The organism is Ruegeria sp. AB11, from assembly GCF_056536325.1.
Map to the genome: position 1 here is coordinate 1,765,793 of NZ_JBQFJO010000001.1, position 55,709 is coordinate 1,821,501.

A 55,709-nucleotide genomic window follows, 5' to 3' on the forward strand; every position below is an offset into this window, starting at 1 on the left:
GCTGCGCCGTGCCGTCGTTCAATGTCTTGTCATAAGAGTATTGGCCGATCGGTTCCTTCGGTACATCCGTCGCCTGAACGCCAGCTTCCTCCCATGCTTCCTGCAACGCAGTCTCGGGGCCGTTAAGGCCATCAATGGGCCAGCCTTTGGGAATAATCCAACGTCCGGTTCCGCGGCTTGTGATCAGTAATACATCATCGCCGGTCTCTGTGCCCCGCGTGCATAGCGCCGCAACCTGCACCCGGTTCGGGCGCTGGAATAACGGTCGCGCGACCTCTTCCCAGATGTTGCGTATCCATTTCGTCATGCTCGGCCTTCTTGGACGTTTAAATGGGCGTCCCTCAATGTTGTCAGAAAAGATTACATAATTATGTACCGCAGATTAAACAATACGTCCCTATCTTGTTGAGCAATTTTGGCCGAATTGCAGTTCATTATGTGTGTTTTTTGCCGTTTTATGGGGCGAATTCAGGATAGATTTTTAAATTTCACATGAATTTCGACTTCAACCTCAGGTCTTTCGGCGTTTCGCACGCAGAGTTGGGTCAGCCCGAGTTGGATCTTCAGGCCAGGGATGTTTGGGATATTGCGCCCGCATATCCTTGCGCACATCGGCATAAGAGCCCGCCCAAAACCCCGGTAGATCGCGGGTGATCTGGATCGGTCTCTGCGCCGGTGATAGTAGTGTGATCTTTAAGGGTTCACCACCGATCACCGGGTGTTGGGTCACACCGAACACCTCTTGCAATCGCACCGAAATCTCGGGCACCGCACCGCCATAGTCGATTGGCAGCTTGCGTCCCAGCGGAGTTACAAACGACCCTGGCGCGCGGCGGTCCAGCTCTTGCGTCTGTGCCCAATCCAGCCGGGCGCGCAGTGCTGGTAACAGGTCAAAACGCTTCCAGTCTTCGGCGCTGCGTACGCCCGAGAGCGTAGGCAGCAGCCAGTCCTCCAGCGCGTCCATAAGACCCCCTTCCGAACAATCGGGTAGGTCAACACCTTCAGCTCGAACCAACTCGACCCGCGCTGCCAACCTTGCCGAGGCCCCCTGAAGCCGTATTCCCAGATCACGCACCCCGACCAGCATTGCCTGGGCCACAGCGTCCTCGGGTACGTCTTTCCAAATGCGGTCTTCCAGGGTGATCGCCCCGAAGCGTTCCTGCCGTCGGGCCACGACACGGCGTTCGCGCTTGGACCATTCGCAATTATCCACCCATTCAATCTGATCGCCGAATAAATCGCGGATTTCGCCCTCGGAAATCTGCGCGGCCATGCGTACGCGGGCCTCACGCGGGTTGCCGTCTGTGTCGGTGACCACCAGATAAGGAGCTGTTGCCAAGGTGTCGTCAGCCTCCAACACCACGCCCTTACCGCCCGAGAGTACATAGCGGGGGGTATCACCCTTGCGGCGCTGCGCGATGCGGTCCGGATAGGCCAGGGCTGCCGTCGCCGCAGGGCTCAGATCGCCAGAGCCCTGCGCTTGCGCACGCAATCGTTTTCCCTCGGTATTGATCCGGTCCAGCGCGCCCTCGTTGACTTGCCAGACGCGATTGTTCCGAAACTTGCGGATATCCCGCAACGCCTCGAGCCGCAACGACAGATCAACCGGCGCGCCACGCAGTGGATCTCGATCTGCCATCAGCGCCGCCAAGGAGGCGGCCTCGCGGCCCGCACGCACCAACATATGCGCGAGACGTGGATGCAGCGGCAACGCAGCCAACGCGCGCCCGTGTTCCGTAATCCGGCCCTTGCTGTCCAAGGCGTCGAGCATGGTTAGCAAGGATCGTGCCTCGGTCAATGCGCCCTCAGGTGGCGAAGTCAGGAACGCAAGATCACCCGGCTCCGCGCCCCAGAGCGCGAGCTCCAGCGCCATTCCGGTCAAGTCGGCGGCTTCGATTTCAGCGGGTGGGTATGCGAGCAGCGCGCCTTCTTCGCCCTTGGACCACAGCCGATAGCACACGCCTTCGGCTACCCGGCCTGCACGGCCCGCACGTTGAGTGGCCTCGGCCCGTGTTACCCGTTCGGTCACCAGCCGCGACATGCCAGAACCCGGATCGAACCGTGCGCGGCGCGCTTGGCCCATATCCACCACCACGCGGATATCGGGTATGGTCAACGAGGTCTCAGCAATCGATGTCGCCAGCACGACCTTGCGGCCTGTCGTCACTGGCGCAATTGCTGCGCGTTGGGCGGCAAATGGCAGGGCACCAAAAAGAGGGTGTACCGTGCAGTCGTGGGGCAGGCGGCGTCTCAAAGCAGCCTCGGCGCGCCTGATTTCCCCTTCACCGGGCAGGAAAACCAGCATTCCACCCGTAGTTTCCTGCTCGGCCTGCACAACCAGATCAACAAGCGCATCCAAGCGTCGAGCCTGCGCACCCAGAGGTCGGTCAAGCCAACGGGTTTCAACCGGGTAGCTGCGCCCCTCGGAAGTGATGAGCGGCGCATCCATCAGCCGCCCCACCGGTTCGGCATCCAGTGTCGCAGACATTGCAAGCAGGATAAGATCGTCCCGAAGCGCTCCTGCCACCTCAAGGCATAAGGCCAGCCCCAGATCGGCGTTCAGCGAGCGCTCGTGGAATTCATCGAAAATTACTGCGCCCACGCCTGGTAAATCCGGTTCGGATTGCAGCATGCGGGTCAAAATGCCCTCGGTCACCACTTCGATCTGTGTGGAATTTGAAACCTTCGTATCACCGCGTACGCGGTAGCCGACGGTCTGACCCACAGGTTCACCCAGAGTCTCAGCCATGCGCTCTGCAGCGGCCCGCGCGGCCAGTCGACGCGGCTCAAGCATCACGATTCGACCATTGCCAAGGCCCGCATGCAGCATCTCAAGCGGCACGCGCGTCGTCTTACCCGCGCCCGGAGGCGCCTGCAGCACCGCGCGCCCATGCATTTGCAAGGCGTTCAGAAGGTCGGGAATGGCGTCATCAATGGGCAACCGGGTCATATCGCCTTATCGCCAAAGCCTCGACTAAGGTCCAGCATCGCCGATCCGGGCCCGAGTTGGGGCTGGACAAACCGGGTCATCCCCTCTCATCTATGGCAAATTCCAGCCGGGGACTGACCGATGAACATTGCCGAGCTTGGCGACAGGATCTTGAACGGAGAGCGCAGGGCACTGGCCAGAGCGATCACGCTGGTCGAAAGCGGGCGTGATGACCACCGAACGCAAGCTACGGCCTTGCTCGATCGGTTGGCTGGTGTCGGGCGGCAGGCGCTGCGAATTGGCCTGTCCGGCACGCCAGGTGTCGGCAAATCGACCTTTATCGAAAGCTTCGGAATGATGCTGACGGGGCAGGGGCTACGTGTTGCGGTTCTGGCAGTTGATCCCAGTTCGGCCCGTTCGGGCGGCTCGATTCTGGGCGACAAGACCCGCATGGAGCGGCTGAGCCGCGAGAAAAACGCCTTTATCCGCCCATCACCCAGCCAGAGCCACCTTGGTGGTGTGGCGCGCCGCACGCGTGAAGCGATTGCGCTCTGCGAGGCGGCGGGATTTGACGTTGTGCTGATTGAGACTGTGGGTGTGGGCCAATCGGAAACCGTGGTGGCCGAGATGTCTGACCTGTTCCTGCTGCTGCTGGCCCCGGCGGGCGGTGATGAGTTGCAGGGCGTCAAGCGCGGCATCATGGAAATGGCCGACATGATTCTGATCAACAAGGCTGATGGCGACCTGAAAGCGACTGCCACCCGCACCTGCGCTGATTACGCGGGCGCGCTGCGTCTGCTGCGCAAACGCCCGCAAGACCCCGAAGGGTTCCCCAAGGCCATGACCGTTTCAGCGGTTGAAGAGCACGGGTTGGAACAGGCCTGGGACGAGATGCAGGCGCTGACCACATGGCGGCGCGACGCCGGGCACTGGGCGTCGAACCGCGCTACACAGGCGCAATACTGGTTCAAACAAGAGGTGCGCCACGCCCTGCTGGCGCGACTCGAAACGCCACAGATGCGCGACAGGATGAGCGATCTGGGCACGCAGGTCAGTGCGGGCCGTCTCAGCCCGTCGGCGGCGGCCGAACAAATTCTCGCCGGGCTGTCCGACACGTAACACTCTGGCGGATTGATGTGCGCGCGGCTGGTGCGCTGACCGCTAATCGTGTATTATCGTTGCATATATTGCTGTGTTTGAGTGTGAGTTGCTGCGTTTGAACCGGGTTGAGAAAGGGCTTGATCAGCTCGGATCGTGCCCGGATGCTCCGAGGAACGGGACACGTCAGAATGCCCAATATCAATGGCACCAACGGCGACGACGATATCGATGTCACAAATGACAACGGTACGTTGAATGGCACGCCGCAGGGGTCCCCGATTGATAATATCCGAGGCCGTGGTGGCGATGACGATATCACAGTCACCGATAGTACCATTGCCAACAATGTCCTGGGCAATGCAGGCACCGACACGATCACCGTCACCAACAGCACAGTTGGCGGGCGCATCGCCAGCGGGTCCGATGCGGATACGGTTGATATCAGCGGGTCAACCGTGGGCAATATCCGGCTTGGCGGTGGCAATGACACGCTGAATTTCATCAGCACCACGGTGACAGGCGACATTCGCGGTGGCAGCGGAACCGACACGCTGAACCTGCCTGAGGGCACTGTTATCACGGACGATACATTCGGGGTGATTACGGTTGAAGATGGGGTCGGATACTCAATCTCAAGCGGCACATTCACCCTGCCATCCGGAATAACTGTCACCTATTCGGCGTTCGAGAACGGATCAGGCATGCCCTGTTTCACGCGCGATACATTGATCACGACGCAGCACGGCCAGACTACGATCCAGTCGCTGCGCGCCGGTGACCTGATCCCGACGCTGGGGCAGGGCCTGCACCCGATCCGCTGGATCGGACGGCGCGAATTTGACCGCCCCCAGCTTGAGGCCAACCCCAGACTCTGGCCTGTGCGCATTCTTGCAGGTGCATTGGGAGAGGGGCTGCCGCATCGTGATCTGTTGGTCTCGCGCCAGCACCGGATGCTGGTGCACTCAAAGATCGCCCAACGTATGTTCGGCACGAACGAGGTTTTGATTCCGGCCATCAAACTCACTGCGATGCCGGATATTCACGTTGATCAAGGCGTCGAAAGCGTTGAGTATTTTCACCTGCTGTTTGACCGCCATCAAGTGATTTTTGCTGAAAACACCCCGACCGAAAGCCTTTATACCGGCCGCGAAGCGTTAAAATCTCTTAGTGTTGCGGCGAGACGTGAAATATTCGAAATCTTTCCTGAGTTGGCCGAACTAGATTACCGCATCGATCCGGCCCGCCTGATCCCGCGTGGGCGATTGCAGACACAGTTGATCTCGCGCCATCTGAAGAACAACAAACCTCTATTGCAGCGGTCGGAAGCTGGCGCCACAATGGAAAACGACTTCGGGATAAAGATTTCGCCACACCCGTCTTGACCCTTCGCGTGATTCCCACTACACGCATCCAACCAGTTTTCGGGCGCGACTTCGGGTTGCGCCCCTTGTGATTTGGCCGAGGGTCTTGTACCCGGCCTCCAGAAACAAAGGAAGAAACCATGTCGCGCCGTTGCGAACTGACCGGAAAAGGCCCGATGACTGGCAACAATGTCAGCCACGCCAAAAACAGAACTCGTCGTCGTTTTCTGCCCAACCTGAACGACGTTACCCTGCAGTCGGAAACCCTGGGCCGCGGCGTAAAGCTGCGCATCTCGGCGGCAGCCCTGCGCTCGGTAGACCACCGCGGTGGTCTGGATGCATTTCTGGCGAAAGCCAAGGATGACGAACTGTCGGCGAACGCCTTGAAAGTGAAGAAAGAAATCGCCAAAGCGCAAGCTTCGGCGTAAGTCTTACGGACACAAAAGTATTCAGCCCTGCATCCTTGGATGCGGGGCTTTTTTGTCGGTGATGATTACAGTGGACCTTTCCTTTGTTTTCAAAAACCTAACAAAGCGAGCCTTTCCGTGACTTTGTTCACAGAAGTCTTGATGGGATCAATATATGTATATGCATATTGTTGATTTTGGGGGGGTCATCATGCTGTTACGAGTAACAAATCTATTGTCTTTCTTGCCAGCTTCACTTGCGGCGGCAGTGGTTCGATGTACGCGGATGCAACGCCGGGTGAATCGTCTACATACGAGTATGAACGCTGACCCGGCAAAACCACCCAAATCCTGAACCGGGCCATTCTGTCTCAGCCTGGCCTTCTCGCTTGTAGCGGATAGAAACTCAGGCGTATATCTCGGTCTAGGATGAAAGACTTTTTCCGCCAGATACTGCCTTATGCGCTGTCCCTGCTCGTACTTGTCACGGGGCAGGGCCTTGCTGCATCGCGCGGCATTGATCGTGCGGTAGGACAGATGGTTCTGTGCACCGGAACCGGGCCTGTGGTTGTGTATATGGATGACGAAGGTCAACCGACACGTGCGCCGCATTACTGTCCGGACTATGCGCTTAGCCTGCTGGGCGCTGTGCACGACGCGCGCGCTGCCCTGCCTTTGGCTCCGTCCAGGGCGTTGCCCGCTCCACCACTACGCTCGGCGGATTTGATTTCGGCCCCCTTGCCGCGGCATCCTGCCCGCGCTCCTCCGATCTCTGTCTGAATTAGACATCTAACAAAATCAGACATTTACGTAAGGAGAGTCGCAGTGACCCTCAAATCCACTTTGCTCGCAACTTTGGCTGCGCTTTCGTTCACCTCAGGCGCCATGGCTGCCGATGCTATCGTTGTTGACGATGCCTACGCGCGGTCCTCAGGTAAATCGGCCAAGGCCGGTGCCGCCTTCATGGTAATCGAAAACCACAGCGATACCGATGACCGCTTGATCGGCGTCAAATCGGATGTGGCAGGTCGTGTCGAGCTTCACACCCACAAGGTTGATGAAAACGGCGTTGCCCAGATGATCCATGTCGAGGAAGGATTTGCCATACCGGCAGGTGAAGCCCACCTGCTGAAACGTGGCGGTGACCATGTCATGTTCATGGGACTCAATGCGCCATTTCAACAGGGATCTTCTGTGCCGGTGACGCTGATTTTTGAAAAGGCCGGAGAGGTTGTTGTAGAAGTCCCCGTAGATTTGGAGCGGAAGGATCAGGGCGGGCACGGTTCACACGACCACACGCATTCGAACTAGTCCGCCGTTTCATCAGGCATCATCAAGGCATCAGGCCGGACAATGCCCGGCCTGTATTGCTAACGGTTGACAGTTTTCATTCCCAACCGATCACCCGCATTTTTGAACCGTGCGGCTAGAAAGAACATCACGATGGCCGAGGTCAATGCAAAGAAAGCAATTGCCCAACCCAAAGCCACCATTCCGCTGCCGGGCCAGAAGATAAGCACTAGCCCGATGATGAGGGCAAAGATACCTGAATTTCGCACCGTTGCACGCTCGGGATCCTGTGGGTGCATCTGAGGCAGGGCCATGAAGGAGCCTATGGCCACGAATAACGCCATCGCCCCCATCAGCGTAAATGCCAGCCACGCCACTCCCTGCGGCCAGATCAATAGTATCAATCCGATCAGAGCAGCCCCGATGCCAAAGCCGCCAACCAGCCCACGTCGCCCAAACCCAAGCCAAGTGAGCGCACCATCCAATATAAGCAGCGCCCCCACCAGCCGCAGCAATACTGAGATACTGCTAGTGGGCCAGAACAGCGCCGCAATCCCGATCAGACCGGCCAGAATTCCGCGCAGCAAGAAGGTCCACCACAGGTTAGCCAGATTCTCGCTTAGGGTGTCACGCGCGTTGATGCTGCTATCGTCAAGGATTTCTCCGTCTTTGGGTGGTAGATCTGTCATGAACTCACTCAGCTTTATTGTTTTCAACACCATAGACGCGAAAGCGCTGCTCTGTCTGCCCCTATCGCGTGCGGCCCCGTACCAACATTTGATTGACCCAACGCGGGATCACCTCGGTGGCGGGCCCGAGGTGTGTCTCATCAAAGACGGACGCCCCAGCGGAAGGTTCAAGGTTCAATTCTATCGTTCGCGCACCTCCGGCCCGTGCCTCTTGCGCAAAACCTGCCGCCGGATAAACCTGACCCGAAGTGCCGATTGAGGCGAACAGTGCAGCTTCAGCCAGGTGATCGTAAATTTCATCCATAAAATAGGGCATCTCGCCAAACCACACCACATCGGGTCGGGCCGTCGGTTGAAAGCAGGCTGGGCAAGGCTCGTGTACCTCCATCTCGGGTGGCGAGGTCCAGCGGTGCCCGCAAATTCCACATAGGGCACCGGCCAGCGTGCCATGCATATGGAGCACCCGTGCAGCCCCGCCTGCCTCATGCAGGCTGTCGACATTCTGCGTGACGATGACCACTTCGCCGGGCCATCGCTTCTGCAGCCGGGCAAGCGCCCGATGTGCGGCATTGGGCTGTGCCTTGGCGGCCTGCACCCGGCGGGCATTGTAAAACCCATGTACCAGTGCCGGATTGCGGGCGAAGCCTTCGGGCGTTGCGACATCCTCGATCCGGTGCTGCGCCCACAGACCGCCTTTGTCGCGGAACGTGCCCAGCCCGCTTTCGGCGGAAATTCCGGCTCCAGTCAGAATGACGATCTTTTCCATGGCCGCCTCACGCGCTACACCCATTCCCATGACACACCGTATCCTTTTCGTCTGCCTGGGCAATATCTGCCGCTCTCCGGCAGCCGAGGGCGTTTTTCGCGCCCGGGCGCCCCATCACCAAACCGACAGCGCCGGAACCTCGGGTTGGCATATTGGTGATCCGCCCTATGGCCCAATGCAAAAAGCCGCCCGCGCCCGCGATATTAACCTCAGCGACCTGCGCGCGCGCCAGTTCGTGGCCGAGGATTTCCACCGCTTCGATCTGATCATCGGTATGGATGCGGACAATATCGCCAATATCGAGGACCTGCGGCCCGATGGCAGCGATACTCCTGTCCGCCTGCTAACCGATTTCGCGCCACATTCCGGCGCCGATCACGTGCCCGATCCGTATTATACCCGCGATTTCGATGGAGCGCTGGACCTGATCGAGATCGCTGTTGATGGCTTGCAGGCGTACTTGAGCGCTTGAGCTATAGAAGCTGGAGTACGCCCTGAATTCAGGGCACTGAACGCCCCGATGCCTGCTCAGAGCTCATTTAGATCGATGCTGTACTGCGCACCAATGTCCGAACAGAGGTGAGCAACAAATATGGAGGGACATGTACCCCGGCATTTGAATCTTGGTTCTATTCATTCGGGTGAAAGTGCACGTCCATTGGACCTTCCCATTGAATCAACAGAATTGTTGGTTCATTGGTGGGAAACGAGTCATTGTGATGCTCTCCGCCTGGTTGATACCAATAGTCTCCGGCCGTTTGCAGCGGCACCTCGGCTTCACTTTCGCCTTTTACGAAGTGCTTGGATCCTACCCGCGATGCTTTTGATGAAAACGAAGCCATTATCGTCTGCGGTCTGGATATCGAAGCAGAACTGATCGGCGGCCATCTCGGACTGAGCAAGCTTGGGCGAAAAAAGCTGGGTCAGATTGCGATCGCGCGCCGCTCGATGATTTTAGTATTTCTAAGCATCACATGGCTGAACGGAAAAGAAGTGGACGAGGAACGGGAAGCCGAGATAACCGACATGGTTTCTGCGTTCCTGCTGGGGTTGCAGTCGCAATACTGAGGGAAGCGCCGGTTAAAGCGCGAGTGGGATGTGCCCGGTCAGGAGTACTCGTAAGGCGTCATGTCGCAATTCCGTTATCGGCGCGCACAAGTGGCAGTTGATACGTGGTATGGAAAGAACCGAAGCAGTACTTTGCAGCCGACGCTCGATCAGCCGCAGCGTATTGACCCTTTGTCCCGCGTCTTCCCCATTGGATGCAGACCAAGTGTACAGTAGTGGCGTCCAACCTCCTGCATTGGCGCATCAGGCAGCGAAAGCGCCAGAGAAGGCCATAGTGCCGAATGTAACAGTCGCGCTGGAGGGCAGCAATTATCCCTATTGCGGACCCAGTGTGGATCGAAGGCGGCCGAAGTTGATCATCCCTTGCGCGAATTTACTGCTTCGCGGCGCCTTCTAAAACTTTCACTATACGAAGCCCAATGTTCTATCGGCTCGCACGCCCAGAGGAGGATTGCTTCTTAAAGAGTGTACTTCTTTGCTTGTGGCACAACATATCCGGGCTCTACTTCGGCAACTGTCTGTGCGGTTTAGTCTGCGGCGTTGTGGTGCGAGACCGCCAGTGTAAGGTTGAGCGCTCGCGCCTTCTAACTCTCCTCCAGCACCTTCTTGGCCACACGGAAGCACTCCAACGCCTGCGGCACGCCGCAATAAATTCCAATCACGTGAACAATTGCGCGGATTTCTTCTTTGGTGACGCCATTATTGATGGCCCCGCGGCAGTGGGTCTCCCATTCAGTCATTTTGCCTAGTGCGCCAATCATCGAGAGGTTCATCATCGACCGGGTCTTGGCGTCGATCACGTCATCCCCCCAGCCAAAGCCCCAACACCACGCGGTCATGGCCTCCTGAAACGGGCGAGTGAAATCATCTGCTGCAGCCAAGTTCTTTTCGACATATTCGACCCCCAGCGTAGTTTTGCGCTGTTCGAGCCCTTTCAGAAACAGATCTTCGTCAAATACGCTCATGGTCTAGTCCTTCAGTTTGATGGCGACGTTTTTGGTTTGTACATAGTTCCACAAGGCTTCGCGCATCTGGGGGCCGGCGTCGTGGCGCAGTCGAGGTTGCAGGTGAAAACACCGCCGACCAACCATAAGATGTGCCATTGGCAATAATTTGGGTCATCATATAGTGGCCCATGGCCTGCACCATGTGACCATGATCGACTGGGCGCAGATCGGACAAGGCTTCTGATAGATGCGCGCGTTTTGCAGCCATACCGGCGCCGACAACCTCACCCGTATCCGTAAGCGCACACTCGGCCAGCTTTTCGTCGGTGCAAGGGTTCAACGCATGGAACTGGCTGGCTCTGCCGTTGACTAACGCGCCATCAATGTAGCTTAGCCGATAGGCCTTCATCACAGATCGATCAATATGTTGGTGCATTGTGCGTTAATGTTCTTGACCATCTACGGCCTCGCGCATCCAGCGCTGCAATGCAGCGATGGAATGCTCTGAACTGACCCCGCAGTTGGGGTCCAGCACAAGGGGGCCGGGGCGATAACCACGAGATTTCAGCCCACGCTGCACGCTTTCCACGAGGTGGATGTCCTCTTTTACTGTTGTCTCGCGATCTTGAGCGGCAAGACCCCGGATTACCTCACTTTCAGCACCTTCCGGCGTAAACCAACCGCGCCAGACGGTGCAGTTTTCATGGCCGTGGGCACGCCAGTGATAGGTGTTCAGAACATTGCCCGGATAGCATTGGAATGAGAACATGGGCCATAGGAACCAGCTCTGATAATCCCCTGCATGGGGCACCGACATGTCCACGGGATAGGTCATCTTTTCCATTGGCTGACATTCGGTCGTATGGCGCAGAACATATCCGCCGTCTGCATCCGGTTGGATGTCATAGGTTTCCGGCTTAATTACACCCTCGGCGAAGGTCGCATGGTTAATGGGACAGTGGTAGCACTCTGAGTAATTCTCGACCGAGACCTTCCAGTTGCAGTTCTCAGGCACCTCGACCCATTCCAGAGGGGCAAGCCTGACGACATTGGGAACGAATTCGGCGATCTCTTCACGGACACCGGGGAACCAATCGTCCATCGGCGCGGCATCGTCATCGAGGTTGACGAAAAGAAAGCCATGGAAATCTTCGGTCCGGACTTCGGTCAGGCAGATCTCAGAGCGGTCAAAGCCCGGAACGGATTTGATGTTCGGACCCGCGCGCAAATGTCCAGTCAGTTCGTAGGTCCAGGCGTGATAGGGGCAGACCACCACACGAGTGTTACCAGTCCCGGTGACCATTTCGTGGGCACGGTGTTGGCAGACGTTATAGAAGGTGCGGATCACCTCGTCCCGGCCACGGATCGAGAACAGGCTTTGGTCCGCAATTTCAAAAGTGAAATAGTCACCGACATTGGGAAGCTGGCTGACATGGCCCGCGAATTGCCATGTCCGGGCAAGCAGGCCGGACATTTCTTGCGCATAAATATCGGGATCGGTGTAATAACGCGCGGCCAAAGACCTGATGGGTTCGGTCATGTCTTCTCCTCGTGATACAGTCCCAGCTGGTGGCGACGGTTGTGGAATTTCTCGACCCGTTCGACGATCTCGTCGCTGGCAACGGCGATGACGAATGACAAAAGCGTCTCGAGCAGCGCGATGATGCTGACCGAGGACGGGAAGAATTGCGGTGTATCGACCGATACCACGAAGTCATGATCGGCCAGACGCAGGATCGGGCTGGCGGGACTGTCGGACAGAGCGACGATGACCATGCCCTGTTCGCGCGCTATCTCGACGGCTTTGACCACCTCGGACCGGTAGGGTTTGCAGGTGATCGCGATCAGAACGTCGCTTTCATCTGCCCACGCCAGATCATCGACAGGAGTCGAGCCCGGACGCGGGATGGCGTGAAACTCCTTCATACCGGTCGAGGCCAGATATGTGAAATTGCGCGCGATCGAGTTGTTGACGCCGACGCCAAGGGTAAACACATTGCGCGAGGCCCAGATCGCCTCGGCTGCCGTCTTCAGGTCGTCGGTCAAGATACCCGCAAAGGTCTCTTCCACGTTGCGCAGCACGTCCTGCACTATGTCGGCATATAGCCCGCCCAGATCGTCCGATTTGCGAATGTCCTGAAGCCAGCGCGCGCGGTCGGGGAAGTCGGCGGCGCCGCGTCGGATGGCATCGCGGAAGGGCGCGCGGAAATCTTCGTAGCCTTCGAACCCGACCTGACGGGCCATGCGCACGACGGTGTTGGGTTTGACATTCGCAGCCTCTGCGATTTCGCGCACCGTCGACACCCCCACATCACGGGGGTTTTCCAAGACATAGGTTGCCGCCTTGCGTGCCTCGGGTGTCAGCTCGGAAAGCTCATCGGCCAGACGCTCGAGAATCGTATTTGATACATTTGTCCCATTCATGATTGACGATGGTATTTTTGTTTGCTTAGCCTGTCGAGAGGAAAACGACTCGAAAAGGATGTTGTCGTGGCAAGTGAGTTTCCATCCCACGCACGCGTGGTCATCGTCGGCGGAGGCATCATGGGCGTCGGGTTGGCCTATCATCTTGGGCATGAAGGCTGGGGTGAGGAAACGGTGCTGCTTGAAAAGGCCGAGCTGACCTCGGGCAGCACATGGCACGCCGCCGGACAGATCACACATTCGACCTCGTCCTTTGGGTTGGGGAAATGCGTGGACTATAATATCGGTCTCTATTCCGGTGGATTGGAAGCGGAAACAGGTCAGCCGGTGACATGGCACGGTTGCGGGTCGTTTCGCCTGGCCTATACGGAAGACGAAATGGACTGGTTGCGCCATACGCTATCGGTGGGTCGCTCGCTGGGTTTCAACATCGAACTGGTTGGGCCGGAAAAGGTGGCCGAGTTGCATCCGTTCTACAACCTCAGTGGTGTTCTGGGCGCACTTCACACGCCGGATGACGGTCACGTGGACCCGACGAATGTCACGATGGCGATGGCCGCCGGGGCCCGTCAAAAGGGCGTGCGGATCATCCGCCAATGCCGGGCCACCAACATCACGCAAGCTGACAAGGGCGAATGGGTGGTCGAGACCGGAAAGGGCACAATCACCTGCGAGCATGTCGTCAACGCCGGCGGCACCTATGCGCGGCAGATGGGCGAATGGTCGGGGCTGCAATTGCCCATGACCTCGATGACGCACCATTACTTCGTGACCGACGAGGTGCCCGAGTTCCAGGACCTCGGCGTAGAGCTACCTGTCATTCGCGACGACAAGAAAGTTTCTGGCTATATCCGGATGGAGCAAAAGAAGGGCCTGATCGGGATTTATGAGAAAGAAAACCCGAACTCGGTCTGGCACGATGAATGCCCATGGCATTACGAGAATTGGCTGTTTGACGCGGATTATGACCGTGTCATGCCGTATTTGGAAGAAAGCCTGAACCGGATGCCGATCTTTGCCGATCTGGGCATTCAACGCGTGGTGCACGGCGCGATCAGCCATCCCCCAGACGGCAACCCGCTGATCGGCCCGGCACCCGGTGTGCGCAATTACTGGTGCTGCTGCGGCACTCAGATCGGCATTGGATGGGGGCCCGGCCTGACCCGCGAGCTGGCGCGCTGGATGGTGCATGGGGCGGCCGACATTTCGATGCGCGAATTCGACCCGCGCCGGTTTGGCAGTTATGCCACGAAGGACTGGCAGGTAGTGAAGGCCGAAGAGGATTACTGCCTGCGCCACGAAATCCCCTTCCCACATTTCAACCGTCTGGCTGGACGCCCGATCAAGCCGTCCCCCTTGCACGATCTTCTGAAAAGCAAAGGTGCCGTGCATGAAGAGGTCTATGGCTTTGAACGCCCACGCTTTTTCGCCAAGGGGATCGAACAGTGCGACCACTATTCCTTCAACCGTTCCCCTGTCGACGATATGGTCGCGGCCGAGGTGAAAGCGGTGCGCACCGGCGTCGGCATCATGGATGTGACCGCCTTCGCAAAGGTGCTGGTCGAAGGGCCGGATGCATACGCGTTGCTGGACCGGCTGACTGCTAACCGAATGCCGCAGAAGATCGGCTCGATCACCCTGACCTATATGCTGAACCGCGCTGGCCGGATCGAGCTGGAAACGACGATTGTGCGGATGGCTGAAGACAGCTTCTATCTGGTCTGCGCCGCTTTCTTCGAACAACGCCTGATGGACCACTTGAACCATCAACGTGCAGAGGAAGATGTGACGATAACGGCCCTGTCGTCCGAGTGGAGTGCACTGTCCCTGAACGGTCCCAAGTCCCGTGACGTATTGGCCGCCTGCACTGACGCCGACTTGTCCAACGCCGGGTTCCGCTGGCTGTCTGCGCGGGAAATCACGGTTGCAGGTCACAATGTCTGGGCATTCCGTATGTCCTACGCGGGCGAGCTCGGTTGGGAATTCCACATGCCCAATGACGCCAGCCTTGATGTCTACACTACGCTGTGGGCTGCGGGTGAGATACACGGCATTGCCGATTACGGCAGCTTCGCGATGAATGCGATGCGTATGGAGAAGGGCTTCAAGGGCGCTGGCGAATTGACCAACGAGGTTACACTGGCCGAGGCCGACGTGCTGCGCTTTGCCCAAACGGACAAGGAATTTCTGGGCCGGGACAAGACGCTGAACACCGACTTGCCGTGGGTTTGCGCCTATCTGGAAATCGAGCCCGACGGTAAAGCGGACGGCCACGGCGGTGAGGCGGTGATTTTGAACAGGCAGGTGGTCGGATCCACAGCGTCCGTGGCCTTTGGCCCAACAGTCGGGAAGATTTTGGCCTTTGCCTATGTCAAACCTGACGTCGCCACTCCCGGCACGGCGCTTGAAGTGGTGATCCACGGCATCCGCCGCGCAGCCCGAGTGCTGGGCGATCCCGCCTACGACCCCAAATCCGAAAAGCCCAGAACCGACGCAAGGGAGATCGCGTGACACAAGCACAGTTCTGGACACACGCAGCAGCCGAGCTTGCCCGTTGCTTTCGTACCCACCCCTCTCTTGCGGAGTTCAGGTCATTTCCGACTGATCTTGTGCCACAAAAGGTCACGGCGCGGGCCTTGCCCCCGCTTGATTTGCTGGCAACTGACCAAGCGTTGCGGTCTGGGACAGTCTCGACCTTGCGTGACGCTGTGCTTGCGCTTGCCTGCGACGCGCACTGGCTCGAGCATTATCGAGATAGCGGGATAGGCGATGATTTCTTGGATCGGTTTGGCTGCTTCTGTCTGGTCGGCGATCAGGGCGGCTTTGCATCAGACCAACTGCGTGTCTGGCTGGTCTATATGCCGCCACATCTGCACTATCCGTGGCATCATCACCCCGCGGAAGAGCTTTATTTAGTGCTTGCCGGGCAGGCAGAGTTCCTACGCGCCGGACAAGCTAAGCGCTGGCTGAGCGCTGGCGACACTGCGTTCCACGCCTCTAACCAGCCTCACGCGATGACGACGGGCGCAGACTCGGTTCTATGTTTGGTATTCTGGCGCAATCAGTTCGAGTCCGGGCCGCAACTGACTGATGGAAATGACATATCATGAAAATCTCTCGCATTTCGTTGTGGTCTGTCGATCTGACCAGCCATGAGACCTACTACATGGCCGAGGGCAAGACCTGCGACACGGTCAAAAGCCATGTCCTGTGTCTGGAGACCGATAACAGAAAGAAAGGCTGGGGCGAGGTCTGCCCCATCCCGCATTACCTGCCCGCCTTCGCCAATGGTGTCCCCGGTGCGATCGAGGAAATGGCACCCGAAATCCTCGGAGTCGAACCGTTCGGCATTGATGCCCCAATGCGCAAACTGGATGCGTTCCTGCAAGGACATTTCTATGCGAAATCTATCGTCGACATGGCGTTGTGGGATCTGTTCGGCAGAGCGAGCGGGCAGCCCCTTTACGCGCTGCTTGGTGGCCGCACCCAAGCTGACATGGCGCTCTATCACTCGATCACCTGCATCGCGCCCGACGACATGGCGCGGATTGCCCGCGAAGCTTATGCGACGGGTATCCGACAGTTTCAGGTCAAGCTTGGGGCCGACGCCGACTGGCAAGCAGATGCCGAACGGTTGGCCAAGGTACGCGAGGCCGTGGGCGACGGCCCACTGGTCTATGGCGACTGGAACTGCGGGGCGACAAAACTTCAGGCCACGCGGACGGGACGCGCGGTGGCACATCTAGACGTTATGCTGGAGCAGCCCTGCAAAACGCTGGAAGATTGTGCCGCTGTCCGACAGGCAACTGGACTGCCTATGAAAATCGACGAAAATGCCTACGATTTGGCGTCGCTCATGCACGCGCATGAACTGGGCATGCTGGACGCAGTCGCCTTGAAACTGTCGAAATTCGGCGGGCTGTCCGCGATGCGCCGCGCCCGTGATCTGACTGTGCATCTGGGGGCCGAGATCTGCGCGGAATGCACTTGGGGATCAGACATCGTCACCGCCGCATCGCTGCATTTCGCCGCCTCTACACCGCGAGATGCCCTACTGAACACCTGCGATCTGTCGTCTTATGTAGGGCCACGCATTGCGCCGGATTGCCCAACCCGCAAGGATGGGCGTATCGCACCACCAGAAGGACCTGGGCTTGGGGTGAGGCCCGATCCGGACATCCTTGGAACCCCAATTCTTGAACTGGACTGACCTATGCAGAAACTGACTTCTCAAGCCGATTGGATCGCCCGTGCCCGCACCGTGTTGCCTGCCGGAGGCTTCGGCAATTTCGATCCCGGCATAGTCATCGCGCGCGGTGAAGGCAGCCGTGTCTGGGACGAGGATGGGAACGAATATGTCGACTATCTGATCGGCTCTGGCCCGATGCTTCTGGGGCATGGCCATCCTGAAGTCATAGAGGCCGTTCTTGAGCAACTCCCCAAGGGCATGACCTTCTTTGCTAACAATGCCAAGGGCATCGAACTGGCCGAGGCGATTGTTGAGGCGGTGCCGTGCTGCGAACAGGTCCGGTTTGTGGCCTCGGGTGGCGAGGCCGACATGTACGCCATCCGTCTTGCCCGCGCCTATACCGGTCGCGACAAGGTCCTGAAGTTCGAAGGCGGATACCACGGGATGAGCGCCGAAGCACAGATGAGCCTTGCGCCCGAAGTCCGCATCAACTTCCCCCAAGCTATTCCCGACAGCGCGGGCATCCCGCAAGGGGTCGCTGATCAGATGTTGATCGCCCCGTTTAACGATCTGACCGCGGTCGAGGCGCTGCTGGCCGAAAACAAGGACGTTGCCGCGATTATCGTAGAGCCACTGCAGCGGATAATTCCCGCCTTGCCCGGCTATTTGCAAGGGCTGCGCGACCTGTGCGACAAATACAGTGTCCTCTTGATCTTTGACGAAATCGTTACGGGCTTCCGGCTGGCCTATGGCGGCGCACAGGAACGCTATGGAGTGACTCCAGACATCTGCACCTTGGGCAAGATCATCGGCGGCGGTTTTCCTCTGGCTGCCATTGGGGCCAATACCGAGATCATGCAGCATTTCGACAAATCTATTGTCGGCGCGAACAAATGGCTAATGCAGCTTGGCACACTGTCAGGCAATCCGATCGCTGCCGCAGCCGGCCTTAAGACGATGGATATCCTACGCCGCGAGGGCAGCTATGACCGCCTGCGCGCCATCGGAAAAGAGCTGCAAGACATGCAAAGTGAGGAGTTGAGCAAGGCTGATATTCCGCATCAAATCTGTGGTGATGAGACCTTGTTCGACATCTTTTTTACAGCCAGTGTTTGCAGAGACTATCGGACCGCCAAGCATGACGACCCAAAGCGTAACGAAGCCTATAATGCGACGCTCCGACACCACGGCATCTTCAAGTCGCCCGGCAAACTCTATCCTTCACTGGCGATTTCCGCGATGGACCTTGAGCTGACAAAAATTGCAGTTCAGGCAGCGGTGCGATCCATTCATGCTTGACTAACTTATCACCTTCAGCTGCCCGTCCAGCCACGGCAACTGCGCCAAAGCAGGGTCAACAATCTGGCTCTGCATCAGTCGCTTAATCATATCCGCCACTTCCTGCGGCACCTGATCCGACCAGTCGGAGCGCGTAATCAGTGAGATTCTGCGCGCGAACTCGCCAAACGGGGCAGGGTGCGCCTCCAGCCCGTCATGGAACCGCGCGGCGCGCATATAGCCCAGCGGTGTGGTGATTGCCCAGCCCAAGCCCCGCGCTACCATCGCCATTAATGCCAGATGCGAGCCGATTTCGAACCGTTCTTCAAACTCCATTTGCTGCCGAGCTAGATGACCTTCGATCTGGCGGCTGATCAACTGTTCGCGGGCGTAGCGCAGGAAGGGCAGGTCCTGCATCGGCTGCTCGGCGCCCTTGGGCGCGACCAAAATGAAGGGGTCTTGGACCAGAGGGTATTCGACGACACCTTCCAATACTTCACCAGAATGGGCCGAGACAGCCATGTGTAACCGCTGCGCCTCCAGTGCTTCGAACAAATCGAGGCTCGACAGCGTGATCAGCTTGAATTTCGACCGGGTCAGACTATCGGCTAGCAGGGTGGCCAGCCTGGGCGTCAGGTCGTTGTCGAAATCGTCAATCAATCCGATGGACAGAGTGGTCAGATGCCCCAGATCCATGACCGCCAGTTCGCTCTGCGCCACTTGCAGCTCACCCAGCACCGCTTGAGTGCGCGCCAGAAAACTGCGCCCGGCCTGCGTCAGCCGCATCGGTCGCCGCCCGTGATCGACAAGATCGGTGCCTAAAGCCTTTTCCAGATTGCGCAACTGCTGAGACACCGACGGCTGGCTGAGCCCCGTGATCTCGGCCGCCTGCGCCACCGATCCGGTCCGTGCCAGTGCCTCGAACACCTCAAGGCCCCGCAGGGTCAGCCCTTTCATCACCATCGCACATACCTTTCGCTGCGCCTTTCTGGGGCGCAGCGGGCATCAGGTCAAGGATTTGCCGTCGGTTAGCTGCAGATCGCCTGCGCCATCTGGCCAAAGTTCTGATACCGATCCCACAGCGCATCATCGCGCGCGGTCTGCGACATCTTCAACTCCTGCGCCTGATGGGGGTCTTCGAACCATTTTGACACGGTCTTCTGATCACTGCGCGTCAACGCCTGATCGGCCACACGCTGAATGCACGTACACCGCGCCCGTGTCGCCGCCTCACGGTCCGACGCCAAACACGCCCGTTTGATCTGCGCCGCGTCCGCGACCGGAGCAACCGCCGTCAGTGATGACGCACAAAATGCGATGAGGAGGAACTGTTTCATACTCGAGCCTCGTTTTTTGCCTGCCCGGACGGGTCTTCTGCCCCTCTCGGTCTGCGGCGGAGTATGAATCAAAGTGGATTCGGGATCAATTGGGTGGTTCGAAAAAGTGAATACCTGAGGCTTGGAGGCTGGGTTTTTCCTTGGCCGCATTTACTTGTCGCCCGCTTCTCCGGTGTCCGTGGGTTTCAGCAATTCCTTCGCAGCCTGCGATGATTTCATCTGATTAGTTATCAACCCACCTACAGCTGCACCTGCGAGCGGTTGGCCAAACATCGCGCCAATTCCTGTTGCCGTCAAAACAATGCCTGTAGGTACCGTTACTTCTGCTATATTTTCAGGGGACGAATAGTGCGCCAATTTATTCCACAAAACACCTTTGTAGTCGCGCAACCACAAAGCAATACCTCCAGCTTGCTCTTCGCTCAAATCATCGTTTGGCTGAGGTAGGGATGTAAGCAATTGCTGAAGGTGTTGGTGAAAGTAGTCTGTGAATTCGAGAATATCGCTGCGTAAATCCGCTTCGAGAGAATTAATGCCTCTGATCTTTTCACGAAAATCTTCAACTTGCTCGATCAACCCTGCGGTGGACACAACAATCGCATCGCGATTCTGAATCACCGATTTCTTAACCAAGGATTTTTCGTATTCGGTCGGCCCTTTGGGAGCAAGAGCAGCTCGTTGCTGTCCGTCTAGCTCTTTCTTTAGCCGCGCAATCTCGTCTGAGACGGCTTTCGTTCCGCCTGCCCAGACTCTTTCGTCGATTAGTGCAACTCGCCTCTGAAGTTCCCAATCAAGCGGTTGGCCATCCAGCAAGCTTTGGTACCAGTCTTTCCAGAATGTATGTCCTTCGAACTTTGAAGACGTTTCACTCATTAGGGTTTCAAAACTCGCGGTGTTTTTCGCCGGAGAACGCCAAAGGGGGGTAGACATCAAATCATCATGAGACTCGCCGTTCTCAACGCCATGTAAATCATTCTCAAATTCTAGCTTTAGGTCTGCGCTGAATTGTTTCTGATTTATCTCGGCTGTGCCTGAGTTTTTGAATACAGTTGGAAATCCTTGGTTTTCTTCTTCAAATACATCCAAAAGATTCAAATCGGGCGCGATTGCAGTACTTATGGCATGCAAGGATAAAGCGTGAAATAATCCGTCCAGAGCGTGATAACTGATGTTTCTTCCAGTTTGGTTCTCGTTGAGCTCCTTGACGATACTACGAAGAGATAGGCTTTCCGTTCCAGTATATGCAGTTGCCGTGAATATTCTCCGAAGAGAGGCAAGGTTGCTATGCGGAAACGGAAACCACGAACTCGAAGTTGAAACTCCAAGCGTTCTCAAAATCATGCGGAGGGCCACAACCCGCTTTTGTTGCTCGGATAGCGAACCAAATCGACTTTCAATCTCTTCAAAACTGCTCATTTCTTACCGACTACCTAAAGGTCCTCAAAGTACAGGTGCGTCCCACCTTGACCAACCCACGATTCCTCTACATATCCCCAACCCATGACAGACCTCGCTCATATCCGCAATTTCTCCATCGTCGCGCATATCGACCATGGCAAATCCACCCTTGCTGACCGGCTCATCCAAGAGACCGGAACGGTCAAGGATCGCGACATGAAGGAACAGCTTCTCGACAGCATGGATATCGAGCGTGAGCGTGGCATTACCATCAAGGCCAACACGGTTCGCATCGACTATACCGCCGACAATGGTGAGAAATACGTTCTGAACCTGATCGACACGCCCGGCCATGTGGACTTTGCCTATGAGGTTAGTCGGTCGATGCGCGCGGTTGAGGGCTCGCTGCTGGTTGTGGACTCGACTCAAGGGGTCGAGGCGCAGACACTTGCGAATGTGTATCAGGCCATCGACGCCGATCATGAGATCGTGCCGGTGCTGAACAAGATCGACCTTCCCGCATCCGATTGTGACCGCGTGGCCGAACAGATCGAGGATGTGATCGGCATCGACGCGACCGACGCGATTCAGGTTTCGGCCAAGACGGGGCAGGGCATCCACGAGACGCTTGAGGCCATCGTGCAGCAATTGCCCGCACCGCAGGGCAATCTGGACGCACCGCTCAAGGCGATGCTGGTGGATTCGTGGTACGACGCCTATCTCGGCGTCATCGTTCTGGTCCGCATCATGGACGGCACGCTTAAAAAGGGCATGCGGGTCAAGTTCATGTCGAACAACACCCTGCATCATGTGGACCGCGTCGGCGTCTTCCGGCCTGAGATGGAGATGGTCGACTCGCTGGGCCCCGGTGAAATCGGCTTTCTCACCGCCTCGATCAAACAGGTCCGCGACACCCGCGTTGGCGACACCATCACCAATGACCGCAACGGCACCGAAGAGGCTCTGACGGGATTCAAACCCGCGCAGCCGGTGGTGTTCTGTGGCCTCTTCCCCGTCGACAGTTCCGAATTCGAAGACCTGCGCGATGCGATCGACAAACTGGCCCTGAACGACGCCAGCTTCAGCTTTGAAATGGAAACCTCGGCGGCGCTGGGCTTTGGCTTCCGCTGCGGTTTCCTCGGCCTTCTGCACCTAGAGGTCATCCGCGACCGCATCGAACGCGAATATGATATCGAGCTCATCACCACCGCGCCGTCGGTGATCTATCACGTCTACATGAAAGACGGCGAGATGATCGAGCTGCACAACCCCGCCGACATGCCCGACCCCTCCAAGGTCGACCATATCGAGGAACCGCGCATCAAGGCGACCATTCTGGTGCCCGACGAATACCTCGGGGACGTGCTGAAACTCTGCCAGGATCGCCGCGGCATCCAACTGGACCTGACCTATGCCGGCACCCGCGCCATGGTCGTCTATGACCTGCCGCTGAACGAAGTTGTCTTTGACTTCTACGACCGCCTGAAATCGGTGACCAAGGGCTATGCCTCGTTCGACTACCAGATGACCGGCTATACCGAGGACAATCTGGTCAAGATGTCGGTGCTGGTGAATGACGAACCGGTCGATGCGCTGTCAACCATGGTTCACCGCGACCGGGCCGAGATGCGGGGCCGGGCGATGTGCGAAAAGCTCAAGGACCTGATCCCGCGCCACATGTTCAAAATCCCGATCCAGGCCGCCATCGGAGGCAAGGTCATCGCCCGCGAGACCCTCTCGGCGCTGCGCAAGGACGTGACCGCCAAATGCTACGGCGGCGACGCCACGCGGAAACGCAAACTGCTGGACAAGCAGAAGGCGGGTAAGAAGAAGATGCGCCAGTTCGGGAAGGTTGATATCCCGCAGGAGGCGTTTATCAGCGCCTTGAAAATGGACAGCTAAAGGCTGTCAGTTTTTACGGCGGGTGGGCGAAAGCGGTTGGCGCAGCCAACTGCGTGCCCACACGGTGGAGCGTGATAGCGACCGAGTTTCTTAAGTAGGGTGCTCTACTATCGGCACGATCGCTCGATGTACTCTAGTCGGCAAATCTTCTTGGATTCGGCCAATCATCCCAAGAACGATGAGGTAGATTCGGTCTGCGTCTGCTAGTACTTCGTCAATACTTTCTTTTGTCACGGCACTTGTTGAACGTTTGAAGATAGGGTCCTTTCTCGAGCCAGTGTTCGTCACATAGTCAACACGAAGGAAACCGTTCAGCGATCCGAAAAAAGCGCCATGTGCGGCCATATGTCGGTTACCAACAAACCGTGCTATCCAATCTGATAACGCTGACAAGTCTTCGTCGAATCCGAAGTTTTTGGCGAGTTCGCTAGACTTTTTCAATTCTCTGATGAGTTCTTTTGTATGGAGCTTTCGAACTTGGCAGTACCGATCAAACCAGTCTTTGTTTTCTGGCTTCAATCCTTCAAGGCAAACAATCAGCGCACTTACCCAAAGCTCAATGTGAGCGCAGGTTTGTAGATAGAGCCCTAGGCAATATGCGAACTCTTTTGGAAGCAATCCTTCCATAGCCGTGCCTTTGTCAGGAAATTGTTCACTCATGTATTTGCTCGAACAGGTTCTGTCTCAATCAGCTGATTGAGCGCGAAAAAAATAGCTGCAGCAAGTGCTTATTTCCATTTTTTGCTTTGTGCCGCAGTCAAATCAACCCACCCGCCCGGCGGCACCGCCGGGCCGCGTCATGCTGAAAGCATGCCTCCGGCATGACCCGCCCCCGTCAAACCGTAGGTTTGCTTCTGGCAAAACGGGCGGCGCGTTTGCGCCTCCCCTCGGGCCGGCGCTGCCCTCAGTTCTTTTGATCGAACGGTATTCATAAACTGTAGGGCGGGCTTCAGCCCGCCATTCGCCTGACCAAAACAACGTGCATGGATCGGAGGGGGATGGCGGGCTGAAGCCCGCCCTACGGGCGAATTGGTGGGTTAAAAAACCCACCCTACGTGGGGGGTTTTTAACCCATCACCCACACTGTGACCCACCTCACAGCCCTAACTGTACCATCCTGCTAATCTTGACCCAACGGAACCCTCAGCAGGAGGCGCAGATGTCCACATCCATGATCCCCATCATCGCCCTCGGGTCGGCGGGTCTCTATTCCGTGGCCATGATCGCGATGAAGTTCTGGTGGAAACTCCCCGGCGTGGGCCTGGGACTGTTGATCGTCGCGACCCTGTTGGCAGGGGCCACGCTGGAACTCGCCGCGCTGCGCGAGGAACGGCTGGGGATCATCTATACCGGCATTCTGGGGGCCGAGGTTGTTCTGATCGCCATCGCCTCGTTCTTTCTGTTTGGCGAGAACTTCTCGTATCGCGAGGCGGCAGGCATCGGCCTTGTCATCCTCGGCACCGCGCTGGCCTGGGCCTGACGCAAACATTACCGGTTTATGAAGTTTCCCTTAGGTAAGTTGTAACCGGCGCACCCCCTCCCAATCTGTAGGCCACAGCAAGGATGTTCGCTTTCGAACCCTAAAGGGTCGCATTCAGGAGGAAAGCCCATGACCAGATACATGACTGCCGGAGCGGCCGCTCTGGCCACCAGCCTCGCACTCGGAACCGCTGCTATGGCCGACACCACGCCGGACCTGCGCGGCACGTGGTTGGGGAGCTATACGACCGTCCAGCCCAGCCATTATTACAAGGGCGATCAGCCCCGCTTTAATCAGGCCGAATGGATGCTCGACGTCCAGATGCAGGAAGACAATGTCTTCTGGGGCCCCAGCAAGTGGCGCCGCGAGGGTGACACTGAATGGAATGAATATGAGGCCACTGGGACCATCAGCCTCGATGGGTCTGGCTCCATCGGCATCGTCGAAACTTCCCCGCTGGTGATCGGCGCGAATGCGTTGATCGATGCGCGGTACGAGGACGGCAAGATCTTTGCCGATTTCCGTAGCCTGCGGAACGGAACGACCTACAGCACCGTTCTGGAACGTCAGGTGAACTGAAGCGTTTCCGGCTCGATTGGATGTTAAAGGGGGTTAACGCCGCTGAGATTTGTGACTGCGGCATGGAGTAATAGGTTCCCCGTTCAGGTCGGAGCGCTTCTCATCAACAATCGTCTCCACAGGGAGGAGACGGGCCGGGCGGCAATCTCGCCGCCCGCGACAAGGTCCAGACTCCCGCGTTCGAGAATGCGGCGTTCCTCGGCACGGGTCATCTGGATCTCGCGGACCTTCAGCGCGGCGTCGCGCGCGGTGAGGTACCTGCCGTCCGGCCTTGAGAGTACCGCTTGATAGGAAGTGAAATTATCCACTGCAGAGTATCTGGGTAGCTGTCCCACTCCACTGGATCGCATTTTGGATGGGGCACATTGCCCGCCCTTGAGATCCTCAAGGTTGATAGCATGAGGCGCAAACTTAACGGGGACTGCAATATACAGCAAAAAATCATGGACCGCACCCCCGGAAGTGGCGTGGTCCATGATTTCCGCGATCAGCTGTTTTAGTGCCGTTTCAGCATTCGCTTCGCTGTGGCACCCATCCGCAGTGTATGTGTGCCGGGTTCCAACTCGACATTGGCTTCAAAGGTCTGTTCGGGCTGTATGCTAAGGAAGTTGTAAGTGTAGCAAAGCCTCTAGTCTTTGACCACGAGCGCATGACCGCCAAAGCGCGAACCACGTACAAAGATCATCCATCCTGCATTGGTGTCCTCGATCTCGACATTTGCAAGGATATCGTAGTTGCGACCACGGATGTTTACTGCCACGCCCCCGGGCACGCAGGCCGTGTCGGGGTTACCCTTGCCAATTGCTTCAACGCGCCCATCGGGAATTTCAATCACAAGATCGGCCGACTGTGGTACTCGAGTTATTTGATATTTGCAGGGCTGCAGTCATGTAGCCTGGCGGCGAAACGGGTTAAGTCTCAAAGTGACTTTGTTCTTTGGCAACATTTTTGTGAATGCTGCATTTCGGTCTCTTTTCCGCCCATTTTTTCACTGATACACATGCAACATAAAAGGTTAGGCGAGTAAATGTACGGGCGGGTATATGGGAACCGGGTTTAACGGTCAGGTAGCGATATCTTGGTCGCAGACAGAGATTGACGGGCTTGAGGCGGCGCCTCTTGCCCATATGGTTGTCGGTGCAGCTTGGTCTTGGCGGGGCCGCAAGATCGAATTGTCGGCAGATGCTGATGTTTATGTTCAGAACGATGCATACTCAAATGTTGTATCAGCGCTGGCGGCACGAGCGGATGTTGCTTTTGACCCGCTTGCTGTAGCTCAGGGCTCGCTCGTCGAGCTGACAAATGGAGCGCAGAAATTCACTGCCGAGCTTGTGCAAATTGTCGGTGGTTCTTCTCTGATGTTGATTTTCAAGGACGGATGCCCCGAAGCGGATCAGGAGTTTTGGGTCAGTGAGGCGGCTGAGAATGTGGTGCCCGCCGATATTGGATTTATCGATGACAGTAAGGTGATTGCCTTCCCCGGTTCTGCGGCTGGGGTGATCGCAATTCCCGCAGATATGTCAAAAATCGTGGGTGTTGCCGCTGAATAGCAGGCCGCACCGCTGAAAATTGTATGAATAATACGGAAAACGGCCCGACTGTTCGGTTCGGCATATTGACTCTGGTAAAACTGCAGATATAAGCGCGGCTTCATTGGTGTTGGTGGCCCCCGCAAGGGGATGCCTGTCATGGGGGAAACCTCAAGAGGACAACGCCCTTCATAGTGGCCAATGTGGCCTCGACCAAACGAAGGAGATCAGCCGTGACCAAACGCACGTCTGCCAAGTACAAAATCGACCGCCGGATGGGCGAAAACATCTGGGGTCGTCCGAAATCCCCGGTCAACCGTCGTGAATACGGCCCCGGCCAGCACGGCCAGCGCCGCAAGGGCAAACTGTCGGACTTTGGTCTGCAGCTGCGCGCCAAGCAGAAGCTGAAAGGCTATTATGGCGACCTGACCGAGAAGCAGTTCCGCCGCATCTACGCCGAAGCTGTTCGTGTGAACGGTGACACCGGTGAAAACCTGATCGGTCTGCTGGAACGTCGTCTGGACGCTGTTGTCTACCGTGCCAAGTTTGTTGCAACCGTGTTTGCCGCGCGTCAATTCGTGAACCACGGCCACGTCAAAGTGAACGGCAAGCGGGTCAACATCCCCAGCTACCGTGTTAAGGAAGGTGACGTGATCGAAGTGCGCGACAAGTCCAAGCAATTGGCCGTTGTTCTGGAAGCGGCTGCTCTGGCAGAGCGTGATGTCCCAGACTACATCGATGCGGATCACTCGAAAATGACTGCAACGTTTGTGCGCGCACCTGGCCTGAGTGATGTGCCTTACCCGGTTATGATGGAACCGAACCTGGTCGTCGAATTCTACGCGAAGAACTAATCTTCGCCGATCTGCTGAGTTTAAGGGCCGCGCTTTAAGCGCGGTCTTTTTTGATTTTGGGGGCTCTGCCCCCGTCGCTTTGCGACTCCCCCGAGATACTTTGAGCCAGATGAAGAGGCGGATCCGAGGAGGAACCCATCGGTGAGCGTTGCGATAGCGCAAGGGCTGAGCCGAGGATATCCGGGCATTTCATTCTGCTGAACCGGCGATGACCTGCTTCGAGGCGGTCTGAAGGAATTGCCGCTTTTCTCAATGCGATGAGAAGGGTAAGAGGGGCCACGTTATTGGAGCCCCTCATGAACCAGATCACCCCACAACCCGGCATTATGGACATCGCACTGTACCAGGGCGGGCAGTCACATGTTGAGGGCGTGGCTGAAGTCATCAAGCTGAGTTCCAATGAAAACCCTTTCGGACCAAGCCCCAAGGCAATCGAGGCCGTGCGCGATAGCGCAGCTTCGCTGCATCGTTATCCCAGCACCGATCACGCCAGCCTGCGCAACTCGATTGCTGAAAAGCATGGGTTGAACCCGGACCGTATTATTTGCGGCGTCGGTAGTGACGAGGTGCTGCAATTCGTGGCGCAGGCCTATGCCGGGCCGGGCGATGAGGTGATTTATACCGAGCATGGGTTTTCCATGTACCCAATCATCGCGCGCATGGCTGGGGCGACCCCAGTCATGGTTTCCGAGCGGGATCGTCGAGTGGACGTGGATAACATCCTCGCTGCGGTCACAGGCCGGACACGGATTGTCTTTGTAACCAATCCAGGGAACCCGACTTCAACAATGGTTTCTGACGCAGAGTTGGAACGGTTGGCGCAGGGGTTGCCCACCGATTGCCTAATGGTGCTGGATGGCGCCTATGCAGAATTTGTCGACGGCTTCGATGGTGGGGCCTGGCTTGTTGACAAGTTTAGCAACGTCATCATGACCCGAACATTCTCCAAGGTGTACGGTCTTGGGGGGATGCGCGTTGGCTGGGGCTATGCAGCGAAAGAGATAATCGACGTGCTGAACCGCGTCCGGCAGCCCTTCAATCTGTCTTTGACCGCACTGGCAGCCGCAGAAGCCGCTGTAAGCGACGAAGAATATTTGCGGTTCTGCCAGTCGGAGAATGCGCGCCTTCGCATTTGGTTGTCCGAGGAACTGGCCAAGCTTGGAGTGGCTTCAGATGCCTCCTGCACCAATTTTGTACTCGCCCGCTTTGCTGATCGGAACGAGGCTGAGGCTTGTGACGATTTCCTGAAAACTCAGGGTTTGATCGTTCGGCGGGTTGCGGGCTACAACCTGCCAAACGCTCTGCGGATTACCGTAGGTGACGAAAACGCCTGCCGCCGCGTGGTTGCAGCCATTACCGCGTTCAAAGGGGGCGCTGCATGACCCAGATATACGACCGTGTGGCGCTGATTGGGCTGGGCCTAATCGCTTCCTCCATGTTCTGGGCGATCAAACGCGCCGGGCTTGCAGGCGAAGTTACCGGTTATGCCCGATCTGAGGCGACACGTGAGACTGCGCGTCGTATCGGGCTTTGCGACCGGGTATGCGATACCGCGCAAGAGGCAGTCGAAGATGCTGACCTGGTGGTCCTTTGTGTTCCTGTTGGGGCGATGGGAGCCGTGGCAGGAGATATCGCACCAGTTCTGAAGCCGGGTGCAACAGTTTCGGATGTCGGGTCGGTTAAGCGTCATGTAATCAAGGCTGTCTCGCAGCACATCCCCGATGGGGTCCATTTCATTCCTGCCCACCCTCTAGCCGGAACCGAACATTCCGGCCCCGAAGCTGGTTTCGCCGAGCTGTTTGACAACCGCTGGTGTCTGCTGGTGCCAGTGGAAGGTTCGGATATAGGCGCAATCGCACAACTGCGCGCTTTCTGGGAAGGCATGGGTTCGAATGTCGATGAGATGGACGCTGATCACCATGATTTGGTTTTGGCCGTTACCTCGCATGCTCCGCACCTGATCGCCTACACGATGGTGGGTGTCGCAGATGATCTTCGGCGGGTTACGGACACCGAAGTCATCAAATACTCGGCCGCCGGTTTCCGCGACTTTACGCGAATCGCAGCCTCGGATCCGACCATGTGGCGCGATGTTTTTCTGACCAACAAGGACGCGACGCTGGAGATTCTGGGGCGTTTCACCGAAGAACTCTTTGCACTTCAACGGGCTATCCGCACAGGTGACGGAGAGCAATTGTTCGACTACTTTACGCGCACACGAGCGATCCGCCGAGGCATTATCGATGCTGGGCAGGACACGGATGCACCAGATTTTGGGCGGGGAAAGACATCGACATGAGAGGCTTGAGCAGCAGCTTATTGATAGGTTTTGTCGTATTGACGGCAACGACTTCACATTCCGCTGCGCCTGAAGCCTCTCTTGTTCCGCTGACACGCCCAGCGAACTCCGAGGTGGTTAAAACCGTTGTCACTTCCAACATCCGCCCCATCCTAAGGCCTGATTCACCTCAGGTAACGGCCGCGGCGGCCCGACCGGTTGATCTCCCATTTTTGGGGCCAGAGAATTCGATCCGGCCATTTGTTCGACCAGAACAATTGGAACAGCAAGTTCTCTTCAAGAAACGCAAGCTGCGCAAAACCTCGGTGTGCGGTGACATCGACATTCAGGGTAAGGCGGTCGGGCGCGTTAATGGCAAGATCAAAGCCTGTGGGATCAAGGATGCGGTTCAGATCACGTCGGTTTCTGGGGTCAATTTAAGCCGCCCATCAACGATGGATTGCGGCACAGCGCAGGCACTGAACAAATGGGTCGACAAAGCCGTTAAACCCACGTTCAAACGACGTGGTCCGGTGGTCGAACTGCAGGTCGCCGCGCACTACGCTTGTCGAACGCGGAACAACCGCAAAGGGGCGCGAATATCCGAACACGGCAAGGGGCGCGCCATCGACATATCGGGTTTCAAGATGGCGGATGGTGAGGTGGTGACAGTCCTGGATGGTTGGCGCAAGAATCCGTCCAAGAAACAACTAACCAAAGTCTGGCGCGGCGCTTGTGGGCCGTTTGGCACGGTTCTGGGGCCAAACTCGGATCGCTATCATCGGGATCATTTCCACCTTGATACTGCGCGGTATCGAAGCGGTACTTATTGCCGTTAGCGGAGAACCAGCCGGGGTGCAGGGCCCAGTGGCAAAGGCCCCAAGGCGACAAATCCGTCACGGAAATTCAGTTGTAAATCCAGCGCATTCGGATTGCCGCCCAAACCGGCCATGAACCCCAAAGCGCGGGTCACCGCATCAACTGCCTGATCAGGAAGTGCGCCTGCAGCATTTGCCATCGCGATCATATCGCGCCAGTTTTCCGCCTTCATCGCGATTTCACCGGTTGGGATGCCTTGTTCGTCTACATCCAATTCTCCGGTGGCGAACAGGCGCAACTCTCCCCATTTCACCTCTGCCAAACGCAGGTCGATCTCGACGGGTTGAGGGCGACGCTGCTCAAGCGCCGAGCGATCCCAAGGTTTGTCGAAAGTGACAAACATATCCAGCTCAAGTGTTTCGAACGATTGCGGTAGGGTCGAGGCTGAACGCATCAGACGCCTCAGATCATCACCAGGTGTAAATCCGTCGACATTTGCCGTAATCCCATAGCTTTCGGGTGCTCCGGATTGTTCCATCACAAGACCCAGCGTTTGACCACCAGCCTGCGGATCACCTTCGGTGGTCAGCAACCAGCGTTCAGAAGTCAGCGCCATTTTCTCAAGCACCAGTGCGACGCCAGGTTGGAGGTGCAGTTCGGCTTGTAGCTCCTCAGCCTGAACGGTTGTGGTCTGGTCGAAATAGGACAGGCGCTGTGGTGTGCTAGCAAAGCGCAGCATCTGACGGCCAGGCCAGATTGCTGGGCTTTGGAATTCGATCCAATCCGCGCTCCATGCCGTTCCGTTAACTGGATCGGCCAAAGCGGGGTTGTCTAGGCGCGTGATGTGTTGAAACGGATATCCGGCCGTTGTCACGTCTGAGAAGTCAGCCTGCCAGCCCAGTTCCTGCTGCCTGTCAAACCAACCGGTCAGTGCGTTGCGCAGCCCGTAACCGGCCACAAACCAATACGCGCTCCACGCAAGGGCGATAAATACAAAAACGCGTATCAGGCGACGCATGATGAATGGCCCTTTTTCCTGCCTCGGATTTGATGTTTATAGGGCCAAACAGGCAAGGACCAGTGCAATGACGATGTGGGTATTCGGATATGGGTCGTTGCTGTGGAATCCGGGTTTCCCGGTAGCCCGCAGTGAACGTGCCACTTTGCATGGCTACGCCCGGTCGTTTTGTATGCGTTCGATCCACCATCGCGGCACCGAGGAAGATCCTGGCCTGGTGCTGGCGCTAGACGAGCAGCGCGACGCGCTCTGCACTGGATTGGCTCTGGCCGTCGAAGCAGGACATGAAGATCGCACCTTGGCGGAGCTGCGCGAGCGCGAGCTGATCTCGTCAGCATATCTTGAACGAATGCTTGATGTGCATCTGGACTGCGGGACGATCGTGAACGCAGTGACTTACGTAATCGACGCGCATCATGTTCAGTATTGCGGTGGCCTGCCATTGGAAGAGCAGGCCCAGATCATCGCCCATGCGGTTGGCGGGCGCGGACCGAATACCGAGTATCTCTATAATACCGCGTCGCACCTGACCGATATAGGGCTGCGCGACCCGGACCTTGAGTGGTTGTCGCAACGGGTGCGGACAATCAGTGCATAAACTCTTGGCGTCGCGGGACGAACTTCGTTAGGTTCAGCCCAGAGCAGACAATACCAGGAGCCACGCGCATGGCGCAGGCACATCAGGGCGTGAGACCGCATTTCTCACAACCGATCCGTCAAATCTTGATGATGCTGATTGCAATCGGGCTGTCGGGGCTAGGCGTGTTCATGGCGCTGCCCTATGTGCTGCCCGTCGTTCAAGCCAATCTGTATCTTAACGGATTCATCCTGCTCGTCTTTGTCATCGGTGTTGCCGCCTGTTTTCTGCAAGTTACGCAGTTGATCGGCTCGGTTCGCTGGATCGAAGCTTTCATCGGCGGGGTCGAGCGGGACGATGTGCGCCCGCCGCAATTGTTGGCTCCGCTGGCATCGCTTCTACGTGAACGGGGTGCGCGGTCTCAGATCAGTTCCAGCTCAACCCGGTCAATCCTCGATTCCGTCGCCGAACGGGTGGAGGAGGAGCGTGAGATCACGCGTTATATCACCAACGTGCTGATCTACCTTGGTCTTTTGGGTACCTTCTTTGGGCTGGCTACAACGGTTCCGGCCATTGTCGACACAATCCGCAGCCTGAACCCTCAGGAAGGCGAGGAGGGCTTGGCCGTCTTCAATCGTCTGATGACGGGACTGGAATCACAGCTGCAGGGAATGGGTGTTGCCTTTGGCTCGTCTCTGCTGGGCCTGGCTGGATCACTTATCGTCGGCTTGCTGGAATTATTTGCAGGTCATGGCCAGAACCGTTTTTACCGTGAGTTGGAGGAATGGCTGTCATCAATTACCCGCGTCGGATTTGCGGCGGGTGATGAAGGGGGCGCAGAACTGGCCGTGCTGACACCGGTTCTTGATGCGATGTCCGAGCAGATGGATGCCCTGCAGGATATGTTCTCGGCGCAAGAAGTTGACCGGATCAATGTCTCAACCAAATTGGGTCAATTGGTTGATGTGATCGGGGAAATGAACCAGCGGCAGGCCCAGACCGAAGGCGTTACGGCGGCATTGGAACGTGTGGCGCTTGGGCAAGATGCACTGCTGGATCATATGCGCGAACACGGCGCGGGTGAGGGGATCGATGCCGAAAGCCGGATGCGCCTGCGATCGATGGATGTACAGCTACTGCGTATTCTCGAAGAGATTTCCGCCGGTCGTCAGGACAGCATGAACGAGCTGCGCAAGGACTTCGAGCTACTGGTCAAAGCACTCACTCTTCCACGCGGCGCGGTGCGTAGCTCTCCGGAAGGAGAGTAACGGATGGCGCTGTCCCGCCGCACAGGTCAACGGTTCTCGGGCTCGGTCTGGCCCGGTTTCGTGGACGCAATGACCGGCTTGCTGATGGTTTTGACCTTTGTGTTGACCATCTTCATGGTAGTCCAGTTTGTGTTGCGCGAGACCATTTCAGGGCAAGAGGATGAACTGACCGCGCTGTCCGACGAAATCGCAGCACTGGCTGGGGCGTTGGGGCTGGAAGAGCGGGAAAACAGCCGCCTTCAAGCTCGGTTGGGAACGCTGAACACGACCCTGAATCGGGTCGAAGATGATTTGGCGCAAGCACAAGGACGCATCACCGACTTCGAGGCGCAGGTCGCCGCATTACTTGCTGATCAGGAACGGGCACAGGGAGATATTACGGCGCTGGAAACTCAGCGTGATGAACTGCTGACTGAACAAGAGGCCCTCAATCTGGCGCTTGCCCAAAGTCGGCAGGAAATCGACGCGCAAGCCGAAGCCGCGCGTCTGGCCGCTGCACGGCGCGAAGCGCTTGAGGCCTTGATTGCCGACCTTGAAACCAACAAAGATGCTCAAGCCCTTCAAATCACTGAGCTTGAGCAACAACTGACCGAAGAAGAAGCCGCGCGTCTGGCCGAGGCGGCTGCGGCGGAAACCTTGCGCAATCGTTTGCAGGATGCAGATGCCGAGCTGACGGCGATGACACTCGCATTAGAAGCACAACGCAAGGAAGCCGAAGAAACACTGACCTTGCTGGCCGCAGCGCGAGCCGCGCAGGCAGAGTTGGAGCAGAAATTTGGCGAAATCAATGCCGAAGAGTTAAGAGCTCAGCTTCAGGCTGCGCTAGAGGCACAAACGCAAGCTGAGGCACAGGTCGACGAACAAAAGTCACTCGCAGACGAGCGTGCCGCGCTCTTGGCTTTGGCACAAGATACACTTGCGTCAGAGAAAGAGATATCGGCAGAGGCGCAGCGGCAGACCGCCCTGTTGAATCAGCAGATGTCGGCGTTGCGCAGCCAGCTCGGATCATTGCAGGCGCTTTTGGATGATTATGAAGATCGAAATGCGGCAGCCGAAATTCAAATTCAGACGCTGGGGCAGGATTTGAATGCAGCCCTCGCGCGTGCGGCCTCGGAAGAGCGCCGCCGAAGGTTGCTGGAAGAGGCCGAGCGTATCCGTCTTGAGGCCGAAGCCGAGGAACTCGCCGGTCAAAACCAGGAGCTGACAGCACAGGCGGAAGATCTGCAACGTTACCGCTCGGAATTCTTCGGGCGTTTGCGGGATGTGCTGGGCGATCAGGAAGGTGTTCGGATCGAGGGTGACAGATTCGTATTCTCGTCCGAGGTTCTTTTTGCCACAGGCTCGGCAGAGTTGTCTGTCGAAGGCCGCCAAGAGGTCGCCAAGGTCGCCAATATTCTGCGTAGTGTCGCCGCAGAAATCCCTGGTGGATTGAACTGGGTCATCCGGGTCGATGGGCATACCGACAATGTACCGCTTGTGAGTACTGGACGGTATCGCGACAATTGGGAACTCAGCCAGGGCCGCGCTTTGTCTGTGGTGCGCTATATGGTTGATGCGCTGGGTATTCCTCCGGATCGGCTTGCAGCAAACGGGTTCGGGGAATTCCAGCCCGTTAACCCAGCGGACACTCCCGAGGCCCGTGCGCAGAATCGTCGGATCGAGTTGAAATTGACTGAGCGGTAAGCAGCAAACGAGTATCAGACCAACCTGTGAATTCGGGCAAAGGGATCGTGGCTCTTGTCCTTGTGCCACGAATACTCGCACCACTTGGCAACTTCCTCGGCTCTGTCTTCTCCGTGCATCAAGGCGATAGCGCCCAGCGTCATGTCCATACCGGCGGAAACTCCGGATGACGTCAGGAAGGGGCCATCTTCGACCCATCGCGCCTGAGGCACCCAGTTGACATTTGGCCCCTGCGTGCGGACCCACGAATACGCAGCCTTATTCGTGGTGGCGCGCCGATTGTCCAAAACACCAGCTTTGGCAAGAAGAGCGCTGCCGGTGCAAACACTCAGGGTAAATTCCATCTTCTCGGCGCTGGTCGAGATCCAGTCCAGCAGGCGGTGATTCCCGACCTCGCGGCGCGTTCCGGCACCACCGGGGACGAAGAGGATATCATAGTGAGTATCGTCGCTGATCGAGTGTTCAGCGATCGCTTTCAGCCTTTGGTTGCTTTGAATTGGCCCTGGGGTTTCAGCGACAAGTTCCAATTGGAAATCGTCCTCCAGAAGACCGAACATCTCCATCGGACCAAAGACATCCAGCAATTCAAACCCGGGAAATATCAACGCACCGATTCTACGCAATTCTGCACCTGTTCTCAGCCGACTTATGCAAATGAAAAACGCCTGCCAAATGAAGTTGGCAGGCGTTCAAGCAGGTTTCAAGATTAAGGTCAGTCTGCTGTCAGCAGCGGGGGCTTGTCACCGGGTATACGTGGCTGATCGGGCCCCAGGATTTCAAGGCTCAATTCGCCTTTTTTGACCGAAACACGGACCACGCCACCTTTGGCCAATTTACCGAACAGCAGCTCCTCGGCCAGAGGCTTCTTGATGTGCTCCTGAATGACACGTCCCAGCGGACGTGCGCCCATCTTGTCATCATAGCCCTTGTCGGCCAGCCATTCGGCGGCACGGGGGGTCAGATCGATGGTCACGCCACGATCCAGCAATTGAGCTTCAAGCTGCAGGACGAACTTTTCGACGACCTGCAAGATGACCTCTTTCGGCAGCGGCGCAAATGAGATCACGGCGTCTAGGCGGTTGCGGAATTCCGGCGTGAACATGCGTTCGATCGCTGCAGTGTCCTCGCCTTCGCGACGGTCGCGGGCAAAGCCGATGGCGGCCTTGGCTTGTTCCTGAGCCCCTGCATTCGAGGTCATGATCAGCACGACGTTGCGGAAGTTCACCGTACGACCGTTGTGATCGGTCAACTCGCCATGATCCATCACCTGCAACAGAATGTTGAACACGTCCGGATGCGCCTTTTCGATTTCATCAAGCAACAGCACACAATGCGGATGCTGATCGACGCCATCGGTCAACAGACCGCCCTGATCAAACCCGACATAACCCGGAGGGGCACCAATTAGGCGGCTGACCGCGTGCTTCTCCATGTATTCTGACATGTCGAAGCGCAGCAGTTCCACACCCAGCGTATCGGCCAGCTGTTTCGCCACTTCGGTTTTACCCACACCGGTCGGACCAGCAAACAGGTAGTTGCCGATGGGTTTTTCAGGCTCCCGTAGTCCGGCACGGGCCAGTTTGATGGCGCTGGACAGCGCTTCGATGGCTTCATCTTGACCGAACACCACGCGTTTCAGCGAAGTTTCGAGATCTTTCAGAACTTCGGCATCGTCCTTGGTAACGTTCTTGGGCGGGATACGTGCGATCTTGGCGACAACGGCCTCAATCTCTTTGACGCCGATGGTCTTGCGACGCTTGCTTTCGGCCAGCAGATGCTGTGCCGCCCCGGCCTCATCAATCACGTCGATGGCCTTGTCGGGAAGCTTGCGGTCATTGATGTAGCGCGCCGACAGTTCGACGGCCGTCTTGATCGCGTCGGCAGTATATTTGATCGAGTGATGCTCTTCGAAATAAGGCTTCAGACCGCGCAGGATTTTGACGCTGTCCTCGACCGAGGGCTCATTCACGTCAATCTTCTGGAACCGGCGGCTCAGCGCTCGGTCTTTTTCGAAATGCTGCCGGAACTCTTTATACGTGGTCGAGCCCATGGTGCGCAGTTTACCACCCTGCAGCGCCGGCTTTAGCAGGTTCGACGCATCCATCGCGCCGCCCGAGGTCGCACCCGCACCGATCACGGTGTGGATTTCGTCGATGAAGAGAACCGCGTCGGGGTGTTCTTCCAATTCAGTGACGACCGCTTTCAGGCGCTCTTCGAAATCACCGCGATAGCGGGTTCCGGCGAGAAGGGCACCCATATCCAGCGAGTAGATTGTGGTTTCCGACAGAACGTCGGGAGCTTCTCCAGACACGATCTTGTGCGCCAAGCCTTCCGCGATGGCAGTTTTGCCTACACCGGGGTCCCCTACCAACAGGGGGTTGTTTTTGCGGCGGCGACACAGCACCTGGATGCAGCGTTCAACCTCGTCCGAGCGTCCGATCAGCGGATCAACATCTCCCGCGCGCGATTTCGCGTTCAAATCGATGCAATACTTGCCAAGCGCGCTTTCCTTTTGATCGGCCTCGCCAGAGGTGGTCTGCGCTTCTTCTTCGGCTTCATCCGCACCTGTCACCGGCCGGTTCTCACCATAGGCCGGGTCCTTTGCGACGCCGTGCGCGATAAAGTTCACCGCGTCATAGCGGGTCATGTCTTGCTCTTGCAGGAAATAGGCCGCGTTGCTTTCGCGTTCGGCGAAGATAGCAACCAGAACATTCGCGCCGGTCACTTCGGTGCGGCCAGAGCTTTGAACATGGATCGCTGCACGCTGGATGACACGCTGGAACGCAGCCGTTGGCACGGCCTCGGACCCGTCTATGTCGGTGACGAGATTCGAAAGATCCTCGTCGATGAATTCAACCAGCGTGCTGCGCAACTCATCCAGATCAACGCTGCATGCTTTCATAACGCGTATCGCGTCGGGTTCTTCCAGCAGCGCCAGCAGCAAATGCTCTAGCGTTGCAAATTCATGTCGCCGTTCATTCGCCGCCGCAAGGGCCGCGTGGATGGCTTGTTCAAGTGTGCTCGAGAATGAAGGCACGCGGGTGCTCCTCTGTATTGGGCCGGAAGGGGGCCTTAGGCCGGATCCCCATCCCAACCATGTCCTCATACTATTAGAGTTTGGTTGATCGTGGCCCGGCTTCAAGGGTTTTCTTTCACTTGACAGTCACATTTGTTGTGACCGTGGCCGTGATAGGGGCTTGAAAGGCACTAAAAGCGGTCTTTTCGGGCACGTATTTCGGCAAAAACCGACGCTGGGTCAGAATTTTTCATACCCAGATGGGCCTGAATCACCGGATCCGCAGCGCGCAGAAACGGATTTGTCGCCTTTTCCTGCCCCAAAACTGAGGGCACTGTGGGTTCTCCGGCAGCGCGGGCGCGGTTGATATCGGCCACGCGATCCAACAGGGCAGGGTTGTCAGGATCGATTGTCAGGGCGAATTTGGCGTTTGACTGCGTATATTCGTGGCCCGAGCACACGATTGTTTCATCTGGCAGGGCCGCCAGCTTGCTGAGAGAGGCCCACATTTGTGCGGGCGTGCCCTCGAACAACCGACCGCATCCCAAAGCCATCAGGCTGTCCGCCGTAAAGACTGCGCCGGATTGCGGCATGTAGAATGCAATGTGCCCGACGGTATGACCCGGGACATCCAGAACTTCGACCGGTTCGCTGCCTATATAGAATGTGTCACCTTCAACAACTGCCTGGTCGAGTTTTGGTAGCCGGTGTTCATCCGCCTTTGCGCCGATCACACGCGCAGGTTGTTTTTCCAGTATACCACTCAACCCATCCACATGGTCCCAATGGTGGTGAGTCAGCAACACGTGGCTTAATTGCCAGCCTCGCGCCTCAAGTTCCGCCAGAATCGGAGCGGATTCTGGCGCGTCTACCAATGCGGTCTCGCCACTGACGGGATCGTGGGTGAGAAAGGCATAATTATCGCTCAAGCAGGGGACGGTTACGATCTCAAGAGGCATGGCCTTTTGCCCTTTCATTGCTAGACTGCGCCCAGCTAAGCCGATTGACCGGGTGTCCGCAATGCATCTTGATGTGCAGGATCTGAGGAATTTTTACTATCGCAGCACCCTAGGTCGCGCGGCCCAAGCGGCGATCCGTGGGCGACTGGTGGATCTTTGGCCCGAAGCCAAAGGGCAAACTGTAGTAGGTTTTGGTTTTGCTGTACCTTTGTTGCGGCCCTACCTCAAAGATGCACGTCGTGTGATCGGCTTGATGCCGGGGCCGCAGGGCGTAATGCCATGGCCAGCGGGAATGCCCAATGTCTCGGTTCTGACCGAAGAGACGATGTGGCCAATCGAAACTGGTCACGTTGATAAACTGGTGGTGATGCATGGTTTGGAAAACTCTAACCGGCCCAGCCAGTTGCTGGAAGAATGCTGGCGCGTGTTGGGACCCGGTGGGCGGGCACTATTTGTCGTACCGAACCGGGCCGGACTTTGGTCGCGTTCAGACCGGACGCCGTTCGGCTTTGGGCAACCCTATTCAACAACCCAACTTGAGAACCAACTGCGCGCGCATCACTTTGTACCCGAAAGCCATTGCTCGGCGCTATATCTTCCGCCCTCGTTTCGTCGGTTTTGGCTGAAATCAGGTAGCCTGATCGAAAAAACTGGGCAGCGGATTCCAACCGTCATGGCCGGAGGGGTACTGATGGTTGAGGCGACCAAACTTATCCGGCCACCCAGTGGAAACGTCACCAAAGACGCCGCGAAACGTCCGATCAAAGCGCTGGATGGTTTGTTGAAGCCTGCGTGACAATCCGGCGCGTTTCGAATGGAAAAAATGCGGGAAAAAGGTCACAGGAATCGCAAAAACCTGCATATTCGTAACATTTTTCAACTGCCGCAATCGGTCCAAAGGGTCGCACTTGGCTTAAGTGTATGAAAAATATGGATTTGTGGATAAATCTGTTACCGCTATAGCGTATTGCTTGGTTGGAACACCTCTGCTACATCCCCGGTGATTTTGATCCCCGCCCTAAATGGACGGGGTTTCCTCACGCCCCAAGGTAGCGGCCGCTACTCTAAATCGGGGCCTCAAATATCGGAAGGGTGGACGTGTCCGAACCAGCTTCGATTTCCACAGGCATTGCCGAGCGCTATGCCACCGCGATCTTCGAGATCGCGAAAGAGAATAATGACCTCGCAGGTCTGGAAACCGGAATCAACGATCTGGCAGCAGCATTGGGCGACAGCGCCGAATTGCGCGACCTGATTGCATCGCCTCTGGTTTCGCGCGCCGAACAGGAAAGCGCAATCACCGCAGTTGCCGACAAGATGGGCCTGCATGCCATCCTGCGCAATACGCTGGGTCTGATGGCGCAGAAACGCCGCCTGTTTGTTGTACCGCAACTGGTACAGGTTCTGCGCGACATGCTGGCGGATGAGCGCGGCGAAGTGACTGCTGATGTCGCATCGGCCAAGGCACTGACCAAGACTCAAATGGATAAACTGTCCAAGACGCTGTCCGAGCGTGTGGGCAAGACCGTAACAATCAATGCGACCGTTGATGAAAGCCTCATCGGCGGTCTTGTCGTTAAAGTGGGCTCGAAAATGATCGATAGCTCGATCCGTTCGAAGCTCAACTCCCTACAGAATGCAATGAAAGAGGTCGGATAAATGGGAATCCAAGCTGCAGAGATTTCTGCAATCCTGAAGGACCAGATCAAGAATTTTGGTCAGGAAGCCGAAGTGGCCGAGATCGGCCGCGTGCTGAGCGTCGGTGACGGGATTGCCCGTGTATACGGCCTGGACAATGTGCAAGCCGGTGAGATGGTAGAATTCCCCGGTGGCATCATGGGCATGGCGCTGAACCTGGAAAGCGACAACGTTGGTGTCGTTATCTTCGGTTCTGACCGTGACATCAAAGAAGGTGACACTGTTAAGCGCACCAACTCGATCGTGGACGTTCCGATCGGTGATGAACTGCTGGGCCGCGTTGTGGACGGTCTGGGCAACCCGTTGGACGGCAAAGGCCCGATCAATGCCTCCAAACGTGGCGTTGCAGACGTTAAAGCCCCCGGCATCATCCCGCGTAAATCGGTGCACGAGCCGATGGCAACCGGCCTGAAATCGGTTGACGCGATGATCCCGATCGGCCGTGGTCAGCGGGAACTGATCATTGGTGACCGTCAGACCGGTAAAACTGCTGTGGCTCTGGACACCATTCTGAACCAGAAAGTGTATAACGACGCAGCAGGCGACGACGAGTCGAAGAAACTGTACTGCGTTTACGTTGCGGTTGGTCAGAAGCGTTCGACCGTTGCGCAGCTGGTGAAGAAGCTGGAAGAGTCTGGCGCGATTGAATACTCGATTGTTGTGGCCGCGACCGCGTCCGACCCGGCACCGATGCAGTTCCTGGCGCCTTATGCCGCGACTGCGATGGCTGAATACTTCCGTGACAACGGTCGCCACGCGCTGATCATCTATGATGACCTGTCGAAACAGGCTGTATCGTATCGTCAGATGTCGCTGCTGCTGCGTCGTCCGCCCGGACGTGAAGCCTATCCTGGCGACGTTTTCTATCTCCACTCGCGTCTGCTGGAGCGTTCGGCGAAGCTGAACGAAGACTTCGGTGCAGGCTCGCTGACGGCACTGCCGGTTATCGAAACGCAGGGTGGTGACGTTTCGGCGTTTATTCCGACCAACGTGATCTCGATCACCGACGGTCAGATCTTCCTGGAAACCGAACTGTTCTACCAAGGTATCCGTCCTGCTGTGAACACCGGTCTGTCGGTTTCGCGTGTGGGCTCCTCGGCTCAAACCGATGCGATGAAATCGGTTGCTGGTCCTGTTAAGCTGGAACTGGCTCAGTACCGCGAAATGGCTGCGTTTGCGCAGTTCGGTTCGGACCTCGACGCCGCAACTCAGCAGCTGCTGAACCGTGGTGCGCGTCTGACAGAGCTGATGAAACAGCCGCAGTACTCGCCGCTGACCAACGCCGAAATCGTCTGCGTCATCTTCGCAGGCACCAACGGCTACCTCGACAAGATCGACGTATCTGACGTTGGCCGCTATGAGGCTGGCCTGCTGGCGCATCTGCGCGGCAAGCACGCTGACCTGCTGAAGTGGATTACCGACGAAGATCCGAAGATCAAAGGTGACGCAGCAGACAAACTCAAGGCAGCGATCGACGAATACGCCGCGACCTTCGCTTGATAGGGGGTTCCGATGCCTAGTCTGAAGGACCTTAAAAACAGGATCGAGTCGGTCAAATCGACCCGCAAGATCACCAAGGCCATGCAGATGGTCGCGGCTGCAAAACTGCGCCGCGCCCAGGAATCTGCCGAAGCCTCGCGCCCTTATGCCGAACGGTTCAATGCCGTGATGGCGGGGCTGGCGGCGTCGGTCGGGGGCAGCGACAGCGCTCCCAAGTTGCTCCGTGGTACGGGCAGCGATGATGTCCATCTGCTGGTTGTGATGACAGCTGAACGCGGCCTGTGTGGCGGCTTCAACGCGAACATCGCCAAGCTTGCCCGCGCCAAAGCGGACGAGCTGCGCGGCAAAGGCAAGACGGTCAAGGTTTTGACCGTCGGCAAGAAAGGCCGCGATGCGCTCAAGCGTGATTTTGGCGATCTGTTCGTTGGGCATATCGACCTGAGTGAGGTCAAGCGCATTGGCTACAACAACGCGCAAGACATTGCCAAGGACGTCCTGTCACGTTTCGACGGGGGTGAGTTCGACGTTGCCACGATCTTCTACTCGAAGTTCGTCAACGTTGTGACCCAGATCCCGACGGCACAGCAGGTCATCCCCGCCTCGTTCGAGGAAACCGAGGATGACGACAGCGGTGCCGTGTTCGATTACGAGCCCAGCGAAGAGGCCATTCTGGCCGACCTGCTGCCCAAGGGGGTCGCGACCGCGATCTTCTCGGCTCTGCTCGAAAACGGAGCGTCTGAACAGGGAGCACGGATGTCCGCGATGGACAACGCGACACGCAACGCGGGTGAAATGATCGACAAGCTGACGATCCAGTTCAACCGCTCGCGTCAGGCCGTGATCACCAACGAGCTGATTGAAATTATTTCCGGCGCCGAAGCGCTGTAGAGACATACCGGAGACGAAACATGGCGAATGCAAAAGGCAAAGTCACACAGATCATCGGGGCCGTCGTCGACGTGCACTTTGAAGATCAGCTGCCTGAAATTCTGAACGCGCTGGAAACCACCAACAACGGCAAGCGCCTGGTGTTGGAAGTTGCTCAGCACCTGGGTGAAAACACCGTCCGCACCATCGCAATGGACGCGACCGAAGGTCTGGTCCGTGGCGAAGCCGTCACCGACACCGGCGCACCGATCTCGGTTCCGGTTGGTAACGCCACCTTGGGCCGCATCCTGAACGTGGTTGGTGAGCCGATCGACGAAAAAGGCCCGGTTGAAGCAACCGAGGCTCGAGCGATCCACCAGCCCGCGCCGACATTCGACGAACAGTCGACCGAGTCGGAAGTTCTGGTAACCGGCATCAAGGTTGTTGACCTGCTGGCCCCCTACGCCAAAGGCGGTAAGATCGGCCTGTTCGGCGGTGCCGGCGTTGGTAAAACCGTTCTGATCATGGAACTGATCAACAACATCGCAAAAGTGCACTCGGGCTTCTCGGTGTTCGCAGGTGTTGGCGAACGGACCCGTGAAGGGAACGACCTGTATCACGAGATGATCGAATCGAACGTTATTAAGCCGGACAACCTGTCAGAATCGCAGGTTGCCCTGGTTTACGGTCAGATGAACGAACCTCCGGGAGCACGTGCACGTGTTGCTCTGACCGGTCTGACTCTGGCCGAGCAGTTCCGCGACCAATCCGGTACCGACGTTCTGTTCTTCGTCGACAACATCTTCCGCTTTACACAGGCGGGTTCCGAGGTGTCGGCTCTGCTGGGTCGTATTCCTTCGGCGGTGGGTTACCAGCCGACACTGGCTACCGACATGGGCGCCCTGCAGGAACGTATCACCTCGACCAAGTCGGGCTCGATCACATCGGTTCAGGCGATCTACGTGCCTGCGGACGACCTTACCGACCCTGCGCCGGCAACCTCATTTGCTCACTTGGACGCGACCACTGTTCTTAACCGTGCGATCTCGGAAAAGGGTATCTACCCGGCGGTTGACCCGCTCGACTCGACCTCGCGTCTGCTCGATCCGGCCATCGTTGGTGAAGAGCACTACAAAGTTGCGACCGACGTTCAGCAGATCCTCCAGCGCTACAAGTCGCTGCAGGACATCATCGCCATCCTCGGCATGGACGAACTGTCGGAAGAGGACAAACTGACCGTGGCCCGTGCCCGTAAGATCGAGCGCTTCCTGTCGCAGCCGTTCGACGTGGCCGAAGTCTTCACCGGTTCGCCCGGCGTTCAGGTTCCTCTGGATGTGACCATCGCGTCGTTCAAAGCGGTTGTCGCTGGCGAATACGATCACCTGCCCGAAGCGGCCTTCCTGATGGTTGGCGGCATCGAAGAAGTGATCGCCAAAGCGGAGAAGATGGCCGCAGAAGCCGCCTAAGGAGTATCCTTGATGGCAAACACGATGCAATTCGACCTCGTCAGCCCCGAGCGGAGCCTTGCTTCGCTTGAGGCGACGGCGGTCCAGATTCCCGGCGCGGACGGGGACATGACGGCGATGCCCGATCATGCCCCTACAATCACCACGCTGCGCCCGGGCATCCTGAAGGTCGAGGCACCTGCAGGAGCCAGCGAATACCTGGTCACCGGCGGGTTTGCCCAGATCAACGGCGATGGCCTTTCTGTTCTGGCAGAAAAAGCCATTCCGGTCGCGGAAGTGACCCGGTCGCATATGGATGACCTGATCGCGGAAGCCCGTGCCTCGCATGAGGCCGCGAAAGCGGGTGACGATCAATCCATAGTCGACGATGCAGCTAAGTTGCTGGCTGATATGGAAGCCCTTGGAACGCATATGAGCTTATAAAGGTTCATCTCAACCCATTCGAAACGGCCCTGCTTTGCGGGGCCGTTTTTTTGTCGTGATTTCGTCAAAGGTGCAGGGTAAGGTGCCGGAATTGAAAGAAAAGACGACACGATGAAGAAATTTCTGTCCCATCCCATCGGTATTGATCAGGGCGAATCCGTTTTGTTTTCCGATTTCGCTGACGGTGGAGATATGTGGACCGGGCAAGGCGCGCGCGAACGCCGAACCGCCATTCGGTTCAAAGAGGCGTTTCGATCAGTGCCATTTGTGCAGATCGGTGTGGCGCTTTGGGATGTGGATACGTCATCTGCGCTGCGAGCTGAAGTGCAGGCAGAAGATATTACCCCCGAGGGATTTAATGCTGTGTTTCGGACTTGGTCTGATACGCGAATTGCTAGAATTCGGGTATCCTGGACAGCGATCGGCGAGGTAGCGCACGAGGATGATTGGAATATCTCCTGAGTCCGTATTGCACGTAAGAGGAGATTGCACCTTTTTGACAGCCGTACCATAACGGAAAAAGCGCCTGCGACGCGCGATGGATACGGAGGACCTTGTCGGTGTTTTCACGCGAGCACATTGAATACAAAGCTTTGAATCTGCCTGATCGTATGGACATGTCGGATGACGAGATGTTGAGTGAGGCGCTGGCATTTTATGACAAGATGAAGCGTCGCCATACCGTACGGGACTATTCGGACCGCCCTGTGTCACGCGCAGTCATCGAAGAGTGTATTCGCGCCGCAGGAACCGCTCCATCAGGGGCTAATCATCAGCCTTGGCACTTCGTCGCAATTTCAAATCCCGAGATGAAGCGCCGAATTCGCGAGGAAGCGGAAGAAGAGGAACGCAAGTTCTATGATGGCGGTGCCGGGGATGAATGGCTGAAAGCGCTGGAACCGATTGGAACAAATGACCAGAAGCCGCACCTTGAAGATGCGCCGTGGTTAATTGTGATATTCGCTCAGAGATGGGGCCATTTCGATGATGGGGTGCGGTTCAAGAATTACTATGTGCCCGAGAGTACAGGTATTGCGACGGGCTTCCTGCTAACGGCATTGCATCACGCTGGGTTGGTCTCCCTGACCCATACACCCAACCCTATGAAATTCCTTAATAAACTATTGGATCGCCCTGATCACGAAAAACCGATCATGATCGTTGCGGTTGGTCATCCGAGTGAAGTGGCGAAGGTGCCGAAAGTAGCAAAGATGAAAAAGCCGTTGGATGAAATCATGACGGTCGCCGAGTAGTAGGCCGTCATGATCTCAAATGGCAGAAGCTGTGGTCAGCAGTTTTGCTGATTAGTCCATGTGATAGAGCGACTCGTAAATCGGAGTCAGCGTCTTATCCTCGAACAGGGATGACACACTGGTGCCGTTCCAGATATTCAGGATTGCCTGCGTGAAGATCGGAGCCGTAGGTACGATGCGGATATTTGCGGCCTTTTCGATCTCGGCTGTTGGTTGGATTGTGTCCGAAAGCACCAAAGATTTCATGACCGAATTGGTTACACGTTCAACTGCAGGTCCGCTCATGACGCCATGCGTGATATAGGAATGCACCTCTTTGGCGCCATTATCTATCAGCACCTGGGCAGCTTTACATAGTGTACCAGCTGTATCGCAGATGTCGTCCACGATCAGGCAGATCTTGTCTTTGACGTCGCCGATCACTGTCATCTCAGCAATTTCACCGGCTTTTTCGCGGCGCTTGTCAACGATCGACAACGGAGCGTTGATACGTTTGGCCAATTCGCGCGCGCGCGCAACACCGCCAACATCCGGCGAGACAACCATCAGATCGTCCATCTGATCTTTGAATTGCTTCTTCACATCCAGGGCAAAAATCGGTGAGGCATAGAGGTTGTCCACCGGCATGTCGAAAAAACCCTGAATCTGGGCGGCGTGCAGATCCATCGTAAGGATACGCTCGATCCCTGCGCCAGTCAGCATGTTAGCCACCAGCTTGGCGCTTATCGGTGTGCGAGCTTTAGTGCGGCGGTCCTGTCGGGCATAGCCGAAATAGGGGATCACAGCAGTGATGCGGGCCGCAGACGAACGGCGCAGGGCATCGGCAATGATCAGCAACTCCATCAGGTTGTCATTGGCCGGGTTCGAGGTCGGCTGTATGATGAACATATCTTCGCCGCGCACGTTCTCGAACACCTCGACGAAAATCTCGCCGTCGTTGAACCGTTCGACCCGCGCATCGACCAGCCCCTGGTCAACGCCGCGATGCAGGCTCATGCGGCGGGCAATGGTTTCGGCAAGCGGAAGATTGGCGTTCCCAGCGATAAGCTTGGGTTCGTGAAGTGTCGGCATCGGCTGATTTTCCCCGGGCAGCAGTGGCAATGTGACAGATTCGTGATGTTGACACCGCTTAGCATGGGTCTACCGTCGCGCAAAGATAACGCAGCGGAGAAAGTGAACATGGCCCAGATTGACTACTTTTTTGCGACACTCTCGCCCTATTCCTACCTGGCGGGGATGCGACTTGAAGAGATTGCAGCCAAGCATGGTGCGACGATCAATTATAAACCGCTGGATATCATTGCTCTGTTCGGCCGAACCGGGGGAGTGCCTCCAAAAGATCGACATATCTCACGTATCGAATACCGCGCGCAGGAACTGGTCCGCCAAGCGCGTAATCTGAGCATGCCGCTGAACCTGCAACCCGCGCACTGGCCTACGAATATGGCGCCTTCCTCATATGCCGTGATTGCGGCCATTCAGGATGGATCAGGGGATGTCGGAAAGCTGTGCCATTCTTTCCTGCGAGCGTGCTGGGCAGAAGAAAAGGACATCGCCGACGATGGCGTTATCCGCGATTGCCTAGAGCAGGCCGGGTTTAATCCAAGTCTTGCCGATAGCGGTCTTCTGGTAGGTGCGGAAACCTATGCCGCCAATCTTGAAGAGGCCGTGGATCGTGGTGTATTCGGCGCGCCGTTCTATATCACACCGGACGGTCAAAGATTCTGGGGTCAAGACCGTCTTGACGACCTAGACCGTCATCTCGCTGAGATGAAATAGCCGGGCAGGCGCGCCCGACTAAAGAAGGCTTAGAAACTGGTCGATCTGTTCGGTTCCGATGGACCAGTCGCAAACCAGGCGGCAGGCCAGCCTCTCGTCATCGTCTTCGCCCGCCAGCGTATCGCCCCACAGGTGATAGACAGCGCCTGCCTCGTGCAGGCGCTTGTGCTGGTTGCGGGGGAAACTGGCGAATACCATGTTGGCTTGGGGTTCATGCAGGAACTCTGCGCCGAGTGCACGCAACCCGTCCGCCAGGCGCGCGCAGTTGGCATTGGCCTTGCGGGCAGATTTCAACCACAGGTCATCCTTTAGGTAGGCGGCCATTTGGGCCGACAGGTAACGGTGCTTGGAAAACAGGTGCGCACCGCGCTTACGTCGCAGCTCGAATTCCCATGCTTTGCTTTCGTCGAAGAAGATCACGGCCTCGACACCCATCAGCCCGTTTTTGGTGCCGCCAAAACTGACCGCATCAACACCGGCTTTCCATGTCATCTCAGCGGGTGAGCAATTTAGGGCAACCAGAGCGTTGGTGAAACGAGCGCCATCCAAATGCACTGGCAATCCAAAAGATTTGGCAACACCACATAGGGCTTGTAGTTCGGCCAGCGAGTAAACCGAGCCGCGCTCGGTCACCTGAGTGATAGAGACAGGCCCGCGTTGAGGACCATGTACGCCGCGGGTTTCTTCCCCCTCAATGGACTTGGTCAACGCTTCGGGGGTCATTTTGTCGCCACCCGGCACCAGTGTTAGCTTTGCGCCGGTGTAGAATTCGGGCGCGTTGCACTCATCCTCATGAATATGAGCGACGGGTGAGCAGAATACGGTTTCCCACGGCTTGCTCAGCGTCGCCAACGCCAGCGAGTTTGCGGCTGTTCCCGTGGCCACCAGATAGACGGCCGCGCCGGGCGCCTCAAAGATCCCGCGGATTTGATCACGGACTTCGTTCATCAAAGTGTCCGCGCCGTAAGCCATCTGATAGTCCTGATTGGCCTCGGCCAACGCGGTCAGAACTTCGGGATGAACAGGCCCGGAATTGTCAGAGGCAAAATGCATCAGCTCGGCTCCTCGATGATGTAGTCTTCCCATTCTTCCATGGGTGTTTCGAATTCAGATACGGTTCGCCCCTGCATGGAAACTCCGGCGGTATGAACGCTGTCTGGCGTACCTGATACCAAAGGATGCCAGTCGTAAAGTGGTTTGCCTTCCCACAGCAGTCGGTAGGCGCAGGTCTGGGGCAACCAATAGGCATGACTGTCGATGTTATCGGGTGTCATGACGATGCATTCGGGTACGAACTGGTGCCGGATGTCATATTGCGTGCACCGGCAGGTTTCGTCATCCAAAAGACGGCAGGCAACACATGTCAGGGCGACCTCGCCAGTATCTTCGTCTTCCAGTTTGTTCAGGCAGCATTTGCCGCAGCCATCGCACAGGGCCTCCCACTCACGCTGGTTCATCTTGCGTAGTGGCTTGCGTTCCCAGAACCGAGGCGCGAGGCCAGCTCGATCGATTGGATCCGTGGTCATGTACTAGCCAGTATCTCTCGGGCGCGCGCGCAATCGGCATCCATTTGCGAGATCAACCCGTCAAGGCCGTCGAATGTCATTTCGGGCCGCAGATAGTCGACCAGACCAACGGACAGCGTCGCGCCGTAAAGATCGCCTGAGAAATCGAACAGGAATGTTTCGATGTTGGGAACCTCACCTTGGAACATTGGCCGGGTCCCGACCGATGCCGCCCCGTGATAGCTGCCCTGATGTGGGCCATCCAGGACGTCGACCAGAACTGCATAAACACCGAATCTCGGAGGGTGCAGCCCTTCGATCGACATATTGGCCGTCGGGTATCCCAAGTCGCGTCCACGTTGCTCGCCTCCAACGACCTCGCCCTCGATCCGATGCCAGTGACCCAGCATTGTTGCCGCATCACGCGGACGTCCCTCTGACAGAGCCATACGGATCGCAGTGGATGAGACCACATTCTCGGTTCGCTCCAACAGGGGCGCGATGGTTACACCGAACCCCATCTCTTCGCCGAAGCGAACCAGGTCCTGAGGGTTGCCGCTGCGTCCTTTGCCGAAACAAAAGTCAGCGCCCACGACAACATGAGACAGCCCCAGACCATCACATATGACGTTTCTGGCGAAAGCTTCAGGGGTCATTCCCGCCAGCGCCGAATTGAAGGGAAGTTCATAAAGCTTCTGCACGCCGAGCTTTTCCAGCCGGTGCGCGCGCGCATTGCCGCGCATCAGACGAAAGGGCGGAGCCTCTGGGGCAAAATACTCTCGTGGATGCGGCTCGAAGGTCATGACTCCCAGCGGTGCGTTCAATTCAGCATTGCGCGCAAGTTCAATGACGGATTGATGCCCTAAATGGACGCCGTCAAAGTTTCCAATGGCGACGCTGGCACCACGATCTTCTGGCTCGACAAACTGGAAGTCACGAATGATCTGCATGAGGATTGCCTAGCGGGACTGACCGTCAGGTTCAAGCGGCAGATCGGCTAAGCTGCGTGATCAGTCGAACTTGCGGCTTGGTGCCAGCACCATGGCCTCACCCACCAGCACTTTCTTACCGTCGACAGCGCAGTGACAATCCAGCTTAACCCGACGTTTGGAGAAATCGATATCGATCACCTTGACCTCGGCATAAACCATGTCCCCCGGACGCACCGGCGCCAGAAATTTGAGCGATTGACCCATGTATACGGTCCCATGTCCGGGCAGCTGCTCTCCTATCACGGCAGAGATCAGACCAGCGGTCAGCATGCCATGTGCTATACGCCCTTCGAAAATCGTATCGCGGGCATAATCATCATCCAGATGAACTGGGTTACGGTCTGTCGACACCTGGGCAAACATCTCGATGTCTTCATCTGTCACCACTTTGCGCAGATGCCGTGACATGCCCATTTCGATGTCTTCGATACAAATCGTTCCGCGTGGAAGGTTGTCCAACATGCTGCCCTCATCCGAGATCGAAAGAGCAACAAAAGACCATCATTTGCCGCTCGTCGGCAACTTTATTACTTCGCAGTTGCAGAAAATCAAGTCTTTTTTGCTATCTCAAGCGGCCAATCGAGAAAGTTGGGTTGATCTGTTCTTTTTCGTTATGGACCCGCAATGCATCCTCATCCGGGTGATGTGAGGTTTTGGTTTCAGCAGCGGCCAGTCCCCCGGTGATGAACAAGGTGTCAATGCCTTCACCCATGCCCCCCGCGATGTCAGTCTGCGGCCCGTCACCAATCGCCAGTATCTCGGAATCCGAGGCGTCGACTCCGATTGCTTGCAGCCTTCGTCGTGCCAGATCATAGATCGGCGGGTGCGGCTTGCCGAAATACAGGCTTTCACCTCCCATCTCACTGTATAGCCGGGCTAAAGCTCCTGCGCACCACTCGCGTGTTTCGCCTCGGTCCACGACGATATCGGGGTTGGCGCAAAGCAGTTTCAATCCTTTCTGCTTGGCATATAGAAAGTCGGGCCGGTTGACATCCGGGTCTGCCATCGGGTCGAACGGGCCGCAGCACACAATGCCTTCAGCTTCGTCCAGCGCCACGCGCTCGATATGGATAGGATGATCCAGCAGTTTCAGAGGTTCAAAAAATCCCGCGTCACGTTTCCATTCGCCCATGAAATAGACTTTATGACCAACCGTCCCGCGATACATCGCAGAACGTGCCGAATCGCCACTGGTCGCGATGGTGTCATAGGCGTCCGCAGGTACGTTGAATTGCGTTAGCTGCACTGCAACACCGGCTCGGGGCTTGGGAGAGTTGGTCACCAGAACCACAGTGCCGCCTTTTTGCCGATAAGCTTGCAGGGCAGCCACGGCCTCGGGGTAGGCGGTGATCCCGTTGTGAACGCACCCCCACAAATCAACGAACAGCGCTTTGTACCTGTCGGAGATTTCCGCAAGTGAAGAAACGATTTGGGTCATGGCGCGCCTCGTGGAACAGGGAATGCAAGATACCAAGCCTATGGCAGAGCCCGGCCAGATTTGCCAGAGGTCCCGCTTTGGGCGTGCTTAAGGGAATAGGATTCCCTTGTTCATCTGGCCACAAGTATCCCGGAGCGCGAGGCAGAGCCTCGCAATAAGAAAGGCGCCCGGTTCGGGCGCCTTTGATGATCTAAACTCAGACCTTGAGGTTTGGAATGATCTGCTTTTTCCGGCTCATGATGCCTGGCAGGACAACCGCGTCGCCGTCTACGGTAGCGCCAAAGCTTTTCTCGGCGACGCCTTTGACCAGATCGTTTGGAACCAGCAGGGTCGCCTCTTCGTTCAGAATGTCGACCACGAACAGCAACACCTGATCAACGCCGTCTTCTTTGGCCACATCGGTCATCGCGCTTACGATGCTGTCCTTGCGATCCAGCACGACGCCGGGTGCTGTAGTTTCCAGAACCGAAACCCGGAACTTGGTGCCGCCGACTTCGTATTCCTTGCTGTCCATGCGGATCAGTTCGGCGTCCGAGAATGACGAGACATCCGATTTCGCTGCAAACATGTCGGCGGCGTAGGCCGCGACATCCAGACCAAGCTCAGCCGCCAATTTCTCGGCCACGGCACGATCATGGGCGGTGGTGGTGGGTGAGCGGAACTCCAGCGTGTCCGACAGGATGCAGGTCAGCGCTGCACCTTTGATGGCGTCAGGCATCTTGGCGGCATCGTCACCCATCAGGTCGACCATGATGGTTGCCGTGCAGGCCAGTGGGCGCACGGTGATATCGATCGGGCCTTTGGTTTCAAGTCCGCCAACCAGCTTGTGGTGGTCGATGATCGCGCGGATGTCGGCGCTGTTGATGCTGGCGGGCAGCTCGGCCGGGTTGTTGGTGTCGACGATGACAACGGGCGCATCTTCAGCCACGTCTTCGATGATCTGCGGCTTGGGCAGGTCCCAGCGTTCCAGCATGAACGCCGCTTCGGTGTTGGGTTCACCCAGCAATGCAGGCTGGGCCTGCTCACCCTTCACTTCGTTCAGATACCAGGACCACAGGATCGGAGAGCCGGTGGAATCGGTGTCGGGAGATTTATGGCCAAAAACTAGCGTTGTCATGTCGCGTGTCCTGAGGAATGTGGATTTGCGCGCCTTATAGGGTGGTCAATCCCGGATGTCACCCGGAAGGAAAGGTGCTGCGACCCTTGGTCTGATTTCCTAGAATTCAGCGCGCTCCAAGGTGAATCCCGCCTGTTGCAACTGGTTTAGCAAGCCGTAGTCATTGCTTAGATGTCCGGCCCCGACAGCGATGACTGCGGTCTGATCCTTCAGGCTCAAAATTATTTCCATCCAATTTGCGTTGCGCTGTATCAGAAGCTGATCCTCAAAACTCTGCCATTCGGCGTCAAACTCCTCGGGTGTCAGTCCTGATGCTTCAAGCCCCTGTATCTTGGCCAATTCCATGATTGCGGCGTGCTGTTCCTCGATATACGCATTCGCCATGGTGATCATTTGATCGTCACCCGCCTCCAGTGCGCCTGACATCCGGGTCAGCGAGGCAACCTGATCTTCCAACGAATGACTGTCGAACATGACAATCAAGTCCTCGATGCGTTCGAGCGAATACTGAGGAATTTGATGTTCATCGGCCAATTCGGTCAAGCGCGTATCCATGCCCCGATCGAAATCGGGGGTATTCATCAGGCAAGGCGGAATGCCAAGCATCATGCTTAGGAACCAAGGGCGCATCTTCGCAGCCATCCAACTGGGGATCCCGCGATCAGCCAGCGTTTGTGATAACGCGGCCCAATCTTCTTCTGACATCAGATCGATCAAAGTCGGCCCAGATGTGATCAATACCGGGCTGAGGTCCTCGGCCAGGTCTTTCTCGAAAGCCTCCATCTCTGTCTTTGTAACTTCAAAGTAGAACGCGTCGACCTGGCTCAGGATTGGCGCCAATCTATCAACCACTGGCCCCATTCGCGCATCGTTGGTGTGCAGAGTGCCGATCAAATGCAGCACAGTGTCGTCCTTCGTGGCGATCCAGTGATTGCCTTCCGGAAATGGAATAGCGCGAAGCGTCTCGTCCAGCTCAGCCTGAGCTTCGGTCGACAGATCAAGCCTCAGATCTCGCCCCTCACATGCTGCTTGCGCGGTGATTGGAAATAATAGGCAAAGACAAATGCTGAGCAGACGCATGGGATTCCTTCCGCAGCTTGCGACGATGCCCAATTCATACCCTTGCCTTCTTACGGCCTGCAACGTGGTTTGTTATCAAGCAGCGGCTGGCAATCTGCGCGAAACCGCATAGCATGGCCTTATGAAGCTTGAGCAAGATCTCTATCCTCCAATCAAAGCGTTGTTGGAACGACAGGGCTATACCGTGAAAGGAGAGGTCGGCGCTGCCGATATCGTGGCCGTACGCGATGGCGAAGACTTGGTGATCGTTGAACTCAAACTGCGCTTTAACCTTGCGCTGTTTCATCAGGCCATCACGCGCCTGAAAGTGACCGATCAAGTCTACATCGGGGTCTGTAAGCCCAAAGGGCGAATGGCGCGACGGGCATTGAAGGACAATCTGGCGATGTGTCGCCGTTTGGGCCTGGGCCTGATCACCGTGCGCCCGGATGGTACGGTTGAGGTTCAATGCGACCCTGGCCCATATACGCCACGCAAAGACAAGGTGAAAGCCAAGCGATTGCTGCGGGAATTTGAACGGCTACAGGGTGATCCGAATGCAGGCGGTGCCACGCGCCATGGTATTGTGACGGCCTATCGGCAAGATGCGCTTAAATGCGCGGCACATCTGGCTGAACATGGCGCGGTCAAAGGGGCAACGGTGGCAAAGGCGACGGGGGTCCAAACAGCCACGCGCCTGATGTATGACAACCACTACGGCTGGTTCGAGAAGGTGGAGAAAGGCGTATATGCCCTATCTGCCTCGGGGGTCGAAGGATTGAAACATTGGGCATATAGCTGGGAAGAAGCGGAATAGCCGACTTGCCGCGTGCTGAAGGTGATCAGTCAATCCGTGCGCTAATCTCGGCGATCATCACTTGGCCAATGTCCGAGAGCACCGCGTTGCGTTCAGGAAATGACGCATCGCTTTCAGTCAGATAGATGGCTGCCATATATGTTCGTGGTTCAGGTGTCTGCAAAAAGGCGATGATCGCGCGGCTGCCGTAACCTCCTGCTCCGGTTTTGTCCCCAATTATCCAACTTTTCGGCAGGTGCGCGCGGATAAGCCCGTCGGCCACCTGATCATCAATCATCCATTGCTTAAGTTGCGCGGTTGAGGCGGGTGAAAGCACCTCGCCGAATAACAGCCGTTCCAATGTCTCCAGTATTGCCCGTGGTGTCGTTGTATCGCGCGGGTCGCCAGGGGTGGCTTCGTTCAGGGCAGTCTCCCAACGATCCAGGCGTGTAGTGCCGTCGCCCGTTGCCCGGAGGAACTCGGTCAGCCCGGCTGGCCCGCCCAGTTGTTTTAACAAGAGGTTGGCCGCTGCGTTGTCGCTAATTGTCATGGTTGCCTGACATAACGCACCAATTGTCATTCCCGTCTCAACGTGTTCGCTCGTAGCAGGTGAGTAATCCACAAGGTCTGATGTCTGAATTGCCACATTTTCTGACAGGTCTACTGCACC

General features: G+C 57.0%; 58 protein-coding genes (2 of these 58 running past the window's edge). 32 read left to right on the forward strand and 26 right to left on the reverse strand.

Going from position 1 to position 55,709, the window contains the following annotated elements; genetic code table 11:
- Both ACR3EJ_RS08900 and hrpB read right to left on the reverse strand, forming a co-directional pair.
- Positions 1-307: the 5' portion of an NUDIX hydrolase gene (locus ACR3EJ_RS08900; RefSeq protein WP_170541471.1), read on the reverse strand. 152 nt of this gene lie to the left of the window's left edge; 307 of the gene's 459 nt are visible here — the first part of the coding sequence; it begins with the start codon at positions 305-307; its stop codon lies off the left edge, out of view.
- A gap of 204 nt (positions 308-511) precedes the next feature.
- Complete coding sequence (gene hrpB, locus ACR3EJ_RS08905; RefSeq protein ID WP_170541468.1) at positions 512-2,950, reverse strand: ATP-dependent helicase HrpB; 2,439 nt, start codon at positions 2,948-2,950, stop codon at positions 512-514.
- A gap of 120 nt (positions 2,951-3,070) precedes the next feature.
- On the opposite strand from hrpB, the gene meaB reads away from it, so the two are divergent.
- From meaB to ACR3EJ_RS08930, 5 genes are all read left to right on the forward strand, one after another.
- Positions 3,071-4,048 carry a methylmalonyl Co-A mutase-associated GTPase MeaB gene (meaB, locus tag ACR3EJ_RS08910; RefSeq protein ID WP_170541464.1) on the forward strand — a complete coding sequence of 326 codons (978 nt, stop codon included), beginning with the start codon at positions 3,071-3,073 and terminating at the stop codon, positions 4,046-4,048.
- Between the two features lie 170 nt (positions 4,049-4,218).
- On the forward strand, positions 4,219-5,412 hold the full coding sequence (locus tag ACR3EJ_RS08915) for a Hint domain-containing protein (RefSeq protein WP_170541461.1): 1,194 nt from the start codon (positions 4,219-4,221) through the stop codon (positions 5,410-5,412).
- Positions 5,413-5,531: 119 nt separating this feature from the next.
- Positions 5,532-5,819 carry a 50S ribosomal protein L28 gene (gene rpmB, locus ACR3EJ_RS08920; RefSeq protein ID WP_008756960.1) on the forward strand — a complete coding sequence of 96 codons (288 nt, stop codon included), beginning with the start codon at positions 5,532-5,534 and terminating at the stop codon, positions 5,817-5,819.
- A 408-nt stretch (positions 5,820-6,227) separates the two neighbouring features.
- Positions 6,228-6,578 (forward strand): hypothetical protein, encoded by a 351-nt coding sequence (locus ACR3EJ_RS08925; protein WP_010441725.1) that lies wholly within the window; start codon positions 6,228-6,230, stop codon positions 6,576-6,578.
- Positions 6,579-6,623: 45 nt separating this feature from the next.
- Positions 6,624-7,109: a copper chaperone PCu(A)C gene (locus ACR3EJ_RS08930; RefSeq protein WP_170541457.1), complete on the forward strand. Its 486-nt coding sequence runs from the start codon at positions 6,624-6,626 to the stop codon at positions 7,107-7,109.
- 59 nt (positions 7,110-7,168) lie between these two features.
- Here the strand turns inward: ACR3EJ_RS08930 and ACR3EJ_RS08935 are convergent, their stop codons facing one another.
- Both ACR3EJ_RS08935 and ACR3EJ_RS08940 read right to left on the reverse strand, forming a co-directional pair.
- Complete coding sequence (locus ACR3EJ_RS08935) at positions 7,169-7,777, reverse strand: HdeD family acid-resistance protein (RefSeq protein WP_050806461.1); 609 nt, start codon at positions 7,775-7,777, stop codon at positions 7,169-7,171.
- Positions 7,778-7,838: 61 nt separating this feature from the next.
- On the reverse strand, positions 7,839-8,543 hold the full coding sequence (locus tag ACR3EJ_RS08940) for an NAD-dependent deacylase (RefSeq protein WP_170541454.1): 705 nt from the start codon (positions 8,541-8,543) through the stop codon (positions 7,839-7,841).
- A gap of 28 nt (positions 8,544-8,571) precedes the next feature.
- Between ACR3EJ_RS08940 and ACR3EJ_RS08945 the strand changes: the two genes are divergently transcribed.
- Both ACR3EJ_RS08945 and ACR3EJ_RS08950 read left to right on the forward strand, forming a co-directional pair.
- Entirely contained in the window at positions 8,572-9,015 is a 444-nt protein-coding gene (locus tag ACR3EJ_RS08945) for a low molecular weight protein-tyrosine-phosphatase (protein ID WP_170541691.1), read from the forward strand.
- A 329-nt stretch (positions 9,016-9,344) separates the two neighbouring features.
- Positions 9,345-9,611, forward strand: a complete 267-nt coding sequence (locus tag ACR3EJ_RS08950) for a hypothetical protein (RefSeq protein WP_170541452.1) — start codon at positions 9,345-9,347, stop codon at positions 9,609-9,611.
- A 584-nt stretch (positions 9,612-10,195) separates the two neighbouring features.
- Here ACR3EJ_RS08950 and ACR3EJ_RS08955 read toward each other — a convergent pair.
- Genes ACR3EJ_RS08955 through ACR3EJ_RS08970 form a run of 4 tightly spaced genes read right to left on the reverse strand, consistent with a single transcriptional unit; the run spans position 10,196 to position 12,982 of the window.
- Positions 10,196-10,576, reverse strand: coding sequence for a carboxymuconolactone decarboxylase family protein (locus ACR3EJ_RS08955; RefSeq protein ID WP_170541449.1), 381 nt, complete (start codon positions 10,574-10,576; stop codon positions 10,196-10,198).
- Complete coding sequence (locus tag ACR3EJ_RS08960; RefSeq protein WP_170541446.1) at positions 10,563-10,994, reverse strand: aldehyde dehydrogenase family protein; 432 nt, start codon at positions 10,992-10,994, stop codon at positions 10,563-10,565. The genes ACR3EJ_RS08955 and ACR3EJ_RS08960 overlap by 14 nt, the downstream gene beginning before the upstream one ends.
- 6 nt (positions 10,995-11,000) lie before the next feature.
- Entirely contained in the window at positions 11,001-12,098 is a 1,098-nt protein-coding gene (locus ACR3EJ_RS08965) for an aromatic ring-hydroxylating oxygenase subunit alpha (protein ID WP_170703345.1), read from the reverse strand.
- On the reverse strand, positions 12,095-12,982 hold the full coding sequence (locus ACR3EJ_RS08970) for a MurR/RpiR family transcriptional regulator (protein WP_010441733.1): 888 nt from the start codon (positions 12,980-12,982) through the stop codon (positions 12,095-12,097). The genes ACR3EJ_RS08965 and ACR3EJ_RS08970 overlap by 4 nt, the downstream gene beginning before the upstream one ends.
- 66 nt (positions 12,983-13,048) lie before the next feature.
- Between ACR3EJ_RS08970 and ACR3EJ_RS08975 the strand changes: the two genes are divergently transcribed.
- Genes ACR3EJ_RS08975 through ACR3EJ_RS08990 form a run of 4 tightly spaced genes read left to right on the forward strand, consistent with a single transcriptional unit; the run spans position 13,049 to position 18,470 of the window.
- A complete protein-coding gene (locus ACR3EJ_RS08975; protein ID WP_170541440.1) occupies positions 13,049-15,493 on the forward strand; it encodes an FAD-dependent oxidoreductase in 2,445 nt (814 codons plus the stop codon).
- The gene (locus ACR3EJ_RS08980; RefSeq protein ID WP_170541437.1) at positions 15,490-16,092 is read left to right on the forward strand and encodes a dimethylsulfonioproprionate lyase family protein; all 603 of its coding nucleotides are present in this window, start codon (positions 15,490-15,492) and stop codon (positions 16,090-16,092) included. Before ACR3EJ_RS08975 ends, ACR3EJ_RS08980 begins: the two co-directional genes overlap by 4 nt.
- A complete protein-coding gene (locus ACR3EJ_RS08985) occupies positions 16,089-17,192 on the forward strand; it encodes a mandelate racemase/muconate lactonizing enzyme family protein (protein ID WP_170541434.1) in 1,104 nt (367 codons plus the stop codon). The genes ACR3EJ_RS08980 and ACR3EJ_RS08985 overlap by 4 nt, the downstream gene beginning before the upstream one ends.
- Positions 17,193-17,195: 3 nt before the next feature.
- Positions 17,196-18,470 carry an aspartate aminotransferase family protein gene (locus ACR3EJ_RS08990; RefSeq protein WP_170541431.1) on the forward strand — a complete coding sequence of 425 codons (1,275 nt, stop codon included), beginning with the start codon at positions 17,196-17,198 and terminating at the stop codon, positions 18,468-18,470.
- Here ACR3EJ_RS08990 and ACR3EJ_RS08995 read toward each other — a convergent pair whose 3' ends face one another.
- The 3 genes from ACR3EJ_RS08995 to ACR3EJ_RS09005 form a co-directional block, all read right to left on the reverse strand.
- Positions 18,471-19,412: a LysR family transcriptional regulator gene (locus ACR3EJ_RS08995; RefSeq protein WP_170541429.1), complete on the reverse strand. Its 942-nt coding sequence runs from the start codon at positions 19,410-19,412 to the stop codon at positions 18,471-18,473.
- Positions 19,413-19,477: 65 nt separating this feature from the next.
- On the reverse strand, positions 19,478-19,786 hold the full coding sequence (locus ACR3EJ_RS09000) for a hypothetical protein (protein WP_170541426.1): 309 nt from the start codon (positions 19,784-19,786) through the stop codon (positions 19,478-19,480).
- Positions 19,787-19,936: 150 nt separating this feature from the next.
- The gene (locus ACR3EJ_RS09005) at positions 19,937-21,202 is read right to left on the reverse strand and encodes an SPFH domain-containing protein (RefSeq protein ID WP_170541423.1); all 1,266 of its coding nucleotides are present in this window, start codon (positions 21,200-21,202) and stop codon (positions 19,937-19,939) included.
- An 84-nt stretch (positions 21,203-21,286) separates the two neighbouring features.
- Between ACR3EJ_RS09005 and lepA the strand changes: the two genes are divergently transcribed.
- Complete coding sequence (gene lepA / locus ACR3EJ_RS09010; RefSeq protein WP_170541420.1) at positions 21,287-23,086, forward strand: translation elongation factor 4; 1,800 nt, start codon at positions 21,287-21,289, stop codon at positions 23,084-23,086.
- Between the two features lie 90 nt (positions 23,087-23,176).
- On the opposite strand, the gene ACR3EJ_RS09015 is transcribed toward lepA, so the two are convergent.
- Positions 23,177-23,746 (reverse strand): hypothetical protein, encoded by a 570-nt coding sequence (locus tag ACR3EJ_RS09015; protein ID WP_170541418.1) that lies wholly within the window; start codon positions 23,744-23,746, stop codon positions 23,177-23,179.
- Positions 23,747-24,245: 499 nt separating this feature from the next.
- Here ACR3EJ_RS09015 and ACR3EJ_RS09020 point away from each other — a divergent pair, with 499 nt between their 5' ends.
- A complete protein-coding gene (locus ACR3EJ_RS09020) occupies positions 24,246-24,566 on the forward strand; it encodes a hypothetical protein (RefSeq protein ID WP_058277004.1) in 321 nt (106 codons plus the stop codon).
- Between the two features lie 129 nt (positions 24,567-24,695).
- Complete coding sequence (locus ACR3EJ_RS09025; RefSeq protein ID WP_170541415.1) at positions 24,696-25,145, forward strand: hypothetical protein; 450 nt, start codon at positions 24,696-24,698, stop codon at positions 25,143-25,145.
- A 628-nt stretch (positions 25,146-25,773) separates the two neighbouring features.
- Here the strand turns inward: ACR3EJ_RS09025 and ACR3EJ_RS09030 are convergent.
- Complete coding sequence (locus ACR3EJ_RS09030; RefSeq protein WP_170541412.1) at positions 25,774-25,980, reverse strand: hypothetical protein; 207 nt, start codon at positions 25,978-25,980, stop codon at positions 25,774-25,776.
- Positions 25,981-26,188: 208 nt separating this feature from the next.
- Between ACR3EJ_RS09030 and ACR3EJ_RS09035 the strand changes: the two genes are divergently transcribed.
- From ACR3EJ_RS09035 to ACR3EJ_RS09055, 5 genes are all read left to right on the forward strand, one after another.
- Positions 26,189-26,695 carry a hypothetical protein gene (locus ACR3EJ_RS09035; protein ID WP_170541409.1) on the forward strand — a complete coding sequence of 169 codons (507 nt, stop codon included), beginning with the start codon at positions 26,189-26,191 and terminating at the stop codon, positions 26,693-26,695.
- Between the two features lie 212 nt (positions 26,696-26,907).
- Positions 26,908-27,528 carry a 30S ribosomal protein S4 gene (gene rpsD, locus ACR3EJ_RS09040; RefSeq protein ID WP_010441748.1) on the forward strand — a complete coding sequence of 207 codons (621 nt, stop codon included), beginning with the start codon at positions 26,908-26,910 and terminating at the stop codon, positions 27,526-27,528.
- A 296-nt stretch (positions 27,529-27,824) separates the two neighbouring features.
- Complete coding sequence (gene hisC / locus ACR3EJ_RS09045) at positions 27,825-28,910, forward strand: histidinol-phosphate transaminase (protein WP_170541406.1); 1,086 nt, start codon at positions 27,825-27,827, stop codon at positions 28,908-28,910.
- Positions 28,907-29,827, forward strand: a complete 921-nt coding sequence (locus ACR3EJ_RS09050) for a prephenate/arogenate dehydrogenase family protein (RefSeq protein WP_170541403.1) — start codon at positions 28,907-28,909, stop codon at positions 29,825-29,827. The genes hisC and ACR3EJ_RS09050 overlap by 4 nt, the downstream gene beginning before the upstream one ends.
- Positions 29,824-30,645: an extensin family protein gene (locus ACR3EJ_RS09055; protein WP_170541400.1), complete on the forward strand. Its 822-nt coding sequence runs from the start codon at positions 29,824-29,826 to the stop codon at positions 30,643-30,645. The genes ACR3EJ_RS09050 and ACR3EJ_RS09055 overlap by 4 nt, the downstream gene beginning before the upstream one ends.
- On the opposite strand, the gene ACR3EJ_RS09060 is transcribed toward ACR3EJ_RS09055, so the two are convergent.
- Complete coding sequence (locus ACR3EJ_RS09060) at positions 30,642-31,643, reverse strand: DUF2125 domain-containing protein (protein WP_170541397.1); 1,002 nt, start codon at positions 31,641-31,643, stop codon at positions 30,642-30,644. The genes ACR3EJ_RS09055 and ACR3EJ_RS09060 overlap by 4 nt on opposite strands.
- A gap of 67 nt (positions 31,644-31,710) precedes the next feature.
- Here ACR3EJ_RS09060 and ACR3EJ_RS09065 point away from each other — a divergent pair, with 67 nt between their 5' ends.
- From ACR3EJ_RS09065 to ACR3EJ_RS09075, 3 genes are all read left to right on the forward strand, one after another.
- Positions 31,711-32,241: a gamma-glutamylcyclotransferase gene (locus ACR3EJ_RS09065; protein ID WP_170541394.1), complete on the forward strand. Its 531-nt coding sequence runs from the start codon at positions 31,711-31,713 to the stop codon at positions 32,239-32,241.
- A 68-nt stretch (positions 32,242-32,309) separates the two neighbouring features.
- Positions 32,310-33,488, forward strand: a complete 1,179-nt coding sequence (locus ACR3EJ_RS09070) for a biopolymer transporter ExbB (protein ID WP_170473032.1) — start codon at positions 32,310-32,312, stop codon at positions 33,486-33,488.
- A 3-nt stretch (positions 33,489-33,491) separates the two neighbouring features.
- Entirely contained in the window at positions 33,492-35,171 is a 1,680-nt protein-coding gene (locus ACR3EJ_RS09075; RefSeq protein WP_170541391.1) for a peptidoglycan -binding protein, read from the forward strand.
- Positions 35,172-35,185: 14 nt separating this feature from the next.
- On the opposite strand, the gene ACR3EJ_RS09080 is transcribed toward ACR3EJ_RS09075, so the two are convergent.
- The 3 genes from ACR3EJ_RS09080 to gloB form a co-directional block, all read right to left on the reverse strand.
- Positions 35,186-35,794 (reverse strand): DJ-1/PfpI family protein, encoded by a 609-nt coding sequence (locus ACR3EJ_RS09080; protein WP_170541388.1) that lies wholly within the window; start codon positions 35,792-35,794, stop codon positions 35,186-35,188.
- An 89-nt stretch (positions 35,795-35,883) separates the two neighbouring features.
- Entirely contained in the window at positions 35,884-38,208 is a 2,325-nt protein-coding gene (gene clpA, locus ACR3EJ_RS09085) for an ATP-dependent Clp protease ATP-binding subunit ClpA (RefSeq protein WP_170541386.1), read from the reverse strand.
- A gap of 170 nt (positions 38,209-38,378) precedes the next feature.
- Positions 38,379-39,164, reverse strand: a complete 786-nt coding sequence (gene gloB / locus ACR3EJ_RS09090) for a hydroxyacylglutathione hydrolase (protein ID WP_480422919.1) — start codon at positions 39,162-39,164, stop codon at positions 38,379-38,381.
- 43 nt (positions 39,165-39,207) lie between these two features.
- Between gloB and ACR3EJ_RS09095 the strand changes: the two genes are divergently transcribed.
- The 8 genes from ACR3EJ_RS09095 to ACR3EJ_RS09130 all read left to right on the forward strand — a co-directional run bounded on the left by ACR3EJ_RS09095 (position 39,208) and on the right by ACR3EJ_RS09130 (position 46,353).
- Positions 39,208-39,942, forward strand: a complete 735-nt coding sequence (locus ACR3EJ_RS09095) for a class I SAM-dependent methyltransferase (RefSeq protein ID WP_010441759.1) — start codon at positions 39,208-39,210, stop codon at positions 39,940-39,942.
- Between the two features lie 302 nt (positions 39,943-40,244).
- Positions 40,245-40,805, forward strand: a complete 561-nt coding sequence (locus tag ACR3EJ_RS09100; RefSeq protein ID WP_170392445.1) for a F0F1 ATP synthase subunit delta — start codon at positions 40,245-40,247, stop codon at positions 40,803-40,805.
- Positions 40,806-42,344 (forward strand): F0F1 ATP synthase subunit alpha, encoded by a 1,539-nt coding sequence (atpA, locus tag ACR3EJ_RS09105; protein WP_010441761.1) that lies wholly within the window; start codon positions 40,806-40,808, stop codon positions 42,342-42,344.
- 12 nt (positions 42,345-42,356) lie between these two features.
- Positions 42,357-43,232, forward strand: coding sequence for a F0F1 ATP synthase subunit gamma (locus ACR3EJ_RS09110; protein ID WP_170541380.1), 876 nt, complete (start codon positions 42,357-42,359; stop codon positions 43,230-43,232).
- 20 nt (positions 43,233-43,252) lie between these two features.
- The gene (gene atpD, locus ACR3EJ_RS09115) at positions 43,253-44,677 is read left to right on the forward strand and encodes a F0F1 ATP synthase subunit beta (protein ID WP_039537698.1); all 1,425 of its coding nucleotides are present in this window, start codon (positions 43,253-43,255) and stop codon (positions 44,675-44,677) included.
- A 12-nt stretch (positions 44,678-44,689) separates the two neighbouring features.
- Positions 44,690-45,100, forward strand: coding sequence for a F0F1 ATP synthase subunit epsilon (locus tag ACR3EJ_RS09120; RefSeq protein WP_010441764.1), 411 nt, complete (start codon positions 44,690-44,692; stop codon positions 45,098-45,100).
- 111 nt (positions 45,101-45,211) lie between these two features.
- A complete protein-coding gene (locus ACR3EJ_RS09125; protein WP_170541377.1) occupies positions 45,212-45,562 on the forward strand; it encodes an H-type lectin domain-containing protein in 351 nt (116 codons plus the stop codon).
- 98 nt (positions 45,563-45,660) lie between these two features.
- A complete protein-coding gene (locus tag ACR3EJ_RS09130; RefSeq protein WP_170541374.1) occupies positions 45,661-46,353 on the forward strand; it encodes a nitroreductase family protein in 693 nt (230 codons plus the stop codon).
- 51 nt (positions 46,354-46,404) lie between these two features.
- Here ACR3EJ_RS09130 and ACR3EJ_RS09135 read toward each other — a convergent pair whose 3' ends face one another.
- Positions 46,405-47,424, reverse strand: a complete 1,020-nt coding sequence (locus ACR3EJ_RS09135) for a ribose-phosphate pyrophosphokinase (protein WP_010441767.1) — start codon at positions 47,422-47,424, stop codon at positions 46,405-46,407.
- Between the two features lie 108 nt (positions 47,425-47,532).
- Between ACR3EJ_RS09135 and ACR3EJ_RS09140 the strand changes: the two genes are divergently transcribed.
- A complete protein-coding gene (locus ACR3EJ_RS09140; protein ID WP_170473013.1) occupies positions 47,533-48,132 on the forward strand; it encodes a 2-hydroxychromene-2-carboxylate isomerase in 600 nt (199 codons plus the stop codon).
- Between the two features lie 18 nt (positions 48,133-48,150).
- Here the strand turns inward: ACR3EJ_RS09140 and ACR3EJ_RS09145 are convergent, their stop codons facing one another.
- The 7 genes from ACR3EJ_RS09145 to ACR3EJ_RS09175 form a co-directional block, all read right to left on the reverse strand.
- Positions 48,151-49,185 carry a threonine aldolase family protein gene (locus ACR3EJ_RS09145; protein WP_170541371.1) on the reverse strand — a complete coding sequence of 345 codons (1,035 nt, stop codon included), beginning with the start codon at positions 49,183-49,185 and terminating at the stop codon, positions 48,151-48,153.
- Positions 49,185-49,658, reverse strand: a complete 474-nt coding sequence (locus ACR3EJ_RS09150) for a YcgN family cysteine cluster protein (protein ID WP_170541368.1) — start codon at positions 49,656-49,658, stop codon at positions 49,185-49,187. The genes ACR3EJ_RS09145 and ACR3EJ_RS09150 overlap by 1 nt, the downstream gene beginning before the upstream one ends.
- Positions 49,655-50,587: a bifunctional riboflavin kinase/FAD synthetase gene (locus tag ACR3EJ_RS09155; RefSeq protein ID WP_170541365.1), complete on the reverse strand. Its 933-nt coding sequence runs from the start codon at positions 50,585-50,587 to the stop codon at positions 49,655-49,657. Before ACR3EJ_RS09155 ends, ACR3EJ_RS09150 begins: the two co-directional genes overlap by 4 nt.
- Positions 50,588-50,647: 60 nt before the next feature.
- Positions 50,648-51,091: a MaoC family dehydratase gene (locus ACR3EJ_RS09160; protein WP_010441772.1), complete on the reverse strand. Its 444-nt coding sequence runs from the start codon at positions 51,089-51,091 to the stop codon at positions 50,648-50,650.
- A 100-nt stretch (positions 51,092-51,191) separates the two neighbouring features.
- Positions 51,192-52,067: a TIGR01459 family HAD-type hydrolase gene (locus ACR3EJ_RS09165; protein WP_170541362.1), complete on the reverse strand. Its 876-nt coding sequence runs from the start codon at positions 52,065-52,067 to the stop codon at positions 51,192-51,194.
- Positions 52,068-52,263: 196 nt separating this feature from the next.
- Positions 52,264-53,184, reverse strand: coding sequence for a manganese-dependent inorganic pyrophosphatase (locus ACR3EJ_RS09170; protein WP_170541359.1), 921 nt, complete (start codon positions 53,182-53,184; stop codon positions 52,264-52,266).
- A 99-nt stretch (positions 53,185-53,283) separates the two neighbouring features.
- Entirely contained in the window at positions 53,284-54,264 is a 981-nt protein-coding gene (locus ACR3EJ_RS09175; RefSeq protein ID WP_170541356.1) for a TraB/GumN family protein, read from the reverse strand.
- A 121-nt stretch (positions 54,265-54,385) separates the two neighbouring features.
- On the opposite strand from ACR3EJ_RS09175, the gene ACR3EJ_RS09180 reads away from it, so the two are divergent.
- The gene (locus ACR3EJ_RS09180; RefSeq protein WP_170541353.1) at positions 54,386-55,060 is read left to right on the forward strand and encodes a DUF2161 domain-containing phosphodiesterase; all 675 of its coding nucleotides are present in this window, start codon (positions 54,386-54,388) and stop codon (positions 55,058-55,060) included.
- A gap of 25 nt (positions 55,061-55,085) precedes the next feature.
- Here the strand turns inward: ACR3EJ_RS09180 and bla are convergent, their stop codons facing one another.
- A protein-coding gene (bla, locus tag ACR3EJ_RS09185; RefSeq protein ID WP_170541350.1) for a class A beta-lactamase crosses the window boundary here: on the reverse strand, positions 55,086-55,709 show its 3' portion. 258 nt of this gene lie beyond the right edge of the window; 624 of the gene's 882 nt are visible here — the last part of the coding sequence; the start codon falls outside the window, past its right edge — the gene reads right to left on this strand; its stop codon occupies positions 55,086-55,088.

Excerpts from the sequence above, each read along its gene's own strand:
- ACR3EJ_RS08960 (WP_170541446.1), bottom strand. The coding sequence starts at position 10,994 with ATGCACCAACATATTGATCGATCTGTGATGAAGGCCTATCGGCTAAGC.
- ACR3EJ_RS09180 (WP_170541353.1), top strand. The coding sequence starts at position 54,386 with ATGAAGCTTGAGCAAGATCTCTATCCTCCAATCAAAGCGTTGTTGGAA.
- ACR3EJ_RS08935 (WP_050806461.1), bottom strand. The coding sequence starts at position 7,777 with ATGACAGATCTACCACCCAAAGACGGAGAAATCCTTGACGATAGCAGC.
- ACR3EJ_RS09070 (WP_170473032.1), top strand. The coding sequence starts at position 32,310 with ATGGCGCAGGCACATCAGGGCGTGAGACCGCATTTCTCACAACCGATC.
- ACR3EJ_RS08995 (WP_170541429.1), bottom strand. The coding sequence starts at position 19,412 with ATGGTGATGAAAGGGCTGACCCTGCGGGGCCTTGAGGTGTTCGAGGCA.
- ACR3EJ_RS09025 (WP_170541415.1), top strand. The coding sequence starts at position 24,696 with ATGACCAGATACATGACTGCCGGAGCGGCCGCTCTGGCCACCAGCCTC.
- ACR3EJ_RS09005 (WP_170541423.1), bottom strand. The coding sequence starts at position 21,202 with ATGAGCAGTTTTGAAGAGATTGAAAGTCGATTTGGTTCGCTATCCGAG.
- ACR3EJ_RS09050 (WP_170541403.1), top strand. The coding sequence starts at position 28,907 with ATGACCCAGATATACGACCGTGTGGCGCTGATTGGGCTGGGCCTAATC.
- ACR3EJ_RS09035 (WP_170541409.1), top strand. The coding sequence starts at position 26,189 with ATGGGAACCGGGTTTAACGGTCAGGTAGCGATATCTTGGTCGCAGACA.
- ACR3EJ_RS09155 (WP_170541365.1), bottom strand. The coding sequence starts at position 50,587 with ATGCAGATCATTCGTGACTTCCAGTTTGTCGAGCCAGAAGATCGTGGT.
- ACR3EJ_RS08990 (WP_170541431.1), top strand. The coding sequence starts at position 17,196 with ATGCAGAAACTGACTTCTCAAGCCGATTGGATCGCCCGTGCCCGCACC.
- ACR3EJ_RS08925 (WP_010441725.1), top strand. The coding sequence starts at position 6,228 with ATGAAAGACTTTTTCCGCCAGATACTGCCTTATGCGCTGTCCCTGCTC.
- ACR3EJ_RS09135 (WP_010441767.1), bottom strand. The coding sequence starts at position 47,424 with ATGCCGACACTTCACGAACCCAAGCTTATCGCTGGGAACGCCAATCTT.
- ACR3EJ_RS09125 (WP_170541377.1), top strand. The coding sequence starts at position 45,212 with ATGAAGAAATTTCTGTCCCATCCCATCGGTATTGATCAGGGCGAATCC.
- ACR3EJ_RS09170 (WP_170541359.1), bottom strand. The coding sequence starts at position 53,184 with ATGACAACGCTAGTTTTTGGCCATAAATCTCCCGACACCGATTCCACC.
- ACR3EJ_RS09065 (WP_170541394.1), top strand. The coding sequence starts at position 31,711 with ATGACGATGTGGGTATTCGGATATGGGTCGTTGCTGTGGAATCCGGGT.
- ACR3EJ_RS09120 (WP_010441764.1), top strand. The coding sequence starts at position 44,690 with ATGGCAAACACGATGCAATTCGACCTCGTCAGCCCCGAGCGGAGCCTT.
- ACR3EJ_RS08955 (WP_170541449.1), bottom strand. The coding sequence starts at position 10,576 with ATGAGCGTATTTGACGAAGATCTGTTTCTGAAAGGGCTCGAACAGCGC.
- ACR3EJ_RS08965 (WP_170703345.1), bottom strand. The coding sequence starts at position 12,098 with ATGACCGAACCCATCAGGTCTTTGGCCGCGCGTTATTACACCGATCCC.
- meaB (WP_170541464.1), top strand. The coding sequence starts at position 3,071 with ATGAACATTGCCGAGCTTGGCGACAGGATCTTGAACGGAGAGCGCAGG.
- ACR3EJ_RS08940 (WP_170541454.1), bottom strand. The coding sequence starts at position 8,543 with ATGGAAAAGATCGTCATTCTGACTGGAGCCGGAATTTCCGCCGAAAGC.
- ACR3EJ_RS09020 (WP_058277004.1), top strand. The coding sequence starts at position 24,246 with ATGTCCACATCCATGATCCCCATCATCGCCCTCGGGTCGGCGGGTCTC.
- atpA (WP_010441761.1), top strand. The coding sequence starts at position 40,806 with ATGGGAATCCAAGCTGCAGAGATTTCTGCAATCCTGAAGGACCAGATC.
- hrpB (WP_170541468.1), bottom strand. The coding sequence starts at position 2,950 with ATGACCCGGTTGCCCATTGATGACGCCATTCCCGACCTTCTGAACGCC.
- ACR3EJ_RS09055 (WP_170541400.1), top strand. The coding sequence starts at position 29,824 with ATGAGAGGCTTGAGCAGCAGCTTATTGATAGGTTTTGTCGTATTGACG.
- atpD (WP_039537698.1), top strand. The coding sequence starts at position 43,253 with ATGGCGAATGCAAAAGGCAAAGTCACACAGATCATCGGGGCCGTCGTC.
- ACR3EJ_RS09000 (WP_170541426.1), bottom strand. The coding sequence starts at position 19,786 with ATGAAACAGTTCCTCCTCATCGCATTTTGTGCGTCATCACTGACGGCG.
- ACR3EJ_RS09110 (WP_170541380.1), top strand. The coding sequence starts at position 42,357 with ATGCCTAGTCTGAAGGACCTTAAAAACAGGATCGAGTCGGTCAAATCG.
- ACR3EJ_RS08915 (WP_170541461.1), top strand. The coding sequence starts at position 4,219 with ATGCCCAATATCAATGGCACCAACGGCGACGACGATATCGATGTCACA.
- lepA (WP_170541420.1), top strand. The coding sequence starts at position 21,287 with ATGACAGACCTCGCTCATATCCGCAATTTCTCCATCGTCGCGCATATC.
- ACR3EJ_RS09075 (WP_170541391.1), top strand. The coding sequence starts at position 33,492 with ATGGCGCTGTCCCGCCGCACAGGTCAACGGTTCTCGGGCTCGGTCTGG.
- hisC (WP_170541406.1), top strand. The coding sequence starts at position 27,825 with ATGAACCAGATCACCCCACAACCCGGCATTATGGACATCGCACTGTAC.
- ACR3EJ_RS09060 (WP_170541397.1), bottom strand. The coding sequence starts at position 31,643 with ATGCGTCGCCTGATACGCGTTTTTGTATTTATCGCCCTTGCGTGGAGC.
- ACR3EJ_RS09165 (WP_170541362.1), bottom strand. The coding sequence starts at position 52,067 with ATGACCCAAATCGTTTCTTCACTTGCGGAAATCTCCGACAGGTACAAA.
- ACR3EJ_RS09015 (WP_170541418.1), bottom strand. The coding sequence starts at position 23,746 with ATGAGTGAACAATTTCCTGACAAAGGCACGGCTATGGAAGGATTGCTT.
- rpmB (WP_008756960.1), top strand. The coding sequence starts at position 5,532 with ATGTCGCGCCGTTGCGAACTGACCGGAAAAGGCCCGATGACTGGCAAC.
- gloB (WP_480422919.1), bottom strand. The coding sequence starts at position 39,164 with ATGAAAGGGCAAAAGGCCATGCCTCTTGAGATCGTAACCGTCCCCTGC.
- ACR3EJ_RS08945 (WP_170541691.1), top strand. The coding sequence starts at position 8,572 with ATGACACACCGTATCCTTTTCGTCTGCCTGGGCAATATCTGCCGCTCT.
- ACR3EJ_RS08970 (WP_010441733.1), bottom strand. The coding sequence starts at position 12,982 with ATGAATGGGACAAATGTATCAAATACGATTCTCGAGCGTCTGGCCGAT.
- ACR3EJ_RS09140 (WP_170473013.1), top strand. The coding sequence starts at position 47,533 with ATGGCCCAGATTGACTACTTTTTTGCGACACTCTCGCCCTATTCCTAC.
- ACR3EJ_RS09095 (WP_010441759.1), top strand. The coding sequence starts at position 39,208 with ATGCATCTTGATGTGCAGGATCTGAGGAATTTTTACTATCGCAGCACC.
- ACR3EJ_RS09150 (WP_170541368.1), bottom strand. The coding sequence starts at position 49,658 with ATGACCACGGATCCAATCGATCGAGCTGGCCTCGCGCCTCGGTTCTGG.
- ACR3EJ_RS09160 (WP_010441772.1), bottom strand. The coding sequence starts at position 51,091 with ATGTTGGACAACCTTCCACGCGGAACGATTTGTATCGAAGACATCGAA.
- ACR3EJ_RS09145 (WP_170541371.1), bottom strand. The coding sequence starts at position 49,185 with ATGCATTTTGCCTCTGACAATTCCGGGCCTGTTCATCCCGAAGTTCTG.
- ACR3EJ_RS09175 (WP_170541356.1), bottom strand. The coding sequence starts at position 54,264 with ATGCGTCTGCTCAGCATTTGTCTTTGCCTATTATTTCCAATCACCGCG.
- ACR3EJ_RS08985 (WP_170541434.1), top strand. The coding sequence starts at position 16,089 with ATGAAAATCTCTCGCATTTCGTTGTGGTCTGTCGATCTGACCAGCCAT.